A 57,671-nucleotide genomic window follows, 5' to 3' on the forward strand; every position below is an offset into this window, starting at 1 on the left:
ACATGATATGAATTTGTTCCCTATTTGTCCAGGAACCAAATCCTATTGCAACCAAATCACAACCATACCGCGCATTACGGCGTGTGTTATGCACGAAAATCACGGGGCTCCGCCTGTCCGGATGAATCAGGGCATAAATCAGGGCCCGTATCGGGGGAGGACGCTAGGTCCCTTCGCCTTTGCCTCACCGGCGCCCGGTTCGCGTGGAAAAGGCAGCGGATAGACCCATGATCCAATGCCGCAGGGAGCCCCCATGTCTCGCCCCATCTACAAGATCAGCCCCTCGGGCCTCTGGGCCAGGGCCGAGGCCGAAGGCGCCTTCACCGGTGCGGCGGTGGATCTGGCGGACGGCTTCGTTCATTTTTCCACCGCCGCGCAGGTGCGCGAAACGGCGGCACGCCACTTCGCAGAGGCCACCGACCTGAAGCTGGTGGCCGTGGATGCGGCCGCCTTGGGCGATGCGCTGAAATGGGAGCCCTCGCGCGGCGGCGCCCTGTTTCCACACCTTTACGCACCATTGCCCCTTTCCGCGGTGATCTGGGTGAAGGATCTCCCCCTCGGCGCCGATGGCGCCCACATATTCCCGCCGCTGGATTGACGCGCTTCAGGCAACCGCGAACGTGCGGCGCATCAGGGATGGCAGGCGCAGCGCCTGCAGCACGCCGCGCGCCACCAGGAACACCATCAGCGCGGCCCACAGCCCGTCATTGCCGAATGATCGCAGGGCCCACCAGGCGGCGAGATAAAAGCCCACCGCCACCAGCATCAGGTTGCGCATGTCGCGCGACCACAGGGCGCCGATGAAGACCCCATCGAAAGCAAAGGCGCCCACCCCCACCACCGGCAGCAGCGCCGCGTAGACAAGGTAGCGCCGCGCCTCATCGCGCACCTGCGCGCTGGTGCTCATCAGGTCGATCAGCGCCGGCCCCGCCAGCAGGTAGAGCGCGCCAGCCGCGAGGGCGAAGCCGAAGCCCCACATCAGCACCAGCTCGATGCCGCGCGCGAAATCGCTCCGCCGGCGCGCACCCACGGCGGCCCCGCACACCTGCTCGGCGGCGGTGGCGAATCCGTCGAGGAAATAGGCGGCCAGAAGGCCCAGATTCTGCAGCAGCGCATTGGCCGCCAGGGTCACATCCCCCGCCCGCGCCCCCTGTGCCGCGAAGAAGAAGAAGGCGAACATCAGCGCCGCCGTGCGGATCATGATGTCGCCATTGAGCAGCAGGGCCTCGCGCAGCCGCGCGGCATCGCGCAGCACCGCCCCGGGGACGCCGCGAAACAGGCCTGCCGGCCCGCCGCCCAGCAGGCGCACGCACACCGCGAGCCCCGCCACCGTGCCCGCCGCCTCGGCCACCAGCGTTCCGGCCGCGGCCCCCGCGATACCGAGCCCCGCGCCCAGCACCAGCACGATGGTGAGCGCCATGTTGAGCAGGTTCATGCCCATCTGCACCGCCAGCGCCCGCCCGGTGCGCGCAAGCCCCGTGAGCCAGCCCAGAATCGCGTAATTGGCCAGGCTGAACGGCGCCGCGAAAATGCGGACATGGTAGTAATCTGCGACCGCCCCGCTGACTTCGGCGCTGGCCCCCGCCAGCTTCAGGGCCAGGGCGAGAATGGGCACCTGCAGCAGCACCAGCGCCCCGCCGCAGAGCATGGCGATGAGCAGCGCGCGGGCGAGCACCGCCCTCTTCTCCACCCCATCGCCCCGCCCCACCGCCTGGGCGGCGAGCCCCACCGTGCCCATGCGCAGGAAGCCGAAGCCCCAGAACAACATGTCGAAGATGACGGAAGCCAGCGCCACCCCGCCGAGCAGAGCCGCATCGCCGAGGCGCCCCACCACCGCGGCGTCCACCACCCCCAGCAGCGGCGTGGTGAGATGCGCCACCGTCATGGGCAGGGCGATGGCGAGCACCCGCCGGTGCGTGACGGGCCCCTCGCCCCCGCTCATGGGCGCCGTCTCAGCGCCGGGCGCTCGCGATGCGCAGGATGAGCCACAGCGGCACCACGATGACCGCGCCCAGCAGGAAGTAGCGCCACAGCCGCTCAACCGCCTCGAAGCCGAAGGAGAACAGGCTGCGCACCAGCCGTTCCAGGCTCTGGAAGATATTCATGGGATCGAGCCCCAGCGCCGCCATGATCACGCCCACCACGACCGACAACACCACGAGGCGCACCAGCACCCAGGCGGGCGAGCCGCCAAAGAAGCGGGTGAGCTCGTTATTGTCCGACATGGCGCGTCTCCTGTGCTCTGCGTCGTTTAGAGCAAATTCAGCCAAAGTGTAACGCGGTTTTGCGTCCGCATCCGCGATCTCCCAAGACGCCGGGGCAGGTTCCAGCAACCCGGGCGCGAGCATCGTCCCCCAGCGCAGGCCCGGTCGCGCCGGGACGATTCTCGCACACAAACTGCGGGACCACATCGCCCATCCCCTGCAACGGGGGCGCCCCTTGGCAGGGCGCTCGGGCGAGGGGCGCCGGGCCATGATCCGCTCGACACGGGGCGCGTCTGCCGCTACGGCATTGCCGCAGCTTCGCACGCGCCCTCGCACGGCGCGTCGCAGGACCATCGACGGACACATGCGGGCGCCGGCGAAAGCACGCGGCCGCGAGGAGATGAGGCCCCCGATGACTTTCACCCTGCCCCGCCTTTGCGCCGCGTTCGCCCTCGCCCTGTCGCTCCTGCTGGGTCCGGCCCCCGCCTCTCCCGCCAGGGCCGCCGCGGAACCGGCGCGGACCATCATCATTCTCGACGGTTCCGGCTCCATGTGGGGGGTCGCCGGTGGCAAGCGCAAGCTGGTGGTGGCGCGGGAGACGGTGGAGAATGTGATGTCCCGGCTGCCGGCCGACCGCGAGGTGGGGCTGATGGCCTATGGCCACCGCCGCAAGGGCGACTGCGGCGACATCGAATTGCTGGTGCCGCCCGCCGCGAATTCCGGCCCGGCCGTGCGCGAGGCGGTGAAGTCCCTGCGCTTTCTTGGCATGACGCCGCTCTCCGCCGCCCTGCGCAAGGCCGCCGAGGCCCTGCGCTACACCGAGGGCCCGGCCACCGTGGTGCTCGTGACCGACGGCATCGAGACCTGCGACGCCGACCCCTGCGCCACCGCCGCCGAGCTGGAGAAGGCGGGCGTCGCCTTCACCGCCCATGTGATCGGCTTCGGCCTCACGCGCGAAGAGGGCGCCCAGGTGGCCTGCATCGCGCAGAAGACCGGCGGCCGCTATATCGAAGCGCGCGACGGCGCCTCCCTCGACAAGGCCCTCACCGAAACCGTGAGTGACGCGCCGCCCGCCAAGCCGGAACCCCAGCCCAAGGCCGCAACCCACCATCCCGGCGCCCCCATGATGCTGAATGTGGGACTGACCCCCACCGGCCGGACCACGGCGGCCAAGGCCACCCCGGTGACGCAGCCCAGCTTCCCGCCCACCGGCACCATCGCCCAGTGCGAAGCCGCCTGCACCTCCGATGCCGCCTGCGCCGCCTGGCGTTATGACCCCAAGGGCAGCTATTTCATCGACCATGCGCGCTGCGCCCTGTTCGACGGCGCGACGGAATTCGAAATCGAGCACTTCGACCCTGCTGACGGCTGGGCCTCCGGAATTAAAGACGGTCATCGGATGCTGGTGCGTCCGTATCTCATCGCCGTGACCTTCCAGGCCGACGGCGCCGATGCGCCCGTCTCCTGGTCGGCCGTGCCCGCCCCCGGCCAGACCCTGCCGCCCGAGGCCTGGGGCGCGGCCGAAGCCAGCGCCGACCCGGTGCGCGGCGAATTCCTGCCCGGCACCTATGACGTGCTCGGCACGGTCACGGAGGGCCCCTCGGCCGGCGCCACCTTTGGCGCGCAGGTGAAGATCAGCCCCACCAGCCAGACCGCCTTCACCATCCCCCGCGCCGCCAAGCCGGCACGATAGGGCGCCTCAAGCGAAGGGGATCCCCCTTCGCACTGAGAGTGCGCGCCAACGCAATGGTCCGGGGTCTGGCGCCTCCCTTCAGCGGAAGATCCAGACCACGCAGGCCACCGCGAGCAGCACCAGCAGCGCCGGCAAGCGATAATCCGCGACCCCGCGCCAGGGGCCGCAACTGTCCGCCCGTCGCCACAGGCTGATGTCGCCCCGCTCCGGTCCCGGCTTCGGAAAAATGCGGCTGACGCTCACGCCCACCAGCGCGGATGCGAGGGTCGAGAGGCCCGCCACCACCGTGAAATGCGGCAGCGGATCCATCATCCCGCTCCGCGCGAAATAGGCGCGCAGCGCCAGCAGCCCGAGCCCGAGCCCATGGCCAAACACCAGCGTGGTGAGGGCACCGATCGCCGTCATGCGCGGCCAGAACATGCCGAGCAGGAACACCGCCACCACGGGCGGCACCGCATAGGAGAACACCTGCTGGATATAATTGAAGAGCCCGGGAAAATCGCGGATCACCAAGGGCCAGAAGGCGGCCACGACGATGAACAGGCCGGTGACCACCCGCCCCAGGCGCACCGCCCTCTCAGGGCTCCAGTCGCGGCCGTGTGCACCCGCGAAATCATACATCACCAGGGTGGCGGCCGAATTAAGGGTGGAATCGATGGTGGACATGATGGCGGCCAAGAGCCCCGACAGCACCAGCCCGACGACGCCCACCGGCAGGAAATGGCTCACCATCATCGGAAACACCTGGTCGCCGTTGTCGAGGGGCGGCAGCAGCGCCACCGCGAGCGCCGCCGGCAGGGCCATCATGAACAAGGGCAGGATTTTCAATGCCGCCGCCAGCAGCGCCCCTCGCCGCGCCGCCTCCAGCGAGCGCGCGCCGAGCACCCGCTGCATGATGTATTGGTTCGCCCCCCAATAATAAAAGCCGAGCACCGGCAGACCGAGCAGCACCCCGGTCCATGGCATGCTTGGATCGGAAGCCGGGCGAACGAGGCTCAAATGCTCCGCCGGCACCGCCGCCGCCATGGCCGAAAAGGAAAAGCCGAAGCGCGCGAACACCTCATAGCTGAGCGCCATCGAACCGGCGATGAGCACCAAAGCCTGGATGACATCCGTATAGACAACACCGCGCAATCCGCCGGCCAGGGTATAGGCCCCAGCGAACAGGGCGAGGCCGATGCAAGCGGGCACGAACGGTAGACCCGGCACCAGAACCTGAAGCACCAGGATGCCCGCATAGACGCTGCCGGCCGCATCCACGAAAATGGAAAGGAAGATCGTCAGCGCCGACACATAGCGCTGCACGCCCACGCCGAACCGCCGGCCCAGATATTCCGGAATGGTGGTGAGATGGGTGCGCAGCAGCACGGGAATGGTGAACACCGCCATGCCCACCAGGATCACCGCCGCCCACAGCTCGTAGTGAGCAACCCCGATCCCATCCGTGTAGGCCGCTCCCGCGACGCCGATGAGCGTGGTGGAGGAGATGTTCGACGCGAACAGCGACAGGCCGATAGCGACGCCACCGAGACTGCGACCGGCCAGGAACAACTCTTCCGCCGAAGTGGATTTACGCGAGACGATGACGCCGATGACGGCCACCACCACAAGATAACCGACGATGACACCGAGATCGATGGAATGCAGAGAGATCATATCGGGCGACGTCACGTCCCTTCTGTCTCGAAGATGCGCAAACATCTTCTGCCATTGGAGGACGGCGCCGAGATCCACGGGCACCGATGCGGGGAATGACTCCCGTTAACACGATGACCCCCCGGTGTGAACCGCTGCGACCCGCCATTTCGAGCGGATTTGCTTCCCAGCGGGAAACCTGCTAAGCACCGCCACTTCACGAGGACGGCTACGCCGATCCGCCGACCGGACCTAAGGGTCCGGAGGTCACCGCCCGACAGCGCGTTGCGCCCTCGGGCGCGTTTGGCGTTGCCTCCACGCTCGTGAACCGAAACAGGACGCCCATGTTCGATAACCTCTCCGACCGCCTCGGCGGCATACTCGACAAGCTGAAGCGACGCGGCGCGCTGACCGAAGCCGACGTCGGCGAGGCCATGCGCGAGGTGCGCCGCGCGCTCATCGAGGCGGACGTCGCCCTCGACGTGGTGCGCTCGTTCACCGACCGCGTGAAGAAGCGCGCCGTCGGCATCGAGGTCATCAAGTCGGTGACCCCCGGCCAGATGGTGGTCAAGATCGTCCATGACGAGCTGGTCGCCACCCTGGGGTCGGATGCAGATCCCATCGATCTCAATGCGCCCGCGCCTTTGCCCATCCTGATGGTGGGTCTTCAGGGCTCGGGCAAGACCACCTCCACCGCCAAGATCGCCAAGCGCCTCACCGAGCGCAACAAGCGCCGGGTGCTGATGGCCTCGCTCGACACCCGCCGTCCGGCGGCCATGGAGCAGCTGGCCACCCTCGGCACCCAGGTGGAAGTGGCCACCCTTCCCATCGTCGCCGGCCAGAGCGCGGTGCAGATCGCCAAGCGCGCCCTCGATGCCGCCAAGCTCGGCGGCTACGACGTGGTGATGCTCGACACCGCCGGTCGCGTCACGCTGGACGAGGCGCTGATGGCGGAGGTGGCCGAGGTGAAGGCCGCCACGGGCCCGCACGAAGTGCTGCTGGTGGCCGACAGCCTCACCGGCCAGGACGCGGTGAACACCGCCAAGGCGTTCGACGAGCGCGTGGGCCTCACCGGCATCGTGCTCACCCGCGCCGACGGCGACGGGCGTGGCGGCGCGGCGCTCTCCATGCGCGCGGTCACCGGCAAGCCCATCAAGCTGCTCGGCACCGGCGAAAAGATGGACGCGCTGGAGGATTTCGATCCCCATCGCGTGGCCGGCCGCATCCTGGGCATGGGCGACGTGGTGGCCCTGGTGGAGAAGGCCGCCGAGGCCATCGACATCGAAAAGGCCAAGGCCACCGCCGAGCGCATGCGCAAGGGCACCTTCGACCTGGAAGACCTGCGCGGCCAGCTCATCCAGATGCAGAAGATGGGCGGGCTCGGCGGCCTCATGGGCATGCTGCCCGGCGTCGCCAAGGTGAAGAACCAGATCGCCTCCGCCAATCTGGACGACAAGGTGTTCAAGCGGCAGGTGGCCATCATCGGCTCGATGACGGCCAAGGAGCGTGCCCACCCCAAACTGCTCGACGCCTCGCGCAAGCGCCGCATCGCCGCCGGCTCCGGCACCAAGGTGGAGGAGATCAACCGCCTCCTGAAGATGCACCGCCAGATGGCGGATGTGATGAAGGCCATGGGTGGCAAGGCCGGCAAGCGTGGGCCCCTGGCGGGCCTGGCCAACATGATGGGCTTCGGCGGCGGGGCACCCTCACCCGAAATGCTGCAGGACATGGCGGAGAAGATGGGCGCGGGCGGCGCCGGCGCGGCGGGCGGCGGCCTGCCCCCGAACTTCCCGGGCCTGCCCGGCGGGGGCCTGCCGCCCAATTTCCCCGGCGGCCTGCCGGGCCTGCCGGGACTTCCCAAGGGCCTGCCGGGACTGGGGAAGCCCAAGAAGAAATGAGTTTTGAGAGATGAGCCCGATCACGGCGTGGATATTGGAAAATATCCAAATCGACTTGGGCAACCTGGTGGTCGGCGTGGCCACCATCTTCATCGCGATGGTCACGCTGAGAACGACGATGGCCAACATCCGGATGGAAGCCAATCATCGGATTGCCTCCTTCCGGGTGACCTGGATCGAAGAACTGAGAAGCAACGTTTCAAAATTCATCGGAGCCGCGCACATCCTGAAAGGCAAGGCGCTGGAGAACACGAAGGCCGAGACCGAAGATCTTCATACCGACATCATGAAGATCGAGACCTACATTCTCCTGATGCTGAACCTGCACGAAGAGGAACACCGGCTCCTGAAAGACCGATTGGAGCAGACCCGGACCACCCTCATCCGCTTCGCGGAGACAAAGGACCCGAGCCTGGGCCAAGTCATCGACGAAAACCTGACGACGATATTGGAAGCAACCTCGAAAATCTTGAAGACAGAGTGGGACCGCGCGTCCGCTGAAATCAAGAAGAAGAACTGAAGAAAGGTAGTATCATGTCCCTCAAGATCCGTCTCGCCCGCGGCGGCGCCAAGAAGCGTCCCTATTACCGCATCGTGATCGCCGACAGCCGCTCCCCGCGTGATGGCCGCTTCATCGAGAAGATCGGCACCTTCAATCCGCTGCTGGCCAAGGATGCCGTCGAGCGCGTGGTGCTCGACACTGAGAAGGCGAAGGCCTGGCTCGAAAAGGGCGCCCAGCCCACCGATCGCGTGGCCCGCTTCCTGGACGCCGCCGGCCTCATGAAGCGCGACGCGCGCAACAACCCCAAGAAGGCCGAGCCCGGCGAGAAGGCCAAGGAGCGCGCCAAGGAGAAGGCCGAGAAGGCCGCCGCCGCTGCCGCCCCGGCCGAGGAAGCCCCGGCCGAGTGAGGCTGAGCGTGGCGCGCGGGATCTCTCCGCGCCGCGCCGCCCGCCGGCGCATGCTGACTGGCACCGGCCCGAACACCGCACGGGGCACCCGCCCCGTGCCTTATGTACCGATCACAAGCCTTTAGCGGCTGCAGTGCGCCCTCACATACGTCGGGCGGAACCGCCCCGGATCGCATGAGTCCTCACCCGACAGAGCGTTTCCGAGCGAGGTGGGAACTGGTGCGCGTGCAGGACACGCGTGGAAACCGACCACCCCGCGGCGCAGAAGCCGGTTCCGGGCGACACCGGCCGAAGCCCCCTCACGCCTCTGCGCGGCCTATCCTGGGGCCCGGCGCGCGGGGAATGCCAGCGCCACGGCGCACCGAAAGCGCAGTGGCTTCGGTGGGCATAGCGCCACAGCTCATGCCTTGGGCACGGCAAGGACCGCGCGAGCTCTCAGCCCCCAAGACGGAGAGGCACACGAGACCGACGGGCACGTACCCGATGCGGCGCCCGGCGTCGCCAATGTCCCTCTTCCTCAAGGGCATGGGTGCAGGTCCGGATGAGCGCGCGTCGTTCGCGCCGGAATTTTCGTTCGGGCCCTGGCCCTGCACTTTGCCCCCGTCGTTGGCCGCGAAAGGAACCCCGTTGGCGCACGCGCCTTGACGCCCGCCCCTGCGCCCTATCTCAGCCACGACGCGCGCCTTCGCCCCCATCGCAGCGTCATTCGGCGTGGCGGGATACCGTTCCGGCTGAAGAAACGGCTGTGACTCCATAGCGTTGAGGATGATCTTGCGCTCCGCGAAGCGGGGAGAAGGCTCAAGGCCGCATCGGGAACCTGACGCGCGCGATCCAGCCCGGGGGATTTACACTCCCCTCCCGCTTGCGCCCCGTTTGCGCCCGCCCAGGCTCACGGGGCCTTTGCAGTGTGGGCGGGACTTCCTATCTAAAGCTCCACCGCCCGTCCGCCGGCCTGTTCGGCGCCTCGCGCCGGCCCGCATCTAGACAAAGGCGCCTGCGCGCCCCATTCCTTCACCTCCTTTTCTTCTGGAGCGCTTTATGTCCGAACCCCTGACCCTCTCGTTCGCCAAACTCACCTCCGCCCCCAAGGGCGTGGTGATCGTGCTCACCGACGAGACGCTGGCGTTCGGCACCGCCACTCAGAAGCTGCTCAAGGGCGTTGACGGCGCCCTGACCCGCGCCTTCGACGCCGAACGCTTCAAGGGCAAGGCCTTCACCGGCGTGGACCTGCTGGCGCCCGCCGGGCTCGACGCCCCGCGCCTCATTGTCCTGTCCGTCGGCAAGGCGGCGGAGCTGAAGGCCACGGATTTCCTCAAGCTCGGCGGCGTCATCGCCGGCAAGATCCCCGCCAGCGCCCGCGAGGCCAGCGTGGTCGTGGAGCTGCCCGGCACCAAGATCGCGCCCGAATCGGTGGCCGAGATCGCCCTGGGCGCCAGCCTGCGCGCCTATGAGTTCGACCGCTACAAGACCAAGAAGAAAGAGGACAACGAGCGCGGCCCGCTCACCCTCAATGTCCTGGTTTCCGAAGAGGCTGCGGTGAAGCGCGCCTGGGCCGCCCGCGAGGGCGTGGGCGAAGGCGTGCTCATCGCCCGTGACTTGGTGAACGAACCCGCCAACGTGCTCGACCCGGCCGAGTTCGCCCGCCGCATCGAGACCCAGCTCGGCGCCGTGGGCGTCGAAGTGGAAGTGCTCGGCGATGCGCAGCTCCACGAGATCGGCATGCGCGCGCTGCTCGGCGTCGGCCAGGGCTCCATCAAGGAAAGCCGCGTGGTGGTGATGCGCTGGAATGGCGGCGCCAAGGATGACGCGCCGGTGGCCTTCATCGGCAAGGGCGTCATCTTCGACAGCGGCGGCATCTCCATCAAGCCCGCCGCCGGCATGGAGGACATGAAGGGCGACATGGGCGGGGCCGCCTGCGTCACCGGCCTCCTCTACGCGCTCGCCGCCCGCAAGGCGAAGGTGAACGCGGTGGGCGTGGTCGGCCTGGTGGAGAACATGCCCGACGGCGCGGCCCAGCGCCCCGGCGACATCGTCACCTCCCTGTCCGGCCAGACCATCGAGGTCATCAATACGGACGCGGAAGGCCGGCTCGTCCTGTCCGACGTGCTCTGGTACACGAAGGACCGCTTCAAGCCCAAGTTCATGATCGACCTTGCGACCCTCACCGGCGCCATCCTGGTGGCCCTGGGGCAGGAATATGCGGGCCTGTTCTCCAATGACGACACCCTGTCCGCCAACCTCGCCAAGGCCGGCACCGAGACCGGCGAGAGGGTGTGGCGCCTGCCCATGGGCCCGGAATACGACAAGCTGATCGACAGCAAGTTCGCCGACATGAAGAATACGGGCGGCCGCAATGCCGGCTCCATCACCGCCGCCCAGTTCCTCCAGCGCTTCGTGGAGAAGACCCCCTGGGCGCATCTGGACGTGGCCGGCACCGCCATGTCCTCGCCCGCCTCGGACATCAACAAGAGCTGGGGCTCGGGCTGGGGCGTGCGCCTGCTCAACCAGCTCGTGAAGGACAATTACGAGGCCTGAGGTCCGCCGCAACTGTCTGTTGACGGGGCCGCTCCGCCGGCCCCGTCTGCTGCACCTGGCGGTGCGGGGCGGGAGTGAATGCCGTTCCCAGCGGCCCTCCCTTGCGCCGCCCGCGCAGCCGCGTGAAAAAGGCGGACATGCAGAGGTCCGCCAGCCGCCATGACTGAAGTCCTGTTCTATCATCTCGAGCGCCGCCCTTTGGAGCAGGTGCTGCCGACGCTGCTGGAGAAGTCCCTGGAGCGGGGGTGGCGGTGCGTGGTGCAGTGCGGCTCGCCCGAGCGGCGTGATGCACTCGATTCCCATCTGTGGACCTATAACGAAGCCTCCTTCATGCCCCATGGCACCGAGGCCCAGCCCCAGCCCGAGCGCCAGCCGGTGCTGATCGCCACCACAGAGGCCAATCCCAACGGCGCGCAGATCCGCTTTTTGGTGGATGCGGTGCCCCTCTCCGACGCCGGCGCCTATACCCGCATCGTCCACCTGTTCGACGGCCGCGACGAGGAGCAGGTGGCCGCCGCCCGCGATCGCTGGCGCGAGGCCAAGGCTCAGGGCCACGCCCTCACCTATTGGCAGCAGGAGGAAACCGGTCGCTGGGTGCGCAAGGCCTGACGCCGAAGGCCGGCGAGGCTGGCGCGCCTCCCATCGCGCGGCTCGTTCAGCGGCGGTCAAGGCCGACACCGATGGCGCCCCGCTTCGTGCGTTTCCGCCCGACGTGGAAACCGGCAAGCGTGGAAGAAGCGCGCGGAAACAGGGGGATGGACTGTTTCACCGTCTCCGTGAAACCCTGAAATAACCTAGGTCGCCAGCGCCTCCATGAGCGCTCGCAGCGCCGGCGCGCGCGGCGGCAGCGCGGCATGCAGGCATACGATGCGCCGGGCATGGGCCGCGGCGTCGGGCAAGGGCAGGACGTGAACGCCCGCATCCTCCAACCCCGGCCACAGGGGCACCAATGCGTGCCCCATGCCGCGAGCCACCAGAAGGGCGATGGTCTCCAGCGCGTCGAGATCGCAACGCACCTCCGGATACAGGCCGCGCGCCTTCATATAGTCGGCGATCAGCCGTCCCCCCCAGGAGGCCGGATCATAGCGGATGAACGGCTCTGCCTCGATGGATGCCGCCGCGTCCTCCACGCCCACCGGCTCGCGGCTCAGCAGCACCAGGGGTTCCGTGCGCAGCGCGTGGCAGGCGACGGCCTTGGGCAATAAAAAGGGCGGCGCCACCAGGATGGCGGCGTCGAGCTCGCCGCGCAGCAGCAGCTCGTAAAGGTGGGCCGAAGAGCCGGGCACCAGTTGCAGCTTCAGGCCCGGCGCGGTGCGCGACAGGGTGTCGAGCACCTCCGGCATCAGCCCCGTGAGCATGGTGGAGATGGCCCCCACGGAGAGCTCGCCGGCCAGGGCATCCCCCGCAATGTCGTCCTTCAGCAAGGCCGCTTCGCTCAACAGGCGCCGCGCCCGCGGCAGCAGGGCAAGGCAGGCCTGGGTGGGCTGGGCGGCGTGGGCGGTGCGGGCAAGAAGCGCGCAGCCCAGCTCCCGCTCCAGTGCCTGCACGCGCTGGCTCACGGCCGCCGCGGTCAGCTTCTCCCGCCGCGCGGCGGCCGCGATGGAGCCCGTCTCCGCCACCGCCACGAGGCTCTGAAGAAAGCGCAGATCCACAATTTTTCCTTATGCTGAGACATGGGATTATGTAGTTTTTATATCGTATGGCCTGCGCTAATCAGCAGTCAAACCTCGCAGCCCCGGAGCCGCCCATGACCGCCGACAACACAGCCCAGACCATCCCTGCCCGCTCCCTGTTCCACCTGGCGTTCCACGTCACGGACCTTGATGCCGCCCGCAAGTTCTATGGCGGCGTGCTGGGCTGCGCGGAAGGCCGCTCCACGGACACCTGGGTGGATTTCGACTTTTTCGGGCACCAGATCTCCCTGCATCTGGGCACCCCCTTCCCCGTCACCCGCACCGGCAAGGTGGGCGATCACATGGTGATGATGCCGCATTTGGGCGCCGTGCTGCCGCTGGATGACTGGTTCGCACTGGCGGACCGGCTGCAGAAGGCGGGCATCGCCTTCGACATTCCGCCCATCATCCGCTTTGAGGGCGAGCCCGGCGAGCAGCGCACCATGTTCTTCTTCGATCCGGCCGGAAACCCCATCGAAATCAAGGGGTTCAAGGACTTCGCGGGCGTCTTCGCCCATTGATGATCAAGGGCCCGTGGGTGCATCTCACGGGCCGCCACTCCAGCCTTGCGGCGGATCGTGAAGGCGCCCGGTACCAGCCGAGGGCCGCGCGCATCGGGATGAGGCCGTGCCGGGCGCACGCTGCCGCGATTTCAGAGCCGATCCACCGGCACCGGCTTTCCAAACAGCCAGCCCTGGGCGATGGCTTCCGGGAACAGGGCCAGGATGTGGGCCGCCTGCTCCGGCTCCTCCACCCCCTCCACCACCAGATCCACCTTCAACGAGCGCGCCGTGGCGCAGATGGTCTCGACGATGGCTGAACTGGCGGCCGCCTTGCCGATGGCCCGCGTGAACATCTTGTCGATCTTGATGCCGCTGATGGGCAGCCGGGCCAGATAGGCCAGGTTGGAATAACCGGTGCCGAAATCGTCGATGAAGAACTTGTAGCCGCGCGCGCGCAGGGTCTCGACCGCTTCCTTGAGCTGGTCATGGTCGGCCGTGGAGCGCTCCGTCAGCTCCACCACCACCCGGGCGGGCGCGACGCCATGGCGCTGCACTTCCGCGTCCAGGTAGTTCAGCAGCTTCATGTCCAGCAGATCCGTGACGGAGAAGTTGATGTGGACGTCGAAGTCTTCATCACCCGTCAGCCGGTCGCGCATCTCCGCAAGGCTCATGCTGATGACGCGGCGCGTGATGACGCTGATGAAGCCCTTGTGCTCCGCGATCGCGATGAAGATATCCGGAGAAATGAGGTGGTCCTGCTCGTCGGTCAGGCGCGCCAGCGCCTCCACCCCAACAATGCGTCGGTCGCTGAGGCGCACGAGCGGCTGATAGACCATGAAGAGCCGGTCAAGCGCCACCGCGCGTCGGATCTGTTCGGGCAGGGAGGCAAGCTTCCGGCGGCGCAGCGCCAGCGCCAGGCCGAGGGACCCCGCCGTCACCGCCCCCGCCGCGCCGAGGCCCAGCCAGATGGCCGCCGGCTGCTTCAGAATGCTGACATTCGAGAGCGATGCCACGGCACAGATGTCGATGCTCTCGGCACAGGAGGCCGTCATCAGCCGCGGGCCGAATTCAAAGGGCTTCTGGCGCGTGCCGAGCCGCTCCTTCATGCCGCGCGTGTCGCCGAATGAGCGAAAGACATAGCTGCCGTCTCGGGTCAGGACCAGGGCCGCATGGCCATGGTCCGGCGCCTCGTAAAGCTTGAAGGCCGCCGGCGCCGTGAAAGCGATGACCGAGCCCCGCCGGGCCATGGACACCATCAGGCGGGGATCCATGGGGCTGCGCACATGCCGCCACAGCTCGGTGCCGCTCGCCTGACGGCGCTGCGGCGGACCCAGCTCCACCGGCTCCGGCAGATGCCCCCAACCTGCCGAACAGACGACGCGGTTATCCACGACACGGGCGATGTCGCTCAAATACTCGTTCAAGAACAATGCATAGCGCATGTTCTCAAGGTCCCGGGCGGAGCAGATCTCGGCGCCATGGCGCTCGACCTCTTCCATGGTCCTAACCTGCGCCTGCGCGACAGCCACCGACCTTTCGAGCACGCCATTCAGATAGCTCGTCAGGCCCGCCCAGGAGATCTCCACCAGCGCGAGCTGCCCCGCCAGGATGAACACGAGCGCACCCGCGGCCGCGAAGGCCAGGATGAGGATGTGATCCCTGTTGGTGGTCCGCATGCGGCCCATGTCCACCAGCCTTTCGGCGCCCCCGCCGCCCGTGCGCGCCAGCGCGTCGGGACATGTTTTCCATTTTGAGCGGCACGGGGCCCGCCCTGCCACCATCGCTTCGCTACAGCGAAGCTCACCCCCGCATCAAGACCAGCGCCCCTGGCACAATCGACCCGCGTCTTTGATCTGCGGTCGGCAGGCTCGACCACAGGCCCATGAGCCAAGCTTACGAACATCGGGTCTTAGCGCGTCGCCGTCCCTGCGGTATTGCGCTAGCGCATTGCCGCGACGAGAATCGTCCGCGCGACGCGAGAAAATGCGCCGCGCGAACGAGACATGACGAAGAATGACCGGCGCCGAAACCGCCCCGCCCCGGCGGGACGGCCTCAGCCGGCGACGCTCCAATGCAGCGGGAAGGTGGGATCGAACACCGTCAGCATCCCCTCGGCGGTGGGGATCTTGCGCGGATAGTCCACGACATCCCCCTTGGTGAGGGTGATGCGCGCCTCGTTCGGCGGCAGGCGGTAGAAGGCCGGGCCGTTGAGGGAGATGAACGCCTCCAGATTGTCGAGCGCGCCATCCTGCTCGAACACCTCGGTCACCGCCGAAAGGGCGTTGGTGGCGGTGTAGCAGCCGGCGCAGCCGCAGGCGCATTCCTTGGCCGGGTCGAGATGGGGCGCACTGTCGGTGCCGAGGAAGAAGTGGCTGTCGCCGGAGGTGGCGGCGGCCCGCACGGCCAGGCGATGCTCTTCGCGCTTAGCCACCGGCAGGCAGTAATAATGGGGCTTGATGCCGCCCACCAGGATGTGGTTGCGGTTGATGATGAGGTGCTGGACCGTGATGGTGGCGGCGATGTCGTCGCCCCCCTGGCGCACATAATCGACGCCCTCACGGGTGGTGATGTGCTCCAGCACCACGCGCAGGCCCGGCGTGCGGCGACGCAGGGGCTCCAGCACGCGCTCGATAAACACCGCCTCGCGGTCGAACACGTCCACCGCCGGGTCGGTCACCTCGCCGTGCACGCACAAGGGCAGGCCGATCTCGGCCATGGTGTCGAACACCTTCTGCACCTTGGAGAAATCGCGCACCCCCGAGGCCGAATTGGTGGTGGCGCCGGCCGGATAGAGCTTCACCGCATGGATGAGGCCATCCGCCTTGGCCGCCTTCAGGTCGGCCGGGTCGGTCTGCTCGGTGAGGTAAACGGTCATGAGCGGATCGAAGCTCATGCCCGCCGGCACCGCCGCCAGAATGCGCTCGCGATAGGCCGCCGCCTGGGCGCCGGTGACCACGGGGGGCACCAGGTTCGGCATCACGATGGCGCGGGCGAAGTGGCGCGCCGTCTCGCCCACCACCGCCTGCAACACCGCGCCGTCACGCAGATGCAGGTGCCAGTCGTCCGGCCGGCGGAGGGTGAGGGTGCGGGGGGCTTCGGCCATGGTGGTTCCTTCGCAATGCTTGCAGGCGCGCGCACGGGCCCGCCTTCGCCGCGGAAATCGCCACGGAAGCGCGCCCGATGCAAGCCCCTTTGGCGCCCCTCAACGGATCATGAAGCCGATGGCGATGGCATTGGCGATGTCGATGAAGAAGGCCGACACCAGAGGCAGGATGATGAAGGCGGTGGGCGCCGGTCCGTGGGTCTTCGTCACGGCCGTCATGTTGGCGATGGCGGTGGGCGTGGCGCCCAGGCTGATGCCGGTGAAGCCGGCCGAGATCACCGCCGCCTGATAGTCCTTCCCCATGGCCGGGAACACGATGAACAGGATGTAGCCCACCGACACCAGGGTCTGCAGCCCCAGCACCACCGCCAGCGCCGGCCCCAGGCCGCCAAGGGTCCACAGCTGCATGCTCATGAGCGACATGGCGAGGAAGATCTTCAGCGACAGGTCCGAGATCAGCGCCAGCGCCGGCGTGCGCGCCGGCCAGGGCGCGCGGCGCAGCACCAGCGGCACCGTGTTCGTGATGATGATGGCCACCAGCAGGCACACCACGAACAGAGGCAGCTTGATGCCCGTCATCTCGACCAGATCCTCCAGCCCATAGGCGATGAGGATCACGATGTTGAGCACCAGCAGCGAGCTGAGGATGTTCGTATAGGTGACCTTGCCCGCGTCGGGCCCCACATCCTCCTCCGGCAGGCCGACCATGGGCGGCTGGATCTCGTCGGAGCGGAGCTTGAAGCGATTGATGAGGATGCCGGCGATGGGGCCACCCACCACGCTCGCCAGCACCAGGCCCAAAGTGGCGCTGGCGATGCCGATTTCCAGCGCGTTGGCGAGGCCGAACCGCTCGGAGATGATGGGCGCCCAGGCGATGGTGGTGCCATGCCCGCCGATCAGCGACACCGAGCCCAGAAGCGGCCCGATGCCATAAGGCAGCCCCAGCACCGCGGCGCCGCCCACCGCCACCACATTCTGCACCACCAGATAGACCACTGTGAGCAGCAGCAGGATGAGAAGCGGCTTGCCGCCCGTGACGAGATCGGACAGCCGCGCATTGAGGCCGATGCCGGTGAAGAAATACAGCAGCAGCATGTCCCGCGCGGTGAGATCGAACGAGATGGCCAGCCCGAACACTCGATAGGCGATGAGGGTGCAGATGGCGGCCAGCAGGCCGCCCGTCACCGCCTCGGGAATGTTCCAGCGCCGCAGCGGCGCGATAATGCCGTTGAGGCCCGCCCCCACGAAGTAGACCAGGATGGCGATGGTGAAGGTCAGCAGGCCCTGGGCCTCGTAGGTCGCCGGCATGTCGCTCCCGTTGGTTGTTGGCAGAAGGGTCGAACGCCCTGCATCAGGGTGTCCAAGGAAGCACAAAATGGCGGAGGCCTCACCCCCGCATCGCATCGCGGGCTCAATGCCGCCAAAGGCCACTCAGCCGCGCTCGCCCCCTTGATGGTGGGTGAAGTGGTCGGTCAGGGCCAGGACCGCATAGCCGCAGATGAAAATGACATTGGCCAGGGCCAGCCACTTCACCTGTGCCTCGCTCACCGAAATTTCCAGCTTCATGAGAGCCTTGAGCAAAGTGATGCCGGCAATGGCCATCATCGAGGCGAACAATTTCTGCTTGAGCCCGGAAAAGCTCACCCGGCGCATCCAGCCCGGCCAGCCCTCCGCGTGGCGGCGGTCGATCTGACCCACGAAATTCTCGTAGCCGGAACAGATGATGATGACCAGCAGCCCGCCCACCAGGGTGAGGTCGATGAGGCTCAAAAGGCCCATCAGCACCTCGGTCTCGCTGGCGGAGGCGAGGCGCCAAGCAAAGGCCCAAAGCTGCATGAAGAAGGAGGCGACCACCAGCACCAGGGCGAATGTGAGGCCCAGAAACAGCGGCACCAGGGCATAGCGGCAGAGCACCACGAGCCGCGAAATCAGCAAGGCCATGCGCCCTCCGCTCCGGAAGCCGGCGCCGAGCCTTCGCCCGGCGCCGCATACGGCGTCAGAAACTGCCCACGGCGGAGCCCAGGACGATCACCACCACCAGCGCCAGCAGGGCGCTGACGATGCCGGACATGACGATGTCCATGTAGCCGTCCTTGTGGCTCACCCCGCAGACGGACAGCAGCGTGACCACCGCGCCATTGTGCGGCAGGCTGTCCAGCGTGCCCGAGCCGATCACCGCCACGCGGTGCATCAGCTCCGGATTCATGCCGATCTGCTGCGCGATCTGCATGTAGGTCGGCCCCAGCGCGTCGAGGGCGATGGTGAGGCCGCCCGAGGCCGATCCGGTGAGCGCCGCCAGGATGTTGGTGGCCACCGCCAGCGACACCAGCGGCCCGCCCTCGATGCCCAGCACCCAGTTGCGCACATCCTCGAAGGCCGGGGTTGCCGCCACGATGGCGCCGAAGCCGACCAGGCTCGCCACCGACAGGATGGGCAGGACCGAGGCATTGGCGCCCGCAGCCATGGTGGCGCGCAGCACCGGCACCGAGCGGAAATTGATCGCGACCACAGTGATGATGGCCGCGATCAGGGCCGTGATTACCGACCACACGCCGCCCACGGCCGCCAGCGTCACGCCACCCCAGCGCTCTTCGGCCAGGAACGACACGTCGATGTTCGGCAGCACCGCGAAGGACATCAGCAGGTTCACGGCCACCACCACGACGATGGGCAGGGCCGCGAGGAGGATGGGCGGGCCCACCGGGCTCTCATCGCTGTGCTCGATCTCCGCCGGGTCGAACGCGCCGGAGGTGGTGGCGCGCTCACGCACGATGGGGTCTTCCGCCGCCTTCTCCACGCTCTCCGCCGGGTCCAGCACGATACCGCCGAAGCCCTCGCCGCGGGCGCGCGCCTTGCTCTCCGCCCGCTTCAGCCACCACAGGCCGAAGCCGAGCATCACCGCCGAGGCGATGAGGCCAAGGCCCGGCGCCGCGAACGGCGTGGTGCCGAAGAAGGGCATGGGAATGGCGTTGTTGATGGAGGGCGTGCCGGGCATGGCCGACATGGTGAAGGTGGTGGTGCCGAGCGCCACCGCCGCCGGCATCAGCCGGCGCGGCAGCTGGGCCGCCCGGAACAGCTCGATGGCCATGGGCACCAGCACGAAGAAGGCCACGAACAGGCTGACGCCGCCGTAGGTGACGATGGCACCCGCCAGCACTACCGCCAGCACCGCTCGCTGCGCGCCCAGCTTCTGCGTCATGAACTGGGCGATGGAGGTGACCGAGCCGGAATCCTCCATCAGCTTGCCGAACACCGCGCCCAGCAGGAACAGCGGGAAGAATTGCGCGACGAACTGCGCCGCATTGGGCATGAAGGTCTGGGTCCAGCTCGCGAGCAAGGGCTCGCCCGCGAACGCCGCCACCAGAAGCCCCGCCACCGGCGCGATGATGAGGATCGAGGAACCCTTGAAGGCGAAATAGATAAGGACGGCGAGGCCGACCAGGATGCCGAGGAGGCCCATAGGTTCAGCTCCGCTGGTTCAAAGTTCAGACAGGAGTTGCTCGAAGGCCACGGTGGACGCCTTGCCGATGTCGTTGCCGTGCTCGGTCAGGAACACGTCCGCCGCCTTGCGCCCCTCGTCTCTCAGCCAGGAGATGAAGTCCCATTCTGCATTGAGCTTGGAGGAAAAGCCGAGCGTGTTCATCACCGGGTTGCGCACCACATGCACGCGCATGCGCGCCCAGTCGCAGGCCTCGGTGTCGCCGGTCAGCTGGCTCGCGTGGCGCTGCAGCAGCGCCATCATGTAGAGTTCCTTCACCGCCACCGAATTGAACGACACCTCGTTCAGCCGGTTGAGGATCTCGGTGGGCGTCTTGGGCGTGCCGGCCCGCTCCAGCGGATTGATGGGGATGAGAATGGTGTCGTCGCTCTTCAGCTCGCTCACCAGCGGCGCCAGGGTCGGATTGCCCGAATAGCCGCCGTCCCAATAGGCCTCGCCATCGATCTCCACGGCCTGGAACAGGGTGGGCAGGCAGGCCGAGGCCATCAGCGCCTCGGGCGTGATGTCGGCGTTGCGGAACACGCGCGGGCGCCCGGTGCGCACATTGGTGGCGGTGATGAACACCTTGACGGGGGACTGGCGCAGCCGCTCGAAATCGATCTGTTTTTCCAGGATCGGCGCCAGCGCGTTGCGGCCCATGGGGTTGTACTGATAGGGCGAGAACACCCGCGTCATCAGGTCCATGAACAGGAAGCCCGGCGCCGTGTCGAGCGACCAGCGGCCCATGACCTTGTCCCAAAGGGAGCGCTGGAAGGGGCTGAAGCGCGCTTCCTCCGAGACATGGCGCCAATAGCGCGCCAGCGCGTCCTTGGCCCCCTCCCGGCCACCGGCCGCATAGCCATCGGCCAGCACGGCGGCGTTCATGGCACCGGCGGAGGTGCCGGAAACGCCCTCGATCTCGAGCCAGGTTTCCTCCAGGAGGCGGTCGAGCACGCCCCAGGTGAACGCTCCGTGAGAGCCGCCGCCCTGCAAGGCAAAGTCGACCAGAACCGGTTCCCGTTCCATTTGCGATCCCCTCTTCGCAATCGGCGCGCCACCATCCCGGTCGGCGCGCGCTGGCTCTTCATTGCAGGGGCCGGCGTCCGGCCCCGTCCCTCCCCGTTTTCATTATCGTGGGCGAACGGCCCGAAGGCCGCCCGCTTGCATTGTTCTCAGGCCGCCAAGGTGTGGCCTGCTTCGGCGGGCCCGTCCTCGGCAGGCGCGTGCTCGGGCGGCGTGTCAGGACCGAACCACAGCACATAGAGCGCCGGCAGGAAGATCAGCGTGAGCACCGTGCCCACCAGCAGCCCGCCCATGATGGCGAACGCCATGGGCCCCCAGAACACGGTGGGCGCGATGGGGATCATGCCAAGCACGGTGGACACCGCCGTGAGCATGATGGGCCGGAAGCGCGCCGAGGAGGCCGCAACCACCGCATCCCACACCTTTTTGCCCGCAGCGCGGTCCGCCTCGATCTGGCCGATGAGAATGACCGCGTTCTTGGTGATCATGCCAATGAGCGCCAGCACGCCCAGGATGGCCACGAAGCCCAGCGGCCGGCCGGAGACCAGCAGCGCCGCCACCACGCCGATGAGGCCGAGCGGCGCCACCGACAGCACGATGACGAGGCGCTGGAAGCTCTTCAGCTCGAACATGAGCACGGTGAACATGATGAGCAGCATCACCGGCACCACCGCCATGACCGAGGCGAGGGAGGCCGCGCTTTCCTCCACCGTGCCGCCCACCGCGATGTCGTAGCCCGCCGGCAGGGTCTTGCGCAGGGCCTCGATCTTCGGCCCCAGCTCATCCACCACCGTTTCCGGCAGCACGCCCGCCTTCACGTCGGCCTGGACGGTGAGCGTGGGCACCCGGTCGCGCCGCCAGATGACCGGGTATTCCTGGTCGAACTGGAAGGTGGCGATCTGGCTCAGGGGCACCGTGCGGCCATTGGGCAGCGGCACCTGGAGATTGGCCAGGGTGTCAAGGGAGACGCGCTCCTCGTCGGTGGCGCGGGCCACCACGTTGACGAGGTAGATGTCGTCGCGCACCTGGGTGATCGGTGCGCCGGAGAGCACGGTATTGAGCACCCCGGCCAGTTGCTGGGTGGAGAGACCGAGCAGGCGCGCCTCGTCCTGGTCCACCTCGATGCGCACCTGACGGGCGGGCTCGATCCAGTCATAATTGACCTTCACCGCGTCCGGATTGGACGCGACCGTGGCGGCGAGATCGAACGCGATGGCGCGCACCTTCTCGATGTCCGGCCCCGACACGCGATACTGCACCGGCCAGCCCACGGGCGGGCCCAGCTCCAGCGGCGAGATGCGGGAGACGAGCTGCGGGAAGTCTTCCGCCAGCGCCTTTTCCAGCTTCTTGCGCAGCCGGTCGCGGGCGGCCACGTCCTGGGCCACGATCACGGTCTGGGCGAAGAAGTCGTTGGGCAGCTGCACGTCCAGGGGCAGGTAGAAGCGGATGGCGCCACGGCCCACATAGGTGGACCAGCGCTTCACGTCCGGATCACCCGTGAGGATCTTGTCGAACGCCTCGGCCACGGTCTCGCTGGCATAGATGGAGGCGTTCTGCGGCGAGGCGAGATCCACCAGCAGCTCGGGCCGGTCGGACGAGGGGAAGAACTGGCGCGGGATCAAGGGCAGCGCCAGCACCGAGAGCACGAACAGGCCGATGGTCACCGCCACCGTCACCCAGCGCATCTTCAGGCACAGGGTGAGGAAGCGGTGATACATGCCGAGCACGCCCTTCGGCGGCGCGTCCGGGTCGGGAATGCTCTCCTTCGGCGGCGCCTTCAGGATCAGCACCTGCATCAGCGGCGTGAACAGCACCGCCACGATCCACGACACCAGCAGCGCGATGGTGACCACCGCGAACAAGGTGAATGTGTATTCGCCCGCCGAGGAGGCGGCAAAGCCCACCGGCACGAAGCCCGCCACCGTCACCAGGGTGCCCGCCAGCATGGCCATCGCATAGGCCTTGAAGGCGTAGGAGGCGGCCGTCACCTTGTCGTCGCCGGCGGCGAGGCGCGTCAGCGTCGCGTCGGTGGTGGTCATGGCGTCGTCCACCATCAGCGCCAGCGCGATGATGAGGGCGCCCAGCGAGATGCGCTGCATGTCGATGTGCGCCATCTGCATGAGCGCGAACACGATGGCGAGGGTCAGCGGAATGGCGAGCGCCACGATGGCCCCCGCCCGCACGCCCAGCGCGATGAACGACACCACGAGGATGATGGCCACCGCCTGCCACAGGCTTTCCATGAACTCGGCGATGGCGATGTTCACCGTCACCGCCTGGTCGGCCACCAGATGCGCCTCGATACCGATGGGCAGGTTGGCGATGAGCCGGTTCATGGTGGCGTCGATGGCCTTGCCCATGGCCAGGATGTCGCCGCCATCCTGCATGGCGATGGCAAGGCCGATGGCGGGCTGGCCATTCACCCGGAACATGGGCTGGGGCGGGTCCGCATAGGCGCGGCGGATGGTGGCGATGTCCGCGAGGCGGATCAGCCGGCCATTCACCACGAAGTTCACATTGGCGATGTCTGCTTCCGAGTTGAACGCGCCGGAGACGCGCACCGACATGTTCTCCGCGCTGGTGCGGATCTCGCCGGCCGGCTGCACGATGTTCTGCCGCTGCAGCGCCGCCAGCACCGCCGTGCGGTCGATGCCCAGGCTCGCCAGCTCGCGCATGGAGAATTCGAGGAAGATGCGCTCGTCCTGCGCGCCCAGGATCTCGATCTTCGAGACATCCTGCACATGCAGCAGCTCGGAGCGGATGTCCTCCACATAGTCGCGCAGTTCGCGCTGGGTGAAGCCGTCCGATGTAAAGCCGTAGATGATGCCGAAGGTGTCGCCGAACTCGTCATTGAAGAACGGCCCCACAATGCCCTGCGGCAAGGTGTGGCGAATGTCGCCCACGCTCTTGCGCACGTGGTACCAGATGTCCGGCACCTCGGCGGCGGTGGCCGAGCCCTTCAGATGCACGAAAATGGTGGTGGAGCCGGCCTTCGTGTAGCTCTCCAGGTAGTCGAGCTTGGGCACTTCCTGCAGCTTGCGCTCCAGCCGCTCGGCCACCTGCTTGAAGGTTTCCTCGATGGTGGCGCCGGGCCAGTTGGCCTGCACCACCATGGTCTTGATGACGAAGGTGGGATCCTCGGCGCGGCCGAGATTCCGGAAAGCCATCACCCCCGCCACCACCGCGATGGCCATGAGGTAGATGATGACCGAGCGATGCTTCAGCGCCCAGGCGGAGAGATTGAAGCCCTTCACAGCCCCGCCCCCGAGCCGGCGGCACCCAGCAGGCGCACCTTCTGCCCGGGATGCAGGGCCTGCACGCCGGCGGTGACCACGATCTCGTCCGGCTTCAGCCCTTCGGCCACGGCCACGGCGGCGGGCGTGAAGCGCAGCACTTCCACATTGCGCAGGCTCACCGTGTGGGCCTTGGGGTCCACCACCCACACCGCCGGCTTGTCGTTCACCCGGGTGAGGGCGCTGGCCGGCACCTCGATCACCGGGCCCGTATCAGCCACCACCCGTCCGGTGACGGTGGTGCCGAGCCGCATGGCCGCGGGCGGATTGATGAGGCCCACGCGCACGCGGAAGGTGCGCGTCACCGGGTCCGCCTGGGGCGCGATCTCACGCACGCGGCCCAAGGCGGTCACCGCCGGGTCGCTGGTGAGGCTCACCTGAACCTCGCGGTCGCCGGACGCCGAACCCAGGAACTGCGCCGGCACCTCGAACACCGCATCGCGGCCATCCTGGCGCGCCACCTGGATCACCACCTGGCCCGCCTGCACCACCTCGCCCGGCTCGGCCCGGCGCTGGGTGACGACGCCCGCGCTGTCGGCCTTCAGTTCGGTATAGCTGAGGCGGTCCTCGGCGATCTTGAGCTGGGCTTCCGCATCGTCCACCTGGGAACGGGCGGCGAGGAAGGCCTGCTCAGCCTGCTCATACTGGGCGCGCGGGGTGAAGCCGCGGGCCAGCAGCTGGCGCTGGCGCTCATATTGGTTGCGGGTCTGCGACAGGCTGGCATTGGCCGCCGCCAGCGCGGCCTGGGCCGAGCGCACCGCATTCTGCTCATTCTGCGGGTCGAGCCGTGCCATCACCTGGCCCGGCTGCACCTGATCGCCCACATTCACCAGGCGGTCGATGACGCGCCCCCCGATGCGGAAGCCGTAGGAGGCCTCGTTCTCCGCCTCCACATGGCCGGTGAGGGACAGGGACTCGCTCGCAACGCGATTGGTGGTGACGATGGTGCGCACCGGCCGGACCTCGGTCGCGGCCTCCTTCTTCTCCTCGCCGCAAGCGGACAAGGCCAGCGCCACCACGCCGAGCGCGGCCACGCGCGCGAGCCACGGCGCAAGAACGCTCCCGCCGCCCGAAGACATCGACAGCCCGCCATCGCGCGCGCCCACCATCCGCCGTCTCGTCATCAGCGCAGCCACGAACGTTTCCTTTCCGAGCGCACGCGCCGCTACCCCGAAAGCCCGGAGCCGGATACCCGCGCAGCGCACACACCAACCATATTCAATGCTGACCAGGAACAGGTCTGCGAAGTGAAATTCGCCCCATCAATAGCCGCGTTCCCGCGACGCAGCAAGGCATTCACCCGGAACCGCGGAGTTGACGACAATCAAAACGGCGGTCAAAAACGATGTACTTACGAAATAATTCTGACAATACATTGAACTATTCAGATGGACTTGAGTGGTTTATCAGAACACCACCAAACCGAGGACAAAATAAGAGGACGCCATCGCCACCATCAAGCCACGCGGCATCAAGCTTAAGCTCGCGCGCCCGCTGAACCGATGACATCTTCCGAGCCGCCTATGGGTGGGCAAGTGTGCGCCCGAGCCACCATCACGCGGCTGCACACTTTATTCAGATGATTACGGTGCAGGCCCGTGCGCCCATTGGGCGCATCAATACAGAACGCCCTTCACAGAGCTGCACTTTCTACGTCACCACCTCTTCGCCTCCTGAAGCCCAGTGGCGGAAAGAACTTCCCGCGATCCTGCAAGGCAGGCCGACCACGACACGCCTCAGGGATGCTCAAGGCGTCCTTCCACCCGCCAGCGATGGCGGGAACAACGGAATTCGCCATGGTCATGATACCGATCCGGCAGCCAGAGGCTAGACAGTACCTCCACCCGCTTTATAACCTGAAGATGCCACAAATGGCGGCCTCAACATGGCCGCGTGCTTGCGGTTAAGATTGCCGGCCGGTACCGCTCGACACGTCCCTCGCCGTCGGAGCACCTTTACACAAAGCGGATACCGGTCCGCATGGAGCGAGACGTCAGCCTCGAAATCTCGACCGCTTGGCGCGTCCCAGTGGCGCGCGTTGCAACCGCGGGCCCGAATGCAGCTTGCGGCCGGACGCCGGGTGGAAACGAAAGGGCAGGAGAATGGATCGGATCAAGGTCGGGGATGTCGAGCTCGCCTGGAGGCAATGGGGAGAAGGCGATGTCACGGTCCTGTTCATCCACGGCAATCTCGCCAGCAAGGAGTGGATCGAGCTGGCGGCGCCGCATTTCCCGCGCGGCGTACGCACCATCGGCATCGACTGGCGCGGCTGCGGCGACAGCGACAAGCCCACGCCCCTGCCCTGCTTCTCCAATTACTCGGTCAGCCAGCATGCGGACGACATGCTGGGCGCCCTCGACGCGCTGGGCATCTCCTTCTGCCACCTGGCCACCCATTCGGCCGGCGGCATCATCGCCACGCGCATGCTGCTGAAGCAGCCGGACCGCTTCGGCCGCATCTTCTCCCTCTCCCCCGTGGGCCCGCAGAGTGTCGACTTCCCGCCGGAAAAGGCGGCCTATTTCGACCAGATGAAGAAGAGCAAGCCGCTCACCCGGCAGATCATGGCCGCCACCTGCATGACGCTGTTCGAGCCGGACAGCTTCGCCAAGGGTCCGGTGCGCTTCAAGCCGGATGTGGGCGCCCGCGGCGACCTGTTCGACCGCATCGTGGACCAGACCTTCGCCGTTTCGGACGGCATCTGGTACGGCACGCCCGTCACCCTCACCAAGGAGGCCCAGAGCGGCGAGCTGAAGGCGCAGATGAACGCCATCAGCCACCCCCATCTGGTGGCCTGGGGCACGCTGGATTCGGTGATCCGGGAAGCGGACCTGAAGCTGATGGCCGATGCCATGCCCGATTGCCGCTTCGTGGCGGTGCCGGGCGTCAGCCATTCCATGAATGTGGAAGCGCCCGAGCTTTATGCCGGCTTCTTCGGTGCCTGGTTCGGCGGCCTGTCCTGCTGAGCGCCCCTATGGCGTGATGGGCGGGGAGAAGGCCGCCCCGGCCATCACATAGGCCAGCACGAACGCCAGCATCACCACCGCCAGCGCCGCGGTGGACCAGCGGCGCAGCACCATGTCCAGCAGCACGGCGCCGTCGCGCACACGGGCGTAGAGCGCGCCCAAGGGAGCCGCCGCCGCCAGGATGTCGCCCGGCGGTACCTCCGAGAATCGGGGAGGCTTCTGGTAGATCAGCGCGCCCACCGCAAGGCCCAGCGCCACCGGCCACAGCCCCTTGATGAGCGTTTCGAGGCTCATCAGCACGCCCAGGGAGAGCCCCGTCACCGGCGTGAACAGGCCGAACGGCAGCAGCACCGCCACCAGGCTGAGCGCGGCCCAGGGCACCAGCAGCCCGCGGGGGGCAAGCGCCTCGCCCCCCTCCTGCGCAACATCCAGCAGCAACAGCACGTAGCGCGCCATGAGCAGCGTGGTGCCGCCAGCGGAAAGGGCAAGCAGGAAGGCGGCGAGCCCATCGCCCATGGGCGCCTTCACCGCATATTTCGCCAGCGCGCCCCCGGTGAAGGGCAGCCCGGCGAGGCTGAGGCCCAGCAGCGCCGCCACCGCCAGCACCGGCAGCAGCCGCCCGCGCGGAGTTTCCGCCGCGACGCCGACCGTGAGGAACATGGCGCCCTTCAGCAGCATGTGGTTGACCGCATAGAAGGCAGCCAGGGCGGGCACCGCGCCATCGCCCGCCTTCAGCCCCATGCCGAGCACCGCCGCCACCACGCCCATCTGGCTGACCGTGGAATAGGCCAAAGCGCGCTTGGGATGGCGCTGGGTGAGACCGATGGCGACGCCATAGAAGGCCGTGAACAGGCCGACCGCCAGCAGGCCCGCGCCCCAATCGGGCCAGCTTTCGCCCCAGGGCAGGAAGCGGATGAGGCCGATAACGCCCGCCTTCACCACGATGCCGGACAGCACCGCCGAGCCCGGCACCGGGGCCACCGCATGGGCCAGTGGCATCCACACATGGAGCGGGAACAGGCCCATCTTCATGGTGAAGCCCACCAGCAGCAACAGCAGGATCGCCTCCTTCCAGGGCGAGGCGGAAAGGCCGGCCACCGCGTCGCGGATCAGCGGATTGGCGTCGGTGACGCTGGAGGCAAGCATCACGAAGGCGGCAATCAGCAGCGCCTCGCCCAGCACAGTCAGGGCGAGATAGACCCGGCCGGCCCGCCGGGCCTCGGGCGTGTCGTCATGGGTGGCGAGGCCGTAGGCGGAAAAGCTCACCAGCGCATAGGCGAGATAGAAACTCGCCACATCCGCCACCAGGAACACCGCGAACGAGCCCGCCAGCGTCAGCAGCCACCACACGCAGAAGGTGCCGCGCGCCGGATCGTCCTTCAGGTAGAAGACGGCATAAAGGCCGGCTGCGAGCCACAGCAGCGCGGCGCCGCCCAGCAGCACCGCGCCCGGCATGTCCAGCGCGAAGGTCAGGCGGAAGGGCGGCGGCACCACCAGCAGAGACTGGCCCACCGGCACCGCCAGCGCCGCCACCAGCCCCGGCAGCGGGGCCAGCAACAGCAGCACATCGGCCCGCCGCCGAACCCACGGCTTGATGGCGGCAAGCGCCAGCAGCAGCGGCAGAGCCACGGCGGCGAGAAGCAGCAGGTCGCTCGTGCTCATGTTCCCCATCACGGCACCAACCCGGCCCAGCTCGCCGGCCGGCCGATGAACAGGAAGGACGAGGGCTCCAGCGGCACGAAGCCGAAGCCCACCGCCACCAAGGCCAGCGCAAGCGCCACCCATTCGCGCCAGCGCGCCACCGGGCGAACCGCCAGCGGCTCGGCCGGCCGCTGCAGCGCCAGCCCCACCACCTTCAGCACATAGCCGCCCGCCAGCAGGCCGCCCGCCAGGATCACCGCCGCGATCCACCACGCATCGAGGTGGATGGCCGCGCTCAGCAGCATCACCTTGGCGATGAAGCCGCCCGCCGGCGGCAGGCCCATGAGGGAGAGGCCCCCGAGCCCGAAGGCGACGAGCGCCACCGGCACAGCCCGCCCGACGCCGGAAAGGCCCGAAATGCGGTCATGCCCCAGCGCTTCCGCCATCAGCCCCGCCGCCATGAACATGGCCGCCTTCGAGAAAGCATGGGAGGCCAGATGCAGCGCCCCGCCGGTCCAGGCGAGCGCGCTCCAGGGGCTCGCCACCACCGCCAGGGGGAACATGAGGAAGAGGTAGCCGATCTGCGCCGCCGTGGAATAGGCGATCAGCAGCTTCAGCCGCGGCTGAGCGAGGGCGACGAGGCTGCCCACCAGGATGGCCGCCGCCCCGAGCCCGGCCAGAACCGGCGCCACCGCCACCGCCAGCCCGGCCGGAGCCAGATCCAGCCAGAACCGCACCAGCAGGAAGATGGGGGCCTTGATGACCACCGCCGAGAGCATGGCGCTCGCCGCCGGTGGGGCGCCGGAATGGGCCGGCGGCAGCCACAGATGCAGGGGAAACAGCGCCGCCTTCGCCATCATGCCCACGCTCATGGCCGCCAGCGCCAGCACGAAGCCGGGGCTCGCGCTCGCCGCCCGCGCCACCAGGATGATGTCCAGCGTGCCATAGAGGCCGTAGATGATGACCGCGCCCAGCAGGTAGAGCACCGAGCCGAACAGCGCGAACAGCAGGTAGCGCAGCGCCGCTTCCACCTGGGCCAGCTTGCCGTCCAGGCACACCAGCGGCACCGCCGCGAAGGTGAGCAGCTCCAGCGCCACGTAAAGGGTGAAGAGGTCTTCCGCCAGGAAAACGAGGTTCAGGGCGCTGAACACGCTTGCCAGCAGCATCCAGAAGGCCGGTGGCATGCGCCCGCGCGCGACCCGCCCCTGCGCGGCCCCCGGGGCCGTCATGGCGAACAGGCCGGTGGCGAACAACACCACCGCCGTCATCACCAGCATGAAGGCGGAAAAGCCATCGGCCCGCAGCCCCACGCCCAAAGGCGGACGCCAGCCGCCGATGAAGGTGGCGAGCGCCGCCCCGTCCGCTCCCACCCGCGCCGCGAGCGCGAGCGCCACCAAAAGGCTCGCCAGCAGAACCAGCATCGAGAGCCGCTCCGCCAGCCGTGGCGGCGCCAGCAGCAGCGGCGGCAGCGCGAACAGGGGCAGGATGACCGCCCCGACCAGCAGCATGTCGCCCGCCAGGGCCGACCCGAGAATGCCGCTCACGCCTCGCCCTCCGGAGCCGGACGGGGCGCGCGCGCCTTCTCCCGCAGCTCGGCGAGGCGCCGCAGCAGGGCCACAGCCAGCGCCGTGGCGGAAAAGGCCACCACGATGCCGGTGATGACGAGGGCCTGCGGCACCGGATCCGCGCCGAAGCCGGCCCCCGCCCCGCGCCGCGCCACCACGCCGAACACCAGGAACACGCCGCCCCCCAGCAGGTTGAAGGCGAGCAGACGCGCCAGCGCATCACGCCCCACCATCAGCCCATAGATGCCGATGGCGGACAGGGCGGCGCCGAGAAGGCCCATGACGGTGGGCGTGCTCATGCCTTCCTCCCGGCCGGCGGCCCCAGCACCAAAAGCGCCAGGGTGACCGCGATGGATGCCGTGATGGCCACCTCGACGGCGATGATGAGCGGCTTGGTGATCCCGTCGGGATAGTCGAGGAAGGCATCGGCCACGAACCAGCCGGCGATGCCAACGCCCAGGAAGGCGAACGGCCCAGCGAGCAAGGCGAGCCGCAGGCGGCGCCCGCCAAGGGCCGGCGCGGGCATCAGCCCCGCCATGATGGCCAGCAGCGCCATGGCGGCCAGCACCGCCCCGCCCTGAAAGGCCCCGCCGGGCACATCCGCCCCCGCCCAGAACAGATAGATACCCACCAGAACACCCACCGGCACCACCACCCGCGCGAGGAAATCCAGCGCGCCGGACGGCGGCGCCGGCCATAGGGGCGCCGGCCGACCGCGCCACAGCGGATCAGGCGAGAGCGACCACACGCCGATGAGCGCCACCAGCAGCACCACCGTTTCCAGCAGGGTATCGAGCGCGCGGAACACGATGAGCACGCCGGTGACGGGATTGCCGAGATCGGTGGCCGGCAGGTTGGTGGCCACCTGGGGCGCCAGGCTCGGCGCCGGTTCCGGCAGCAGCAGCACCACGGCCGCCAGCGCCGCGAACACGCCCAACGCCAGGATGGCGGCGCACACATGATAGAGCAGCCCGACGCCCCGCTCGCGGCTGAAGCGCGCATCGCCGGCGGCCTGCAGCAGGACCAGCCCGGTGATGCCGCCGCCGACCGCGATTTCCGTCAGCGCCACATCCGGTGCCGCCAGCCGCACCCAGATGAACCCCAGCACCAGCCCGTAGGCCATGAAGGCGGCCACGCGGGCGAACGCATCGCCCCCCGCCACGGCGCGGATGGCCACAGCGATGGCGACGAGGGCCAGGGGGGCATCCAGCAGCAGGCTCACGGCGCCGCGCCCCCCTCGCTGTCCTTCCGCTGCGCGGCCCGGTAGGCCACCTCCGCCATCAATTGCGAAACCGCCCCCGACGACACCTGCAGCAGCAGCCAGATGCCCACCATCTTCGCCGCGGCCAGGACGCCCCACAGCGCGACCGCCTGCGGCAGCAGGCCCAACACCACCAGGCCAAGGCCGATATTGTCAGCCTTGGTGAGGGCATGCAGCCGCGCCAGCGCGTCCGGCAGGCGCAGCAACCCCACCGTGCCGACGATGAAGAAGAGAAGGCCCGCCGCAACCACCAGCAGGGTGAAGATGTTGAGCGCCAGGGTCACGGCGCCCCCCCGGGTCCGGGGCCGCCGCCGGCATGCTCGCGCAGCGACACGGCACGAAAGGCGGCGATGGCGCACGCGGCCAGCAGCGCCAGCAGCAGCGCCGCATCCAGCACCGCCGCATCCTCCTGCGCCACGGCGAGGAGAAGCAGCACCGCGATGCCGCAGGTGCCGAACAATTGCAGCGCCATCATCCGGCCCGCGCCGCCGCTGCGCCACACGCCCAGAAGACCGGTCGCGCCGATGAGCACCAGCAGGCCGGCGGCCGCGACGAGAAAATCAGCCACGCGGCTCCTCCTGTTCCGGCGCCCCGCCGGGCCCGAGGACATTCAGGAACACGGTGAGATCGGTCTCCAGCTCTTCAAGGACCGGGCCGTCCATGTCGAGCACATGGAACAGCAGCGCATCCGGTTCCTCCCCCAGGGGCAGCGTCCCGGGTTGAAGGCTGGCGGTGGCGGCGAACGCCTGGCGGGCAAGCCCCGGCGCGAGGCCGCAATCCGCCGCCAGCACCCCAGGGGCGATGGGCAGCGAGGGCCGCAGCACCCTGAGCCCGACATCAACGCCCGCAGCCACCGACCGGCCCAGGAAATGAAGCACGAACACGGCGAGAGCCCGGGGGTCGGTCCAGCGCGCTGCCGGCGGCAGAAGCCGCAGGCTCAGTTCGCCACACAGCACGCTCACCATCGCGCCGGCCATGAGATCGGCGATGCCCACCCGGCCAAGAGCGACCCAGGCCAGGAAAAACCAAAGGCTGCGCACGGCACGCTGCGCTGGCGTGGCGCGGGGCGCCTCGCCTTCCGCGGGATTGCGAATGAAGCTCATGCCCCACGCCCGCCGCTGGCCGGGCTGAGGGCGGAAGGATTGCGCCCGTGCGCCATCATGCCGGCCCGCACATGCTGGCGGCACGGCCGCTCGCACCCGATGGAGCGCCGGCCCCCAGGCTTCGCAGTGTTCACCATCCGCCGGCTCCGCAAGGTCAGCACCGTCCGATCGACCCCTTCGTGTGCCCGGTGGCCGTCAGGCGGCCAGCGCGGCAGCTCGCCACGCTTATTCCGAGCACATCTGCGGGGCGAGAGCCACCCCATCTTCGATGAAGACGCCTGTGATACCTCCCGCAAGCGTGGACAACGCCGCGACGAGATCTCCAGCTGGCAATCGCTCCCGACCGGCCGTTTCACGCGACCCACAATCCAGCAAACTCAGCGCCGAACGGGGTCCTGTGGCCGTCAGGTGGTACGCACCGTGATTTCCTCCTTTACCGCCATCGATTGACGGTGGCAACGTGTGCACGTCACCACCCACCGCGCATTGGCGGGCCTTCCGACCCGCCGCCAAGCCACGGGTCCGCGGCGGCGGGCCATGGCGGGCAACACCGGCCGTCCCGTCTTGCCAGCGTCGCGAATTCAGACGAAGGTCCGCGCTGCCCCACGGTGGAAATCCCGGGCAGGCCAAGCGAATCAGGCCATTCCACCCAACCCAAGAGGCGTTTCATGAGCGATCTGGTCGTTTTCGGCTTCAGCGGTCTCCACCAGGCGGACGAAGTGCTCAACAAGCTGCGCTCCCTGCAGAAGGCGCACCTGATCGATCTTGAGGACGCCTGCGTCGTGGAGCGCGAGAGCGACGGCAAGGTGCATGTGAAGCAGGCCGTGAACCTCACCGCTCTGGGCGCGGCGCAGGGCGGCACCATGGGCGCGCTGTGGGGCGGGCTCGTCGGCCTTTTGTTCCTCAATCCGCTGGCGGGCATGGCTCTGGGTGCGGCCGCCGGCGCGGGCGCGGGCGCGCTTTCCGGCTCGCTGTCCGACTACGGCATCAACGACGACTTCGTGAAGCAGCTGGGCGAGACCATTCCCGCCAGTTCCTCCGCCTTGTTCGTGCTGGTGAAGAGCGTGACCTTCGACAAGGTGCTGCCGGAGATCGAGCCCTACAATCCCCGCGTGCTGAAGACCTCCCTCTCCAATGAGGACGAGGCCAAGCTGAAGTCCGCCATCGCCGCCGGCTCGGCGCCCGCGGCCTGAGCGTCCGCACCGCCCCTCACCTGCGCTCGCCGCCGGCCCGCCGCCGGCGGCGCAGCTTCGCGCGGCGGCCACCATCCCATGGATCAATGCTATAGGTGGTGCCTCGCGCATTGCGGCTCCCAGCCGCCGATCCGCCACCCGGGGCCGACATGACCGACATCGCCACGCGCGTCTACAACCACACCTGGAAGATCGACCCCATCGTTCGCTCGGTGCTCGACACCGACTTCTACAAGCTGCTGATGGGGCAGACCATTTTCCACCGCCACCGGGATACGCGCGTCACTTTCGGCATCCATAACCGCTCGTCCCACATCCGCATCGCCGACATCATCGACATCGGCGCCCTGCGCGAGCAGCTCGACCATGTGCGCGGCCTCTCCCTCACCCGGGGCGAGAGCACCTGGCTGCGCGGCAACATGTTCTATGGCAAGCGGCAGATGTTCTCGCCCGATTACATCGCCTGGCTCGAGGCCTTCCGCTTTCCCGCCTATCACCTGGAAAAATGGGACGGGCAATACGAGCTGACCTTCGAGGGGCCCTGGGTGGAAACCACCATGTGGGAGATCCCCGCCCTCGCCATCATCAACGAGCTGCGCTCGCGCGCCGTGCTGAAGGACATGGGCAAATTCGAGCTGCAGATCCTCTATGCCCGCGCCATGGCCCGCGTGTGGGAAAAAGTGGAGTTCCTGCGCACCCTCGGCCCCATCAACATCGCCGATTTCGGCACCCGCCGCCGCCACGGCTTCCTGTGGCAGGACTGGTGCGTGCAGGCGCTGATCGAAGGTCTCGGCGAAGGCTTCCTCGGCACCTCCAACTGCCTCATCGCCATGCGCCGGGAAGTGGAAGCCACGGGCACCAACGCCCATGAGCTGCCCATGGTCTATGCCGCCCTCGCCACCACCGACGAGGAGCTCGCCTGGTCGCCCTACCAGGTCCTCGCCGATTGGCAGGACGATTACGACGGCAATCTCCGGATCATCCTGCCGGACACCTACGGCACCTCCGGCTTCCTGGCGCACGCGCCCGACTGGGTGGCCCGCTGGACCGGCATCCGCATCGACAGCAAGGACCCGGTGCAGGGCGGCGAGGAGGCCATCCGCTGGTGGATCGAGCGCGGGCAGGCCCCCACCGAGAAGCTCGCCATCTTCTCCGACGCTCTCGACGTGGCCGAGGTGGCGCGCATCCACAACGCCTTCAAGGGCCGCCTGCGCATGGGCTTCGGCTGGGGCACCCTGCTCACCAACGACTTCCGGGGGCTCGTGCCCGACGGCGCACTGGACCCCATCTCCGTCGTCTGCAAGGTGGTCTCGGCCAATGGCCGGCCCGCAGTGAAGCTCTCCGACAATCCCACCAAGGCCATGGGCCCCGCCGGCGAGCTGGAGCGCTATCGCCGCGTCTTCGAGGTGGGCGCCCAACAGGCGCGGCCGGTCCTGGTCTGAACCCGTCCCCGCGCCGCCATCCGCAACGCCTCGCTTGGCCGCGAGGAGGGCGGACAGGGAACTCCCCTTGGGCCCAGCCGGACCGGAGCCGCTGGGGAGCTGACACTTCAGCGTCGGCCCGCCGGCACGTTTTCCGTCCGCATCGGTTCGCGGCTATGGCTTCTGGCTTTCGTGGTCTCGCGTGTCTTGGTGCGGGCGCCATCTCCTGCATTCCGAAGCGCTCCGGATGCCGCGCCGTGCTACACGCTCAAAGCGCCCTGGGCGGAGCCGGCGGCGCGCACGGTCGCCGGGTTGGGACGGGCGACAAACATCGACGCCACCGGGAATGCCCAGCGGTCGCATGCGCGCCCGCGCCTGCCGGGTCAATGACCCGGGAAGGAGACGAGCGAGCGCACCGGCACGCCCAGCGCTTCCAGCTTGGCGACGCCGCCAAGGTCCGGCAGGTCGACCACGAAGCAGGCGGCCACCACCTCGGCGCCGCACTCGCGCAGCAGGTGCACCGCGCCGACCGCCGTTCCGCCGGTGGCCACGAGATCGTCCACGAGCAGCACCTGCTGCCCCGGCTCCACCGCATCCACATGCATCTCGATTTCGTCCTGGCCATATTCCAGGGCATAGGCCATGCGCACGGTCTGGTGCGGCAGCTTGCCCTTCTTGCGGATCGGCACAAAACCCGCGGACAGCTGATGGGCCACCGCGCCACCGAGAATGAAGCCGCGCGCCTCGATGCCGGCGACCTTCGCGACCTTGCCGCCGGCGAAGGGCTGCACCAGCTCATCCACCGCGCGGCGGAAGGCCCGCGGATTGCCCAGGAGCGTGGTGATGTCGCGAAACAGGATGCCCGGCTTGGGATAATCCGGGATCGTGCGGATCGAGGCGGCGAATTCGTTCAGCGTCATGGAAGGCTCCTGATGCCGCGGACGCGGGCGCCCGGTGGGCAAACCAGCGACCTAGCGCAAGCCGCGGCGGGGCACACAGAATGAAGGGGGCGCGCAAAAAGAAAAAGGGCCCTTGCGGGCCCTTTCTCGGTGCGATTCCTGCGCTCAGTGCGCGACGTTCTTCCACACCTTCTTCTTCGTGAAGTAGAGCAGCCCGCTCAGCACGATGAGGAAGATGACGACCTGGAAGCCGATGCGCTTGCGCGCATCGAGGTGCGGCTCCGCCACCCACATCAGGAAGGCCGCCACGTCCGAGGCATACTGGTCCACGGTCTGCGGAGAGCCGTCCGTGTATTCCACCAGACCATCGCTCAGCGGGTTGGGCATGGCGATCTGGTTGCCGGGGAAATACTTGTTGTAGTGCAGGCCGGACTGGACGTGGACGTCCTCGGGCGCTTCCCCGTAACCGGTGAGGACGGCGTGGATGTAGTCGACGCCATGCTCCTGGTACTGGATGAAGGCATCCGTGATGAAGCCCGGGAAGCCCACATGGTAGGAGCGGGCCTTGGCCAGCACCGACATGTCCGGCGGCAGGGCGCCGCCATTGGAGGCGCGGGCGGCCTGCTCGTTCGGGAACGGCGCCGGCCAATGATCGGACGGACGGCCGGGACGCTCGAACATGTCGCCGGAGTCATTCGGCCCGTCGGTGATCTGGTAGCCGCTCGCGATCTGTTTGACCTGCGCCTCGCTGAAGCTCGGGCCACCCGGCTGCCCCAGGTTGCGGAAGTACAGGAAGTTCGCGGAGTGGCAGGAGCTGCACACTTCCTTGAACACCTTGAAGCCGCGCTGGAGCTGCGCCGTGTCATAGGTGCCGAAGGGACCCGCGAACGACCAGGACAGGCGCGGGGGACGGCCATCATGGCCGCCACCCTCGGAAGCCGTGGCGGGCGCCACGAACAGGAGCGCCGCAGCGGCAGCGCCGAAGAGAATGCTACGGATGGTCATGGCTGTTCTCTCCGCGCCCCGTCACTTGGTCTCGGGGGCGGACGCGCCGGCCATGACCGTCGCGCCACCCGCCGCATGCTTGGCGAGCACGGCATCCGCGATGGAGGCCGGCAGGGGCTTCGGCTTCTCGATGAAGCCGAGCAGGGGCAGGATGATGAGGAAGTGGACGAAGTAATAGACCGTGAAGATGCGCGACACGATCACGTACCAGCCCTCGGACGGCTGCGAGCCGAGATAGCCCAGGCCCACCGCCACCACCAGGAAGATCCAGAAGAAGATCCGGAACAGCGGGCGGTACTTGGCCGAACGCACCTTGGAGGTGTCGAGCCAGGGCAGGAAGGCCAGCACCGCGATGGCCGCGAACATGGCCAGGACGCCGCCGAGCTTGTCCGGGATGGACCGCAGGATGGCGTAGAAGGGCAGGAAGTACCACTCAGGCACGATATGGGCCGGCGTCGACATGGGATTGGCCGGAATATAGTTGTCCGAGTGCCCGAGATAGTTCGGGGTGTAGAAGATGAACCACGAGAAGAAGATCATGAACACCGCGATGGCGAACACGTCCTTCAGGGTCGCGTAGGGGGTGAAGGGCACCGTGTCCTTGCTCACGCTCTTCACATCGATGCCGTCGGGGTTGTTCTGGCCCACATGGTGCAGAGCCCAAATGTGGAGACCGACCACGCCGGCGATCATGAACGGCAGCAGGTAATGCAGCGCGAAGAAGCGGTTGAGGGTGGGGTCACCCACCGAGTAGCCGCCCCACAGCCACTGCACGATCACCTCGCCCACCACCGGGATGGCAGAGAAGAGGTTGGTGATGACGGTGGCGCCCCAGTAGGACATCTGGCCCCAGGGCAGCACGTAACCCATGAAGGCGGTGGCCATCATGAGGAGGTAGATGATGACGCCAAGGATCCACAGCACCTCGCGCGGCGCCTTGTAGGAGCCGTAATAGAGGCCGCGGAAAATATGGATGTACACGGCAATGAAGAACATCGACGCGCCGTTGGCGTGGATGTAGCGCAGGAGCCAGCCGAAGCTCACATCCCGCATGATGTGCTCGACCCGGGCGAAGGCCACCGGAGCGTAAGCCACATAATGCATGGCCAGCACGATGCCGGAGACGATCTGCACCACGAGCATGAAGCTCAGGATCGCGCCGAAAGTCCAAAAGTAATTGAGGTTCTTCGGCACCGGATAGGCGATGGCCGAAGAATGCACCAGCCCCACGATGGGCAGACGGCTTTCAAACCACTGCGCCACCTTGTTCTTGGGCTGATAGGTGGAATGTCCTTCCATGGCGTCCAACCTTTATTGCGCCGGCGACGAACCAGCGTCAGCCGATCACGATCTTCGTATCGGAAGTGAAAGCATAGGGCGGAAGGGCAAGGTTGAGCGGCGCCGGTCCCTGCCGGATGCGGCCGGAGGTGTCGTACACCGAACCGTGGCACGGGCAGAACCAGCCGTCATAGGCCCCCTGATGACCCAGCGGCACGCAACCGAGATGGGTGCAGATGCCGATCACCACCAGCCACTGGTCCTTGCCGGCCTTCACGCGGTCGGCGTCGGGCTGGGGGTCGCGCATGGAGGCGAGGTCGGCCTTCTGCGCCTCTTCGATCTCCTTCTTGGTGCGATGGGAGATGAAGATGGGCTTGCCGCGCCACTGCACGGTCACGATCTGCCCCTCGGCGATGGGGGAGAGGTCCACCTCGGTGGTGGAAAGCGCCAGCACGGAAGCGTCGGGCTGGAGCTGCGACACGAACGGCCACACCATGCCGGCAACGCCCACCGCGCCCACGGCGCCCGTTGCGATATAGAGAAAGTCTCGACGCGTCGCCTTCTGCGACGTCTCCGCATGTGCCACGGCGCTGATCCCCCTTCTGTCGTCCGCCGCTGTCCGCATGGGGGGCTGGACCTTCCCGGTCAGGCCCCTGCGCACGAATATGGCAGAGCGATGAAGCCACAATTATCCATCTTCGAGCGCCTCTAATTGCACCCTCGCCTCATCTTGTCCAGATCATGGCCATGCGGCACGCGGTCTTTTCCCGCGGTGCGACAACGGGGCAATGGCAGCGGGCGTAAGGTCAACACCGCCGCGCAGAGCCCCCGTCATGTATGCAATCGCCGGCTAAGCACACGAAAGCAAAGAATTGCAACCGTATAGGGCGGTTAATCCCTTGTGCGCGCGGGATTCGCCACGGTAACATGCTCATGTAACCTTCCGCCGGTGCAGGCGCCCTGCATTGAACTACCTCATTCCCTATAGGCAGCGTCACATGCGCGCGTGGTGTATCCCAGCAATCGCTTCCCTTGCCGTGGCGATCTCAGGCTTCAGTACCCCGAAGGCCGAGGCCGCCTCCACGCTTCCGGTCACCATCACCAACCTCACCGGCTATACGGGCAAGATCTACGTGACCGTGTACGGGTCCACGAACCCGAACAAGAACGACACTTGGTATTATGTCGCCCAGAGCGGCAAGGCCACCAAGTTCAAGGCATCCACTGCGGCGAAGAATTACGGCTTCTCGTTCTCCGGAAAAAGCACCACCCTGCGCGTGCCCATGCTGCAGTCGGCCCGGGTCTATTTCTCCTTCTGCGAGCCGATCACCCTCAGCGTCAACAGCAAGGGCAACCCCTCCACGCCCGACGGCTGGACCCCGGGTGAGGGGAATTTCGAGACCCCGTTTGACTTCATGGAATATACCTGGGTGACGAATTCCGGCGTGGGCGGCGGCACGCAGATCTGGGCAGACACCACCCAGGTGGATGCCTTCGGCCTTCCCATTCGAATGACCCTTTCCGGCAAGCCCGGCGGCGTTGCCACCACCCTGGTCGGCGGTTTTGACAGCGCCACCGCCGGCACCAACATCATCACCGCCATGACCAAGGCGGGCGCGCCCTGGTCGAACCTCATCGTCAAGGACGCACAGAAACGGCCGATCCGCATCATCTCGCCGGTCCATGCGATGGCGCTGAGCACGAAGGATCCGAACTACTTCGATAATACCCACTGGAACAAATATATCGATCAGGTCTTCACCTATTACGCCAACGCAAAGAATACCTTTTCGATCGATACCGGCGCCACCACCTATACCGGCACGGTGACCAATAACCAGATGGTGCTCACCCCCAAGGGTGGCGGCACGCCCACGATCTTCGGCAAGCCCGACACCCCATATCTTTGGGCCAATGGCGCGCCGCCGGTCAGCGGCGGCAACGTGGCGCTGTTGCAGACCTACATCCAGGCGGCCTTCCTGCGCTCCACCTTCCTGACCAACAAGACCCTGTCGAACTGCAGCGGCGCTGCGCCCTACACGGCTTCGCCGGTGAATCAGTATTCCAAGCTCATTCACCAGTATTCCTACAACAAGGGGGCCTATACCTTCCCCTATGACGATGTCTGCTCGCAGAGCAGCACCATCTCACTGCTTCAGCCGACGGCGCTCAACCTGACGCTGTACCCGCTGAACGGATCCATGGCGAAGGTCACCTGCCCCGCCTCCAGGAACTGATGATGGCCCGAGGGTGCCCGCCGGCGCCGGCGGGCACCCTCCCAGGGCTCCCATGATGCTTCTCGCCCTTTATTGTCCTGACATCGCACAAAACGCCGGCACCTGCCTGCGCACCGGGGCCTGCTTCGGTGTTCCGGTCCACATCATCGAGCCGGCGGGCTTTCCCGTGGGCTCGGCCGCCTTCCGGCGGGCCGGCATGGACTATATCGACGCCGTGGACTGGCACCGCCACGCCAGCTTCGACGTCTTCCGCGACATGGTGCGGACACAGGGGCGCCGCCTGGTGCTGTTCACCACCGGGGCCGAACATGCGTTCACGGATTTCCGCTTTGCACCCACGGACGCGCTGCTGTTCGGGCGCGAGTCGGCCGGCGTGCCGGAGGCCGTCCATCACGCAGCCGATGCGCGCGTCACCATCCCCATGCGCGCGGGGCTGCGCTCCCTCAATGTCGCGGTGAGCGCGGGCATCGGGCTTGCCGAGGCCCTGCGCCAGACATCGGGCTTTCCCCGGTCCTGAAGCCTGTCCGGGCGAAGCGGGAGTGGCTTGCGTTAGGGAAGCGCGTCACATCAGTCCCGGACGAAGGCGGAGGATCAGTGCCGCAAGTGGACCCGAGCGCGGGCCTGCGGGGGAAGGCGGGCCCCAATGTCCGCCGTGGCGGTTTGTCCAAACGCCCATGAGGCACACGCGCGCGCCTTTGGTATAAGAACTCCTTTTCCGCCGACAGCCACGGAAGCCCCATGTCCGCCGCTCCTCCAACATCCGCCCCGCCCCCAAATCCCATCCTGAGCGAGCGTCAGGCGCGCGCCCGTGCCTGGTTCGAGGAGCTGCAGGGCCGCATCATCGCGGCGTTCGAGACATTGGAGCAGGAAGCGGCGGCGGAGCTCTACGGTCCCACGGCGGGCCGCTTCGAACGCACGCCATGGGCACGGACGGACCACAGCGGCGCGCCCGGCGGCGGCGGCACCATGGCACTCATGCGCGGGCGCCTGTTCGAGAAGGTGGGCGTGCACACCTCCACCGTATTCGGCGAGTTCGCGCCCGAGTTCCGCGCGCAGATTCCCGGCGCCGCAGAAGATCCGCGCTTCTGGGCCTCCGGCATCTCCCTCATCGCCCACATGGCGAGCCCCCATGTGCCGGCGGTGCACATGAACACGCGCTTCGTGGTGACGACCAAGGCCTGGTTCGGCGGTGGCGCGGACCTCACCCCGGTCCTGGCGCGCCGGCGCACCCAGGACGACCCGGACACCATGGCCTTTCACGCGGCCATGCAGGCGGCCTGCACGCCCCACAAGGTGGCCGACTATGACCGATACAAAGCGTGGTGCGACGAATATTTCTTCCTGAAGCACCGGGGCGAAATGCGCGGCATCGGCGGCATCTTCTACGATTATCTCGACAGCGCCGCCAAGGGCACCGGCAGCTTCGAGGAGGACTTCGCCTTCACCCGCGATGTGGGGCTGTGCTTCCTCGACATCTACCCCAGGCTCGTGCGCGCCAACATGGCCGCCCCCTGGACCGCCGAGGAGCGCGAGGAACAGCTGATCCGTCGCGGGCGCTATGTGGAATTCAACCTGCTTTACGACCGCGGCACCATCTTCGGCCTGAAGACCGGAGGCAATGTGGATTCCATTCTCTCGTCAATGCCTCCGGTTGTGAAGTGGTGATTTATATATTGTAGATTGTACATTCCCGACATCGATGACATCGTGTCTCCCCAACGCCCTGGGGAGACACGCCATGTCGGATTTGGACCTCTCGAAACTTCCTCAACCCCTGCGTATTCAGTCGGTCCAGCCCGACACGACCAAATCCCTGTGGTCCCGGCTGCGCGATATCGGCATCGCCGGAGCCGTGATCGGCCTCATCACGACTGTGGTGGCCGCTTCGGCTTCGTCCATTTTCCAATATAGTCGCTGGCAGGCCGAGCAAAGCCTTGCGCGAACCGCCGCGGATTTCCAGGCAGCAACCACCACATTCGCCGCCATTTCCTCAGAACTGGCGCGAATCAACACACTGCAGGAGATTCTCTTCTTCACCTATCGAGACGCGGTCACCAAGCCCAACACCGCCAATGCAGAGTTTCTCGCCGCCCGCGGAAAGGAACTCTTTGCTCTGTACGAAATAGGTCGAGTGGACCTGCGTGCGAAAATGGATTCCTACATTTTCGACGCCCGCCGGCATCTCGATTGGCCGAGCGCCGCCACGACCCCCGCTTTGTTGACCGACAAGGGCATGGATCGGGATCCCCTGGGCTATGGCCAGCTCAAGCGAAGCGCCGCGCGGGGAGAATTCGACTGCATCCGGGAAAAAAGCATGCCCCAGTCGTCCGACGGGCAAGTGTTTACCCCTTCCGACTTTAAGGACTTCAGCGTCGACTGGAACAGCAGCACCCACCATCTGGTGGTCTTCGGCTATTGCTTCCGGGTGCTCAATGAACTCCTCGAGCCCGCCCGCATCTGGGCCGCCGGCCTCGATAGCAGCGGCAAGACGCCGAGCCCGATGACATCCGAACAGATGGACGCCATCAGCACACAGCTCGACAATCAGGTTCACCGGCTGAATGGCTTCTCGGCCCTCGGCATCACCCAGGTGGAACGCTCGCGCGCACGGGCCAAGCCGCCCGGTTTTCTCTCCGCCATGCTCCCCGTCGTGCCCTGACCGTTTCGAAGGCTCTTCGCGGGTCCGTGATGGGCCTGTCATGATGCCCCGATAATGATGCAGGCGGCGCGCATCGCGCCGCAATCGGGGAGAGGGACATGGCGTTCGAGCCGGGAGAGATCGTTCAGCTCAAGTCGGGAAGCCCGGCCTTGACCGTGGTCGAGGTGCAGGAGCAGGACGTCAAGGTGGTGTGGTATGCCGAGGAAGTGGGCGAGTTCCGCTCCCAGAGCCTGCCGGCCGTGTCCCTCGAGACCCTTGATCTGACTGAGTTCGAGATCGAGGAAGACGGGGACGAAGGGGAAGAGGACGAGGACTGATCCTCACCCCACACGCATTCGCCCTACACCATCGGCGCCGGTCTTCGACCGGTGCCAATGGGGCACGCTCAAGAACCCGCCGGCGCGACCGAGGACCGATGAGCCAGGCTCACAGGCCCTTTGAGTGCAGCTCCCGCCGCCCACCCCGGCCTTTGGCGGGGCTTTGGGCGCTGGGATCTTTGGCGACGCATTACGCAACGTCCTCAGCGGAAAAATGTCGTGGCGCGCGAGCCCCGGGCGGCACCAAGCCGCTCCCCCGCACAGACGCGCCGAGAGCGCCGCAGGGCGAGGCGGAATGGCGTGAGCGCGAACAATTCAGCTCAGCACCGGCGGGAGAAGGGCTCTTCTTCGTCATCGACGGGCGAAGGCTCACGCCAGCTCAGCCGCCGACTCCCTCCGTGCCCAGCGCGGCCTGGATGAGCGCGTCGCGGGCCTCATTCCCTCCCGGAAAATCGGCATCCACCCAGGCATTCTCCGCATAGGCCAAGGCGCGGCCCAGTCCCGGGCCCGGCTTCAGGCCGCCGGCCAGCAGATCGGCGGCGGCCACCGGCAGACGCGGCGGCGCCCAACTGGTGGCCAGCGCCACGAGGGGCGCCATGTCCGCACGCCCGCGTGCGGCCGCCAGCAGCGCCCGATCCAGAGCCGCCTCGGCACCCGCGCGGTAAACAAAGGCGCGCTGCGCCTGGAGCGCGGCGCCCTGCGCCGGCAGGGCCGGGCGCGACGAGGCCATGGCGGAGAGGCGCTGCATTTCCACGTTCGACAAGCGCAATTTCTCGCGCAGGCGCGGCACATCATCGGCCACGCGCAGCGCCAAGGCGGCGAGCCGGCGGATGGCGTCCGGCGCCACGCCGAAGTCCGCCTCGCGCGCGACCAGCCGGCTGAAAGCCCCCACGTCGGCCAGCCCCGCCAGAAGCGGCTGGACGAGCCCACAATCGCTCATCACGTGCAGCGTATGCGCCGCCCCCGGCGCCAGCAGCAGCTTGAGAAGCTCGGCCCGCACCCGCTCGTGGGAAAGGCCGCGCAGCCCCTCGCGGCAGCGGATCGCGGCGTGCAGGGCCAGCACGTCCACCGGTCCCTCGCCATAGGCCGCATGGAAGCGGAACAGGCGCAGGATGCGCAGATAATCCTCGCGGATGCGGTTCTCCGCGTCGCCGATGAAGCGCACGCGACGCGCGGCGAGATCGGCCAGCCCGCCCACCAGATCCACCACCATGCCATCGGGCGAGGCGTAAAGGGCGTTGATGGTGAAGTCGCGCCGGGCGGCGTCATGCGCCCAGCTGCGGCCGAAGCGCACCACGGCGCGGCGGCCGTCGGTCTCCATGTCCTCGCGCAGGGTGGTGACCTCATAGGCCTCGTGGTCCACCACCACGGTCACCGTGCCATGGTCGATACCGGTGGGTACGGGCTTCATGCCGGCGCCGCGCACCCGTTCGCTCACCACTTGGGGCAAGGCGGTTGTGGCAATGTCCACGTCGGTCACCGGCCGGCCCAGCAATGTATTTCGCACCGCGCCGCCCACCACGCGCGCTTCCTCGCCGCCGCCATTGAGCACGGCCAGCAGGTCGCGCAGGCCATGGCGGCTCCAGAAATCGGCCCCTGCGAGAGATGTTCCGCTCATTCGTAATGCCCCGGCACGAAGTGGCCATCGCGGGTTTCAGCTGGAATGTAATGGCTGCCCGGCGGCGCGCTGCGTCCGCCCTCGAACAGCAGCAGCCCCACGATCATCAGCGCCAAGGCGGCCACCACGAGGCCGGCCAAAGCGCGCGGCGACCAATGCTCCGGCACCACCGAGCCCTTGGTGGCAATGAGCAGCGCGCCATAGAGCACGAAGGGGGTGAGGAACAGGGCCAGTTCCACCAGCACGGTGCGCAGCATCAGGCATAGACCCGTTCATAAAGGTTCCGCAGCATGCCGGCGGTGGCGCCCCAGATGAAGCGCCCCTCATACGGCATCGCATAATAATGGCGCAGGGTCCCCTTCCAGTTCCGCGACTGGCGCTGGTGGTTGGCCGGTGTCATGAGGAATTTCAGCGGCACCTCGAAGGCCTCGTCCACCTCGGCGGGGTTGAGGGTCAGGCCATAGGCCGGATCCACCAGGCCCACCACCGGCACGATCCAGAAGCCGGTGCCCGAGAGATAGCCGTCGAGATAACCCAGGTGCCGCACCAGGGTGCCATTCAGCCCCACTTCCTCCCACGCCTCGCGCAAAGCGGCGGCCTGCTCATCGGCATCCTCCGGATCCACGCGACCGCCGGGAAAGGCGATCTGGCCCGCATGGTTGGAGAGCTGCGCCGACCTCTGGGTCAGCAGCACGCCGGGCTCGGGACGGGCGATGATGGGCACCAGCACCGCCGCGTGCCGGGGCGGGGCGGTGGGCGCAAGGCCCTCCAGGCTGGGCTGCAAGGCGTGGTCGCCATTCACCCGGCCGAAGGCGGTGTCGGTATAGAAAGGCGGCGGCTCCCGGGAGAGGCCGCGGGCCGCCCGGTCCAGGAAATCGGCAAGGCCGGAGCCCGGCGCGGCGGTCATGACAGGCGCGTCGCTCATGCGGTGAGCCGCTCCAGGTCGGCCGCCGGCATGATGGGGAAGAACGCCCCGCCGGAGGCGATGCCGAACATCTCCCGCCCCTCCACCGCGCGCACCTCGCCCGCCGCGACGAGATCGAAATAGACCGCCCGGGTGAGCCGCGCCTCAAGCCCGTTGCGCACATGCACATAGGGCACGAACTCGCCGGGCGCGGCCCCGGACGCGAAGCGCAAAGCGTGGCCGGGACCGCAGCGCACCAGATCATCAAGATTGGTGCGGAACACCAGGATGCGGCCGCTCGCGCCCTCCTCCTCCGCCATCTCCACCGCCAGGAACGGGGCGTCGTCCACCTTGATGCCGATCTTCTCCACCGGCGTCTTCAACACATAGCGCGCGCCCTCGCGGGTGAGCACGGACGCGAACAGGCGCACCAAAGCCGGCCGGCCGATGGGCGTGCCCATGTAGAACCAGGTGCCGTCGGCGGCGATTCGCATATCCATGTCGCCGCAATCGGGCGGATTCCACTTATCCACCGGCGCCGGGCCCGAGCCGCCGGCCGCGCGCGCGGCCGCCAGCAGCGCTTCCAGCCGGCCGCCCCGATCGGCTGCCGCGCCTGCTGGCGCCTGGGTCTGCGCGAGGGTTTGCGTGCCCTGCCCGCCCGCCATGATCTCGTCCTCGCGGTGAGTTGAGAAGATCCCGCCCTCTCCCGGGGAAGAGGGATTAGACGGAACACAATCTTATCGTAAGCTCTCTATCCGGATGGCGCGACCTTTGCACGGCGAAATCCGGTCGAAGCCCGCAGCGCGGGCGGAACGGGAGCCGTCGCCGGGCGTTTTGTTGCCGTTTTTTGCGGCAAGCCTCGTGCGATGCACACCCGATGTTTTGGTGCACGGAGAGTGGTGATGGCGGCTGCCGGCGAGACCTTCGACCTCGATCAGATGATCGTCCGCAATGCGGAAACCGCCGCCGGCCACGTGAAGGCGGCCAAGACCGCCATTTCCGGCGTCATTTTCGGCCAGGACGCGGTGGTGGAGCGGGCGCTTATCACTATTCTCGCCGGCGGCCATGCGCTGCTGGTGGGCGTGCCGGGCCTCGCCAAGACCAAGCTGGTGGAGACGCTGGGCACCGTGCTCGGCCTTGACGCCCGGCGCGTGCAGTTCACGCCCGACCTCATGCCCTCCGACATCCTCGGCGCCGAGGTGCTGGAAGAGACGCCCGGCGGCCAGCGCGCCTTCCGCTTCATCCGCGGGCCCATCTTCGCCCAGCTGCTGATGGCGGACGAGATCAACCGCGCCTCGCCGCGCACCCAATCGGCCCTGCTCCAGGCCATGCAGGAATATCACGTGACGGTGGCCGGCGAGCGCCATGACCTGCCCAAGCCCTTCCACGTGCTCGCCACCCAGAACCCGCTGGAGCAAGAGGGCACCTATCCCCTGCCCGAGGCCCAGCTCGACCGCTTCCTGATGCAGATCGACGTGGATTATCCCGACCGGGAGGCCGAGCGGCGCATTCTGTTCGAGACCACCGGCGCCGAGGAAACCAAGCCCCGCGCCGCCATGAGCGTGGAGGACCTCGTTTCCGCCCAGCATCTGGTGCGGCGCCTGCCGGTGGGGGAATCCGTGGTCGAGGCCATCCTCACCCTGGTGCGTTCCGCCCGCCCCGGCTCCGAGGGCGCGGAGCAGCGCTTCATTGCCTGGGGCCCCGGCCCGCGCGCCTCCCAGGCGCTGATGCTGGCGGTGCGCGCCCGTGCCCTGCTGGACGGTCGCTTCGCGCCCTCCGTGGACGATGTGGTGGCCCTGGCCGAACCGGTATTGAAGCACCGCATGGCACTCACCTTCGCCGCGCGGGCGGAAGGCGAGAGCGTGCCCCACATCATCCGCCGGCTGGTGGAGCGGCTCGGCTGACGCCGGCAGGATCGAACGCAGTGGAAGAGACCTCCCCCGCCTCCCGCACCGTGGCCGAGGCCGCCCTTCAGGCCGCCAGCCTGGTTGCGGCCATGCCGCGCCTGGTGCTGGAGGCGCGCCGCATCGCCTCTTCCGTCGCCCATGGCCTGCACGGGCGGCGGCGCGCGGGCGCGGGCGAGAACTTCTGGCAATATCGCCGCTTCCTGGGCGGGGAGCCGGCCGCGCGGGTGGACTGGCGCCGCTCGGCCCGGGACGACCATCTTTATGTGCGCGAACGCGAATGGGAGGCTGCCCACACCGTCTGGATCTGGCCCGACCTTTCCGCTTCCATGGACTATGCCACCACGAACCACCCGCGAAAGCGGGAACGGGCGCTGGTGATCGCCTTCGCCTTGTCGGACCTGCTGGTGCGCGGCGGCGAGCGGGTGGGCATGCCCGGCCTGATGCCGCCCAGTGCCAACCGCAACATCGTGGAGCGCATGGCGGAAAACCTGGTGCTCGCCCCCGCGCTGCCGGCGAGCCTGCCGCCCCTCTTCACCCCCGCGCCCACCTCCGAGCTGGTGCTCTTGGGCGATTTCTGGAGCCCGGCGGACGAGGTGGCGGCGCGCATCGCCGCCCTCGGCTCCAGCGGCGCCCATGGCCACGTGGTGCAGATTGTGGACCCGGCGGAGGAGACCTTTCCCTTCTCCGGCCGCATCGAATTCGCCGATCCGGAAGGGGGCGAAAAGCTCACCGTGGGCCGCGCGGAAAGCTGGCGATCGGATTATGAGATGAAGCTCGAGGCCCATCGCGCCCGCCTGCGCGCCGCCGCCGAGCGGCATGGCTGGAGCTTCATCGTGCACCGCACCGACCAGCCCGCCAGCGCGCTTCTGCTGAACCTGCACATGCGCATGGGTGTCGGCGGCCCGGCACTGGCGATGGGGGGACGCGCCTGATGTTCGGCCTGCCCCTCGCTTTCTCCGCGCCGCTGCTGCTGTCTGCCTTCCTGGCCCTGCCGCTGCTCTGGTACGTGCTGCGGGTGGTGCCCCCCAAGCCGCGCACCCTCGCCTTTCCGCCCACGCGGCTGCTGTTCGACATCAAGCCCAAGGAGGAGAGCGCGGCGCGCACGCCCTGGTGGCTCACCGCCTTGCGCATGCTGCTGGCGGCCCTTGTGATCCTGGCCGCCGCCGGCCCCATCTGGAACCCGCCGGCGGCGGGCCCGACAAGCGAGGGGCCGCTGCTTCTGGTCATCGACCAGGGCTGGCCCGCGGCGGGCCAGTGGGAGGCGCGCATGTCCGCTGCCGGCGCGCTCATCGACGAGGCGGCCAATGCCGGGCGCGGCATCGCCCTCATCCCCACCGGCGACGTGCCGCGCGACGCCACCCTTCTCACCCCCGCAGCCGCCCGCGACCGGCTGCGCTCGCTGCAGCCGGTGCCTTATGCGCCGGCCCGCGCCGAGGCTTTCGCCCTGGCGGCGAAGATGCGCGCCGGAGAGCCCCAGGCCGGCATCGTCTTCCTCTCCGACGGCGTGGACATGGGTGCCGATGGCGACCTTGCCGCCGCCCTCGCGCCCCTGAAGGAGGGCTCTTCGCTGGTGGTGAGCGGCGGCGCCGCCGCGCCGCTCGCCCTCGCCAGCCCGGAAAATGGCGCCGACGCCCTCACCGTGAAGGTACTGCGTCCCGCCGGCGGGGCACCCCGCGCCGGGCGGGTGGAAGCCAAGGACATGCGCGGCCTCACCTTGGCCGACGCCCCCTTCACCCTGCCCGAGGGCGCCAGCGCCAGCGAGGCCCGGTTCACGCTGCCGGTGGAAATCCGCAACGAGATCGCCCGGCTCGACATCGTAGGCGAGTCGTCGGCCGGCGCGGTGCAGCTCATCGACAAGAGCTGGCGGCGGCGCACCGTCGGCATCGTCTCCGGCACCAGCACGGACACAGGGCAGCCGCTGCTTGCCCCCACCTATTACCTCACCCGCGCCCTCGCCCCCTATGCGGACCTGCGCGTGGCGGAGACCGGATCGGCCATCGAGAACATCAACCACTTCCTGGAGCAGCGCGTGCCCGTTCTGCTGCTGCCGGACGTGGGCACCATTCCCCCCGCCACGCGGGCGCGGCTGGCCCAGTTCGTGGAGAATGGCGGCGTGCTGGTGCGCTTCGCCGGCCCCCGCCTCGCCAATGCGCAGGACGATCTTTTGCCGGTGAAGCTGCGGCGCGGCGGGCGCGTGCTGGGCGGCTCCCTCTCCTGGGAAACGCCCCAGCCGCTGGGCGCGCTGACCCCGGAAGGCCCGTTCCGCGACATGAAGGTGCCCACCGACGTGAGCGTGAACCGGCAAGTGCTGGCCGAGCCCGACAGCGCCCTGGGCGAGCACACCTGGGCGGCGCTGAGCGACGGCACGCCCCTCGTCACCGGCACCCGCATGGGCAAGGGGGCACTGGTGCTGTTCCATGTCACCGCCGACACGTCCTGGTCCAATTTGCCCCTTTCCGGCACCTTCGTGGACATGCTGCGCCGCGTGATCGCCCTGTCCGATGCCCCGCCCGCTCTCGAGGCCGGCGCTGCCGACGCGCCGCGCGGCCTGGAACGGCCGGAAATCGCCACCCTCGCGCCCTCCCGCGTGCTGGATGGCTTCGGCGCCTTCCACCCGCCCGGCCCCATGGCGCGGGCCATTCCCGCCGATTTCACCGGCCGCGCCGGGGCCGACCATCCCCCCGGCTTCTATGGCCCGCCCGACGGACTGGTGGCCGTGAACGTGCTTCTGCCCGCCGATGCGCCCAAGGCCATCGACTTTTCCGCCCTCGGCCTGCGCACCGAGCCACTGCAGGAGAGCACGCCGCGCGACCTTGCGGGCCTCGCCCTCATCGCCGCCATGGTGCTGCTGCTGCTGGACACGCTGGCGGTGTTCTATCTGGCGGGCGGCCTCACCCGTCTCGGCGGGAAGCGGGCCACCGCCACCGCGCTGATGGGCCTTGCCCTGCTGGCGGCCGCGGCACCGCCCTCCCCGGCCCGGGCCAGCGACGATGCCTTCGCGCTCCAGGCCACGGGGCAGACGCGCTTCGCCTTCGTCGTGACCGGTGACCCCGAGGTGGACGACATTTCCCGCGCGGGGCTCAGCGGGCTTGCCACCTTCGTGGGCCAGCGCACCGCCCTGCAGGCAGGGGAGGCCATGGGGGTGGATCTGGCGAAGGACGAGCTCACCTTCTTCCCCTTCATCTATTGGCCCATCCTGCCGAACACGCCGGTGCCCCCGCCCGCCGTGCTCGCCAAGCTCGATGCGTATATGAAGCAGGGCGGCACCGTGATCTTCGACACCCGCGACGCCATCGAGGCGTCCAACGTGCCCGGCGCGCCGCTGACGCCCGCCGCCGCGAAGCTGCGCCAGATCCTCTCCGGCCTCGACATTCCCGAGCTCGCCCCGGTGCCGCGCGACCATGTGCTGACCAAGGCCTTCTATCTCCTGAAGGACTTCCCCGGCCGCTATACCGGCGGCACCACCTGGGTGGAGGCCCTGCCCCCCGGCGACGACACCGACCGGCCGGCCCGCGCCGGCGACGGCGTCTCGCCCGTCATCATCACATCCAACGATCTGGCGGGAGCCTGGGCGGTGACGCGATCGGGCGAGCCCATGCTGCCCCTCACCCCCGGGGAGCCGCGCCAGCGCGAGCTCGCCTTCCGCGCCGGGGCCAACATGGCCATGTATGTGCTGACCGGAAACTACAAGGCCGACCAGGTGCACGTGCCCGCCCTTCTGGAAAGGCTCGGCCAATGATCCGCGCCGCGTACAAGGGGGCCTGACATGAGCTACGGCCTTTCCTTCGCCCCCTTCGTTTCCTGGCCGGTGCTGATCGCCTTCGCGGCGGCGGCGGCCGTGCTGGCGCTGCTGCTTCTGGCCACCCGCACGCGCGGTGCCGCCTTTCGCGCCCTGGCCCTGCTGGTGGGCCTAGCCGCCCTCGCCAACCCCTCCCTCACCCGGGAGGAGCGCGAGCCCCTGCCCTCCGTGGTGGCCGTGGTGGTGGACAAGAGCGCGAGCCAGTCCTTCGGCGAGCGCACCGCCCAGACCGAGGCCGCCCGCGCCACCCTGGAAGGCCGCCTCAAGGCCCTGCCGGGGGTGGAGGTGCGCACCATCACCGCCGATGCCAATGCCAGCGATGGCGACGGCACCCGCCTGTTCTCCGCCCTGTCCGCCGGCCTTGCGGACGTGCCGCCGGAACGGGTGGCGGGCGCCGTGCTCATCACCGACGGGCGTGTGCATGACGTGCCGTCCAATGCCCAGTCCCTGGGCTTCTCGGCGCCCATCCACGCCCTCGTTTCCGGCCAGGACGGCGAGCGCGACCGGCGCATCGCGCTGGAAAAAACGCCGCGCTTCGGCATCGTGGGGCAGAAGCAGTCCATCACCTTCCGCGTGACCGACGAGGGCGTGCCCCCCGGCGCGCGCGTGGGCGTGACCGTGCGGCGCGACGGCGAGGTGATCGCCCGCCCCATCGTCACCGCCGGGCGGAGCGAGAGCATCGACGTGGACATCACCCACGCCGGCCCCAACATCGTCGAGTTCGAGGTGCCCCCCCTCGAAAACGAGCTGACCACGGTGAACAACCGCACCGCCGTGGCCATTGACGGCGTGCGCGACAAATTGAAGGTGCTGCTGGTTTCCGGCGAGCCCAACGCCGGCGAGCGCACCTGGCGTAACCTCTTGAAGAGCGATGCGAATGTGGACCTCGTCCACTTCACCATCCTGCGCCCGCCGGAGAAGCAGGACGGAACACCCATCAACGAGCTCTCACTGATCGCCTTCCCCACGCGCGAGCTGTTCCAGACCAAGATCAAAGATTTCGACCTGATCATCTTCGACCGCTACGCCCAGCAAGGCGTGCTGCCGCAGGTGTATCTGGACAATATCGTGCGCTATGTGCGCGGCGGCGGCGCCGTGCTGGTGGCCTCGGGCCTCGATTATGTGGAGCCCGGCTCGCTCTACAACACGCCGCTGGACGAGATCCTGCCGGCCGTGCCCACCGGCGCGGTGACCGAAGCGCCCTTCCACCCCCGCCTCACCGACAAGGGCAAGCGCCACCCGGTGACCCGCGATCTGCCCGGCGCCAATGCCGAGCCGCCCAATTGGAGCCGCTTCTTCCGTGTGATCGACACCGTTCCGCGCTCGGGCACAGAGTTGATGGCGGCCCCCGGCGACAAGCCCATTCTGCTGGTGGACAAGGCCGGCGAGGGGCGCGTGGCCCAACTCCTGTCCGACCATATCTGGCTGTGGGCACGCGGCTATGAGGGTGGAGGGCCGCACATCGACCTGCTGCGCCGCCTCTCCCACTGGCTCATGAAGGAGCCGGACCTGGAAGAGGAGCGCCTGAAGCTCACCGTCGCCGGACGCGAGCTGACGGTGGAACGCCAAACCATGGGCGACAGCGTTCCGCCGGCCGTGGTCACCACCCCATCCGGCGCCACCCGCACGCTGACCCTGAAGGAAGCCAAGCCCGGCCTGTGGCGCGCCACCACCCCCGCCGACGAGCTGGGCCTGTGGCGGGCCACCAATGGCGAGCTGACGGCGCTGGCCAATATCGGCCCGCTCAACCCCAAGGAATTCGCCGAGGTCACTAGCACCCGTGAGGTTCTTGCCCCCATCGCCGCCGCCACTGGCGGGCGGGTGTGGCGGATCGCCGATCTCCCCGGCAGTGTGCCACGGGTGGTGCAGGTTTCGTCCGCGGACCGGCTGGCGGGCGACGACTGGATGGGCCTACGCACCCGCGACGTGTCGGTGGTGCGCGGCATCGGCCTGTTCCCGGTGTTCGCGGGGCTCAGTGGCCTTCTGCTGCTGCTCGGCATGCTCACCGCCGCCTGGGTGCGGGAGGGACGCTGACGGCCCGACGCGCACCGCGCCCCGGATTGCCGCACTGTCCGGGGAACCGGAGGCGCTCGCCGCGCGCGTCGCCTTTCGCGCCGGGGACGCGCCCTTCGCACCCCGACGAGCCGGCCTCCTGCGCCGTGGGACTGCTGGGCTGAGCAGGACCTCTTTCACGCGGGGCGAGCGCGCAGCGACGGTCTCAAGCCCGACGGATGCGCACACACGTCGAGTGACACGAGCCAGCCAGCATCTCGTCCATCGACAAAAGAGGGGCCGCGGCAGTCGCTCAGCGGCAAGGCGGGGCCCCAGAATCGTGGCTTCGCGCTCACCTCGTCCATGATTGGCGTCGAGATCACCGGGATCACCGGCTTGCGCGCCAGGCTCTCCGCCTCCGGGCGTCCGTTGAATGGACGGGCGGAAGATAGCAGTGGGCAGGCCGAGGCCGTACCGGTACGCCCGCGAACGCGGTGCAAGCTCCGGCGTGGCCGCGACAAACGCGCTCGCAACACCATCGCGGCGGGCCTGGCGTGCCGTTGGCCGGCCGCGTGCGCTCCTCCCCGCGTTCAGTCGCCCGTCATTCGGCGCCTGAACCGTTGCCGTGACACCAGTCCTTCACACCAACCGGGGGGCGCTTCACTGGGAAATGGTTTCGTTACACGTGTCGCGCACGGCGACACCGCTGCCGCGATCTCCCCCGACAGGCGGACGGAAACGACCACCGCATCCTACGCGCGGTCACAAAAGCTCTTCGGCCGGCGGCCAAAGGGAAGCGAGTCGTGTGAGGGCGGTGTATTGCGCAGCGGAAGATGCAGGCGGCTCAACTGCGGGAGCGCAGGAGCATGGGCGGATGGAATGAGGGCGTTCGCCGGGGGTCGACGAACGCCCTTTATCCAGACCGATGACGCTGACACCTGACGATCGGCCTACCTTCTCTCTAGCAAGACGCAGGCCAACTTCAGAAAATCCAGATATAGTATACGCTCTCGGAACATGCACTAGATATAGACATGCGCGAATGGCGGAGACACACGCGCTGCAATTTGGTTTTGCATTTTGCGAAACCTGCATAAGCATCTTGCAAAATGCAAAACAGCTCCCGCCTGCGATGCCCTACCAAAGCACCGGGAACCATCCGCTCTATCGTCGCGCCGCGCGCGATCAGCAGCGCGCTCCCCTCGAGCGCTCACTCGTGCCATCCGGCAGAGGCCCCGCGACTGTGACCTGGGCTTGTTGTGCCATGCCGAGCTTGCGCGGAGGTGGCAGGTCACCACACTTCGCAGGCTGCCCTCAGCCGCGAGGCTTCGCGCGCCCGCTTTCGGCCACCAGCCACATGTCGAGGAAGCCATCGAGCCAGCGGCACACGGCGGCGTCATAGCGGCTCCAGCCGGCCAGATGCGCCTCGCCCGGCTGGGCGCCACGCTTGGTGAGGTTGTGCGCCCCCCGGACGGTCCACAGGCACATCATTTCCCGCGTCACTTCGGGGTGGAACTGAAGGGCGTAGGCACTCTCGCCATAGCGAAACGCCTGATTGGGAAAAACCTCCCCCGTGGCCAGTAATTCCGCCCCGGGCGGCAGCTCGAAACCTTCCGAATGCCAGTGGTAGACGTGGCTCGGCCAGTTCAGCAGCGCGGCTCCGGTATCGGTGGCCGCGAGGGGATAATAGCCGATCTCGCAGGCCCCCTCCTGATGGGGGGACACCTGGGCCCCCAGGGCCTTGGCCATCATCTGCGCACCCAGGCAGATGCCCAGAAGCGGCGTTTCCGCCTCCAGCGCTTTGGCGATGAAATCGATCTCGGCACGCACGAAGGGCAGATCGTCATTGGCGCTCATGGGCCCGCCGAACACCACCGCCCCCGCATAGGATGACAGCGTATCGGGCAGCGGATCACCCAAAGCGGGACGCCGCACATCCAGCCGATAGCCGCGCCGCTCCAGCCGCTCGCCCACGCGGCCGGGCGTGGAATGAGCCTGATGCACGATGATCAGAATGTCGGTGCAGTCCACGCTCTCGCGCTCAGGCGTGTCGGCGCGCGCACACGGGGGGCGGGCCGCGTTCTCCTGAAGCGCATCAATGCCGCCGGCAGATGCGGCGGACCGCGGCGCTGCCATGACCCCATCGGCGGGGCCGGCTCCGCGCGTTTCATCGCGCGCGCCTTGCTCCCGCGCCGCGCCGCAAAGCCCGCCCGTCCAAGCGCTAGTCCTGTCGTTCACCGCCGTTTTCCGCCTCCTCACGGATCTCGCGACGGATCTCGACCCGGTCGCGCGTGTCCACATTCAGCAGCTCCGCCGCGCGCCACACGAGATTGTCCTCAAACTCGGTCAAGGTGCCGTCCGCGAAGGCCACCTGGAACATCATCTCCACGATGCGCCGGCGCCCCTCATCGTCCAGCGCCCGGTTCAGCACGCTGGTGAAAGCATAAAGATCAACGGCTTCCGCATCCTTGGCAATGGCCAATTCCACCAGGGCGTCACTTTCGGTGCCGCTCAGCGCGAAACGATCCTCCAGGACACGCTTCAGCACCGCGCGTTCCGAATCGGTGACCACGCCGTCGACGGTGATGACATGCACCAGCAAGGCGGCGGCAGCGAGGCGGTAATCATCGGCGCCGAACGCCGTCAGCTCCCGGCGGCCACCGGTGATGTCCGAGATGAAGTCTGCAAGGCTGCGGAACATGCTTTGGGGCATCCTGTGGCTCGAAACGGCGTCGCGGAACCCTGAGGGCCCGGCGTCGCACCGGTGAACGGAACGGAACTCGATGCTACATGGGCGCGAGGCGCCGGCACGCAAGGGCCGTGGCCCTTCACCCTGCCCCGCCCCTTGCCATGATGCCGCCACCGAGGCAACCGCCGCAACCGGGAACCGCGGGCCCGCCCACCCCTGCGGCGAAGCCCGCGATGTGCCATGATGGGCGATCGGGAATCGAACCGCGCCGGGCCGGAGCCGGCAGAGCAGGAGGCCATCCAGTGCTCGATCAGCCCGCCGGCCGCGGCACCATCCTGCTGGTGGAGGACGAGCCGTTCGTGGCGCTCGTGGCCCAGCAGGTGCTGGAGGACCACGGCTTCACGGTGACGGTGGCCGCCCATGGCCGCGCTGCCCTGGAGCATGCGGGCAATTCCGCCGGCCAAGCGCTGCTGCTCGCCGTGGTGGACATGGGCCTTCCGGACATGAGCGGGGGCGATGTGGTGCGCGCACTGCGCGGGCTCCTCCCCCATCTGCCCGTCATCGTCGCCACGGGCTATGCCGCGGAGGAGGTTGAGGGCGAGCTCGCGGGGTTGGACAAGGTGGTGGTGATCCGCAAGCCCTATGACGTGCGAACCCTGCGAGCCACCCTGCGCGGCTTCGACATCGACATGCCCGAGGACTAGAAGCACCACCGCCGCCGCGTCGACATCAGCCAGGATGATCTGCCACCACGCGGAAGGCACGATGGAAGGCTGGCGCGCAGACATGGCTGGCGCGGCCTGCCCGCACGCAAGCCTTGCCCCGCCCCGCCGGGCCTGCGAAAAGGCGCGGCCATGATCGTTCTCGACGATATTTCCCTGCGCCTCGCCGGCCGCCTGCTCATCGACCACGCCTCTGTCGCCATTCCGGAGAATGCGCGGGTGGGCGTGGTGGGCCGCAACGGCTCGGGCAAGACCACCCTGTTCAAGGCCCTGGTGGGCGAGTTGGAGCTGGAGAGCGGCGCCATCCGCCTGCCCAACCGCACCCGCATCGGCCGCGTCGCCCAGGAGGCCCCCGCCGGCCCCGACAGCCTCATCGAGCGCGTGCTCGCCGCCGATACCGAGCGCGCGGCCCTGCTGAAGGAGCGCGAGACCACCGACGACCCCATGCGCATGGGCGAGATCGAGGCGCGGCTCATCGACATCAACGCCCATTCGGCTCCGGCGCGGGCGGCCACCATCCTGGCCGGCCTCGGCTTCGATGAAAGCGCCCA

51 protein-coding genes (1 of these 51 cut by a window edge) are annotated in these 57,671 nt (G+C 68.0%); 22 read left to right on the forward strand and 29 right to left on the reverse strand.

Going from position 1 to position 57,671, the window contains the following annotated elements; translation table 11 throughout:
• Positions 1-253: 253 nt before the first annotated feature.
• The gene (locus V5F26_RS01000; RefSeq protein WP_234051010.1) at positions 254-598 is read left to right on the forward strand and encodes a DUF952 domain-containing protein; all 345 of its coding nucleotides are present in this window, start codon (positions 254-256) and stop codon (positions 596-598) included.
• A 6-nt stretch (positions 599-604) separates the two neighbouring features.
• On the opposite strand, the gene V5F26_RS01005 is transcribed toward V5F26_RS01000, so the two are convergent.
• Together V5F26_RS01005 and V5F26_RS01010 are read right to left on the reverse strand one after the other, a co-directional pair.
• Positions 605-1,942 (reverse strand): MATE family efflux transporter, encoded by a 1,338-nt coding sequence (locus tag V5F26_RS01005; RefSeq protein ID WP_394946708.1) that lies wholly within the window; start codon positions 1,940-1,942, stop codon positions 605-607.
• A 10-nt stretch (positions 1,943-1,952) separates the two neighbouring features.
• Complete coding sequence (locus V5F26_RS01010) at positions 1,953-2,225, reverse strand: DUF6460 domain-containing protein (protein ID WP_394056101.1); 273 nt, start codon at positions 2,223-2,225, stop codon at positions 1,953-1,955.
• Positions 2,226-2,616: 391 nt separating this feature from the next.
• Between V5F26_RS01010 and V5F26_RS01015 the strand changes: the two genes are divergently transcribed.
• Positions 2,617-3,897, forward strand: coding sequence for a vWA domain-containing protein (locus V5F26_RS01015; protein ID WP_394946709.1), 1,281 nt, complete (start codon positions 2,617-2,619; stop codon positions 3,895-3,897).
• Positions 3,898-3,975: 78 nt separating this feature from the next.
• Here V5F26_RS01015 and V5F26_RS01020 read toward each other — a convergent pair whose 3' ends face one another.
• On the reverse strand, positions 3,976-5,568 hold the full coding sequence (locus V5F26_RS01020; RefSeq protein ID WP_394946710.1) for a sodium:solute symporter family transporter: 1,593 nt from the start codon (positions 5,566-5,568) through the stop codon (positions 3,976-3,978).
• Between the two features lie 308 nt (positions 5,569-5,876).
• On the opposite strand from V5F26_RS01020, the gene ffh reads away from it, so the two are divergent.
• The 5 genes from ffh to V5F26_RS01045 all read left to right on the forward strand — a co-directional run bounded on the left by ffh (position 5,877) and on the right by V5F26_RS01045 (position 11,483).
• Positions 5,877-7,430 carry a signal recognition particle protein gene (ffh, locus tag V5F26_RS01025; RefSeq protein WP_394946711.1) on the forward strand — a complete coding sequence of 518 codons (1,554 nt, stop codon included), beginning with the start codon at positions 5,877-5,879 and terminating at the stop codon, positions 7,428-7,430.
• 10 nt (positions 7,431-7,440) lie between these two features.
• Positions 7,441-7,950: a hypothetical protein gene (locus V5F26_RS01030; protein WP_394056093.1), complete on the forward strand. Its 510-nt coding sequence runs from the start codon at positions 7,441-7,443 to the stop codon at positions 7,948-7,950.
• A gap of 14 nt (positions 7,951-7,964) precedes the next feature.
• The gene (gene rpsP / locus V5F26_RS01035; protein ID WP_234051017.1) at positions 7,965-8,339 is read left to right on the forward strand and encodes a 30S ribosomal protein S16; all 375 of its coding nucleotides are present in this window, start codon (positions 7,965-7,967) and stop codon (positions 8,337-8,339) included.
• 1,038 nt (positions 8,340-9,377) lie between these two features.
• Positions 9,378-10,874 (forward strand): leucyl aminopeptidase, encoded by a 1,497-nt coding sequence (locus V5F26_RS01040; RefSeq protein ID WP_394946712.1) that lies wholly within the window; start codon positions 9,378-9,380, stop codon positions 10,872-10,874.
• Positions 10,875-11,033: 159 nt separating this feature from the next.
• Positions 11,034-11,483: a DNA polymerase III subunit chi gene (locus V5F26_RS01045; RefSeq protein ID WP_394946713.1), complete on the forward strand. Its 450-nt coding sequence runs from the start codon at positions 11,034-11,036 to the stop codon at positions 11,481-11,483.
• Between the two features lie 185 nt (positions 11,484-11,668).
• On the opposite strand, the gene V5F26_RS01050 is transcribed toward V5F26_RS01045, so the two are convergent.
• Complete coding sequence (locus V5F26_RS01050; protein WP_394946714.1) at positions 11,669-12,526, reverse strand: LysR substrate-binding domain-containing protein; 858 nt, start codon at positions 12,524-12,526, stop codon at positions 11,669-11,671.
• Positions 12,527-12,621: 95 nt separating this feature from the next.
• On the opposite strand from V5F26_RS01050, the gene V5F26_RS01055 reads away from it, so the two are divergent.
• A complete protein-coding gene (locus V5F26_RS01055) occupies positions 12,622-13,068 on the forward strand; it encodes a VOC family protein (RefSeq protein ID WP_234051021.1) in 447 nt (148 codons plus the stop codon).
• Positions 13,069-13,199: 131 nt separating this feature from the next.
• On the opposite strand, the gene V5F26_RS01060 is transcribed toward V5F26_RS01055, so the two are convergent.
• The 8 genes from V5F26_RS01060 to V5F26_RS01095 all read right to left on the reverse strand — a co-directional run bounded on the left by V5F26_RS01060 (position 13,200) and on the right by V5F26_RS01095 (position 25,026).
• Complete coding sequence (locus V5F26_RS01060) at positions 13,200-14,735, reverse strand: EAL domain-containing protein (RefSeq protein ID WP_394946715.1); 1,536 nt, start codon at positions 14,733-14,735, stop codon at positions 13,200-13,202.
• Positions 14,736-15,103: 368 nt separating this feature from the next.
• A complete protein-coding gene (gene pyrC / locus V5F26_RS01065; RefSeq protein ID WP_394946716.1) occupies positions 15,104-16,153 on the reverse strand; it encodes a dihydroorotase in 1,050 nt (349 codons plus the stop codon).
• A gap of 99 nt (positions 16,154-16,252) precedes the next feature.
• Positions 16,253-17,461: a sodium/glutamate symporter gene (gene gltS, locus V5F26_RS01070; protein WP_394946717.1), complete on the reverse strand. Its 1,209-nt coding sequence runs from the start codon at positions 17,459-17,461 to the stop codon at positions 16,253-16,255.
• A 123-nt stretch (positions 17,462-17,584) separates the two neighbouring features.
• Positions 17,585-18,094, reverse strand: a complete 510-nt coding sequence (locus V5F26_RS01075; protein ID WP_394946718.1) for a YqhA family protein — start codon at positions 18,092-18,094, stop codon at positions 17,585-17,587.
• Between the two features lie 55 nt (positions 18,095-18,149).
• A complete protein-coding gene (locus tag V5F26_RS01080) occupies positions 18,150-19,613 on the reverse strand; it encodes a GntP family permease (RefSeq protein WP_234051026.1) in 1,464 nt (487 codons plus the stop codon).
• An 18-nt stretch (positions 19,614-19,631) separates the two neighbouring features.
• Positions 19,632-20,657 (reverse strand): patatin-like phospholipase family protein, encoded by a 1,026-nt coding sequence (locus tag V5F26_RS01085; protein WP_394946719.1) that lies wholly within the window; start codon positions 20,655-20,657, stop codon positions 19,632-19,634.
• Positions 20,658-20,803: 146 nt separating this feature from the next.
• Positions 20,804-23,908: an efflux RND transporter permease subunit gene (locus tag V5F26_RS01090; RefSeq protein WP_394056073.1), complete on the reverse strand. Its 3,105-nt coding sequence runs from the start codon at positions 23,906-23,908 to the stop codon at positions 20,804-20,806.
• Entirely contained in the window at positions 23,905-25,026 is a 1,122-nt protein-coding gene (locus V5F26_RS01095; protein WP_509210555.1) for an efflux RND transporter periplasmic adaptor subunit, read from the reverse strand. Before V5F26_RS01095 ends, V5F26_RS01090 begins: the two co-directional genes overlap by 4 nt.
• A gap of 1,023 nt (positions 25,027-26,049) precedes the next feature.
• Here V5F26_RS01095 and V5F26_RS01100 point away from each other — a divergent pair.
• Positions 26,050-26,910, forward strand: a complete 861-nt coding sequence (locus tag V5F26_RS01100; RefSeq protein ID WP_394056071.1) for an alpha/beta fold hydrolase — start codon at positions 26,050-26,052, stop codon at positions 26,908-26,910.
• Positions 26,911-26,916: 6 nt separating this feature from the next.
• Here the strand turns inward: V5F26_RS01100 and V5F26_RS01105 are convergent, their stop codons facing one another.
• Genes V5F26_RS01105 through V5F26_RS01135 form a run of 7 tightly spaced genes read right to left on the reverse strand, consistent with a single transcriptional unit; the run spans position 26,917 to position 32,480 of the window.
• On the reverse strand, positions 26,917-28,572 hold the full coding sequence (locus V5F26_RS01105) for a complex I subunit 5 family protein (protein ID WP_394946721.1): 1,656 nt from the start codon (positions 28,570-28,572) through the stop codon (positions 26,917-26,919).
• A gap of 8 nt (positions 28,573-28,580) precedes the next feature.
• A complete protein-coding gene (locus tag V5F26_RS01110; RefSeq protein ID WP_394946722.1) occupies positions 28,581-30,095 on the reverse strand; it encodes a complex I subunit 5 family protein in 1,515 nt (504 codons plus the stop codon).
• A complete protein-coding gene (locus V5F26_RS01115; RefSeq protein WP_234051032.1) occupies positions 30,092-30,415 on the reverse strand; it encodes an NADH-quinone oxidoreductase subunit K in 324 nt (107 codons plus the stop codon). The genes V5F26_RS01110 and V5F26_RS01115 overlap by 4 nt, the downstream gene beginning before the upstream one ends.
• Positions 30,412-31,338, reverse strand: a complete 927-nt coding sequence (locus tag V5F26_RS01120; protein ID WP_394056065.1) for an MnhB domain-containing protein — start codon at positions 31,336-31,338, stop codon at positions 30,412-30,414. The genes V5F26_RS01115 and V5F26_RS01120 overlap by 4 nt, the downstream gene beginning before the upstream one ends.
• The gene (locus V5F26_RS01125; RefSeq protein WP_234051034.1) at positions 31,335-31,661 is read right to left on the reverse strand and encodes a monovalent cation/H(+) antiporter subunit G; all 327 of its coding nucleotides are present in this window, start codon (positions 31,659-31,661) and stop codon (positions 31,335-31,337) included. Before V5F26_RS01125 ends, V5F26_RS01120 begins: the two co-directional genes overlap by 4 nt.
• Entirely contained in the window at positions 31,658-31,945 is a 288-nt protein-coding gene (locus tag V5F26_RS01130; protein WP_394056063.1) for a monovalent cation/H+ antiporter complex subunit F, read from the reverse strand. The genes V5F26_RS01125 and V5F26_RS01130 overlap by 4 nt, the downstream gene beginning before the upstream one ends.
• Positions 31,938-32,480 carry a Na+/H+ antiporter subunit E gene (locus V5F26_RS01135; protein WP_394946723.1) on the reverse strand — a complete coding sequence of 181 codons (543 nt, stop codon included), beginning with the start codon at positions 32,478-32,480 and terminating at the stop codon, positions 31,938-31,940. The genes V5F26_RS01130 and V5F26_RS01135 overlap by 8 nt, the downstream gene beginning before the upstream one ends.
• Before the next feature lie 668 nt (positions 32,481-33,148).
• Here V5F26_RS01135 and V5F26_RS01140 point away from each other — a divergent pair.
• Positions 33,149-33,673: a DUF1269 domain-containing protein gene (locus V5F26_RS01140; RefSeq protein ID WP_234051037.1), complete on the forward strand. Its 525-nt coding sequence runs from the start codon at positions 33,149-33,151 to the stop codon at positions 33,671-33,673.
• Between the two features lie 149 nt (positions 33,674-33,822).
• Complete coding sequence (pncB, locus tag V5F26_RS01145; RefSeq protein WP_234051038.1) at positions 33,823-35,115, forward strand: nicotinate phosphoribosyltransferase; 1,293 nt, start codon at positions 33,823-33,825, stop codon at positions 35,113-35,115.
• Between the two features lie 362 nt (positions 35,116-35,477).
• On the opposite strand, the gene V5F26_RS01150 is transcribed toward pncB, so the two are convergent.
• The 4 genes from V5F26_RS01150 to petA form a co-directional block, all read right to left on the reverse strand.
• On the reverse strand, positions 35,478-36,014 hold the full coding sequence (locus V5F26_RS01150) for an adenine phosphoribosyltransferase (RefSeq protein WP_234051039.1): 537 nt from the start codon (positions 36,012-36,014) through the stop codon (positions 35,478-35,480).
• Positions 36,015-36,158: 144 nt separating this feature from the next.
• Entirely contained in the window at positions 36,159-36,998 is an 840-nt protein-coding gene (locus V5F26_RS01155) for a cytochrome c1 (protein WP_234051040.1), read from the reverse strand.
• Between the two features lie 21 nt (positions 36,999-37,019).
• A complete protein-coding gene (locus V5F26_RS01160; RefSeq protein WP_394946724.1) occupies positions 37,020-38,297 on the reverse strand; it encodes a cytochrome b in 1,278 nt (425 codons plus the stop codon).
• Between the two features lie 37 nt (positions 38,298-38,334).
• Positions 38,335-38,862 (reverse strand): ubiquinol-cytochrome c reductase iron-sulfur subunit, encoded by a 528-nt coding sequence (gene petA / locus V5F26_RS01165; protein WP_234051042.1) that lies wholly within the window; start codon positions 38,860-38,862, stop codon positions 38,335-38,337.
• 451 nt (positions 38,863-39,313) lie between these two features.
• On the opposite strand from petA, the gene V5F26_RS01170 reads away from it, so the two are divergent.
• From V5F26_RS01170 to V5F26_RS01190, 5 genes are all read left to right on the forward strand, one after another.
• Complete coding sequence (locus V5F26_RS01170; protein ID WP_394946725.1) at positions 39,314-40,513, forward strand: beta-1,3-glucanase family protein; 1,200 nt, start codon at positions 39,314-39,316, stop codon at positions 40,511-40,513.
• A 55-nt stretch (positions 40,514-40,568) separates the two neighbouring features.
• Positions 40,569-41,030, forward strand: coding sequence for a tRNA (cytidine(34)-2'-O)-methyltransferase (locus V5F26_RS01175; RefSeq protein WP_394056400.1), 462 nt, complete (start codon positions 40,569-40,571; stop codon positions 41,028-41,030).
• Positions 41,031-41,251: 221 nt separating this feature from the next.
• On the forward strand, positions 41,252-42,178 hold the full coding sequence (hemF, locus tag V5F26_RS01180; protein ID WP_394946726.1) for an oxygen-dependent coproporphyrinogen oxidase: 927 nt from the start codon (positions 41,252-41,254) through the stop codon (positions 42,176-42,178).
• 73 nt (positions 42,179-42,251) lie between these two features.
• The gene (locus tag V5F26_RS01185; RefSeq protein ID WP_394946727.1) at positions 42,252-43,172 is read left to right on the forward strand and encodes a hypothetical protein; all 921 of its coding nucleotides are present in this window, start codon (positions 42,252-42,254) and stop codon (positions 43,170-43,172) included.
• A gap of 98 nt (positions 43,173-43,270) precedes the next feature.
• Entirely contained in the window at positions 43,271-43,489 is a 219-nt protein-coding gene (locus V5F26_RS01190) for a YodC family protein (protein WP_234051045.1), read from the forward strand.
• A gap of 379 nt (positions 43,490-43,868) precedes the next feature.
• Here V5F26_RS01190 and V5F26_RS01195 read toward each other — a convergent pair whose 3' ends face one another.
• From V5F26_RS01195 to V5F26_RS01210, 4 genes are read right to left on the reverse strand one after another with little or no spacing between them, the layout of a single operon-like run.
• Complete coding sequence (locus V5F26_RS01195) at positions 43,869-45,107, reverse strand: CCA tRNA nucleotidyltransferase (protein ID WP_394946728.1); 1,239 nt, start codon at positions 45,105-45,107, stop codon at positions 43,869-43,871.
• Positions 45,104-45,364, reverse strand: a complete 261-nt coding sequence (locus V5F26_RS01200; RefSeq protein WP_234051047.1) for a DUF6111 family protein — start codon at positions 45,362-45,364, stop codon at positions 45,104-45,106. The genes V5F26_RS01195 and V5F26_RS01200 overlap by 4 nt, the downstream gene beginning before the upstream one ends.
• Entirely contained in the window at positions 45,364-46,032 is a 669-nt protein-coding gene (locus V5F26_RS01205; RefSeq protein WP_394946729.1) for a CoA pyrophosphatase, read from the reverse strand. Before V5F26_RS01205 ends, V5F26_RS01200 begins: the two co-directional genes overlap by 1 nt.
• Positions 46,029-46,676 carry a DUF1285 domain-containing protein gene (locus tag V5F26_RS01210; RefSeq protein WP_394946730.1) on the reverse strand — a complete coding sequence of 216 codons (648 nt, stop codon included), beginning with the start codon at positions 46,674-46,676 and terminating at the stop codon, positions 46,029-46,031. The genes V5F26_RS01205 and V5F26_RS01210 overlap by 4 nt, the downstream gene beginning before the upstream one ends.
• A 237-nt stretch (positions 46,677-46,913) precedes the next feature.
• On the opposite strand from V5F26_RS01210, the gene V5F26_RS01215 reads away from it, so the two are divergent.
• The 4 genes from V5F26_RS01215 to V5F26_RS01230 are packed head-to-tail and all read left to right on the forward strand — an operon-like array spanning position 46,914 to position 53,751.
• Positions 46,914-47,915 carry an AAA family ATPase gene (locus V5F26_RS01215; protein ID WP_234051050.1) on the forward strand — a complete coding sequence of 334 codons (1,002 nt, stop codon included), beginning with the start codon at positions 46,914-46,916 and terminating at the stop codon, positions 47,913-47,915.
• A gap of 20 nt (positions 47,916-47,935) precedes the next feature.
• The gene (locus tag V5F26_RS01220; protein WP_394946731.1) at positions 47,936-48,850 is read left to right on the forward strand and encodes a DUF58 domain-containing protein; all 915 of its coding nucleotides are present in this window, start codon (positions 47,936-47,938) and stop codon (positions 48,848-48,850) included.
• Positions 48,850-51,657 (forward strand): DUF4159 domain-containing protein, encoded by a 2,808-nt coding sequence (locus V5F26_RS01225; protein ID WP_394946733.1) that lies wholly within the window; start codon positions 48,850-48,852, stop codon positions 51,655-51,657. The genes V5F26_RS01220 and V5F26_RS01225 overlap by 1 nt, the downstream gene beginning before the upstream one ends.
• 27 nt (positions 51,658-51,684) lie before the next feature.
• The gene (locus V5F26_RS01230; RefSeq protein WP_394946734.1) at positions 51,685-53,751 is read left to right on the forward strand and encodes a hypothetical protein; all 2,067 of its coding nucleotides are present in this window, start codon (positions 51,685-51,687) and stop codon (positions 53,749-53,751) included.
• A gap of 1,272 nt (positions 53,752-55,023) precedes the next feature.
• On the opposite strand, the gene V5F26_RS01235 is transcribed toward V5F26_RS01230, so the two are convergent.
• Positions 55,024-55,845 carry a glutamine amidotransferase gene (locus tag V5F26_RS01235; RefSeq protein WP_394946735.1) on the reverse strand — a complete coding sequence of 274 codons (822 nt, stop codon included), beginning with the start codon at positions 55,843-55,845 and terminating at the stop codon, positions 55,024-55,026.
• An 85-nt stretch (positions 55,846-55,930) separates the two neighbouring features.
• Entirely contained in the window at positions 55,931-56,410 is a 480-nt protein-coding gene (locus V5F26_RS01240) for a tellurite resistance TerB family protein (RefSeq protein WP_234051054.1), read from the reverse strand.
• 290 nt (positions 56,411-56,700) lie between these two features.
• Here V5F26_RS01240 and V5F26_RS01245 point away from each other — a divergent pair, with 290 nt between their 5' ends.
• On the forward strand, positions 56,701-57,102 hold the full coding sequence (locus V5F26_RS01245) for a response regulator (protein ID WP_234051055.1): 402 nt from the start codon (positions 56,701-56,703) through the stop codon (positions 57,100-57,102).
• A 150-nt stretch (positions 57,103-57,252) separates the two neighbouring features.
• A protein-coding gene (locus V5F26_RS01250; protein ID WP_394946736.1) for an ABC-F family ATP-binding cassette domain-containing protein crosses the window boundary here: on the forward strand, positions 57,253-57,671 show its start. It continues 1,462 nt past the right edge of the window; 419 of the gene's 1,881 nt are visible here — the first part of the coding sequence; the start codon lies at positions 57,253-57,255; the stop codon falls past the right edge of the window.

This window comes from Xanthobacter variabilis, from assembly GCF_043831965.2.
GTDB lineage: Bacteria > Pseudomonadota > Alphaproteobacteria > Rhizobiales > Xanthobacteraceae > Xanthobacter.

Coding starts and splice junctions, on each gene's coding strand:
- V5F26_RS01000 (WP_234051010.1), top strand. CDS start 254: ATGTCTCGCCCCATCTACAAGATCAGCCCCTCGGGCCTCTGGGCCAGG.
- V5F26_RS01005 (WP_394946708.1), bottom strand. CDS start 1,942: ATGAGCGGGGGCGAGGGGCCCGTCACGCACCGGCGGGTGCTCGCCATC.
- V5F26_RS01010 (WP_394056101.1), bottom strand. CDS start 2,225: ATGTCGGACAATAACGAGCTCACCCGCTTCTTTGGCGGCTCGCCCGCC.
- V5F26_RS01015 (WP_394946709.1), top strand. CDS start 2,617: ATGACTTTCACCCTGCCCCGCCTTTGCGCCGCGTTCGCCCTCGCCCTG.
- ffh (WP_394946711.1), top strand. CDS start 5,877: ATGTTCGATAACCTCTCCGACCGCCTCGGCGGCATACTCGACAAGCTG.
- V5F26_RS01030 (WP_394056093.1), top strand. CDS start 7,441: ATGAGCCCGATCACGGCGTGGATATTGGAAAATATCCAAATCGACTTG.
- rpsP (WP_234051017.1), top strand. CDS start 7,965: ATGTCCCTCAAGATCCGTCTCGCCCGCGGCGGCGCCAAGAAGCGTCCC.
- V5F26_RS01040 (WP_394946712.1), top strand. CDS start 9,378: ATGTCCGAACCCCTGACCCTCTCGTTCGCCAAACTCACCTCCGCCCCC.
- V5F26_RS01045 (WP_394946713.1), top strand. CDS start 11,034: ATGACTGAAGTCCTGTTCTATCATCTCGAGCGCCGCCCTTTGGAGCAG.
- V5F26_RS01055 (WP_234051021.1), top strand. CDS start 12,622: ATGACCGCCGACAACACAGCCCAGACCATCCCTGCCCGCTCCCTGTTC.
- V5F26_RS01060 (WP_394946715.1), bottom strand. CDS start 14,735: ATGGGCCGCATGCGGACCACCAACAGGGATCACATCCTCATCCTGGCC.
- pyrC (WP_394946716.1), bottom strand. CDS start 16,153: ATGGCCGAAGCCCCCCGCACCCTCACCCTCCGCCGGCCGGACGACTGG.
- gltS (WP_394946717.1), bottom strand. CDS start 17,461: ATGCCGGCGACCTACGAGGCCCAGGGCCTGCTGACCTTCACCATCGCC.
- V5F26_RS01075 (WP_394946718.1), bottom strand. CDS start 18,094: ATGGCCTTGCTGATTTCGCGGCTCGTGGTGCTCTGCCGCTATGCCCTG.
- V5F26_RS01080 (WP_234051026.1), bottom strand. CDS start 19,613: ATGGGCCTCCTCGGCATCCTGGTCGGCCTCGCCGTCCTTATCTATTTC.
- V5F26_RS01085 (WP_394946719.1), bottom strand. CDS start 20,657: ATGGAACGGGAACCGGTTCTGGTCGACTTTGCCTTGCAGGGCGGCGGC.
- V5F26_RS01095 (WP_509210555.1), bottom strand. CDS start 25,026: ATGTCTTCGGGCGGCGGGAGCGTTCTTGCGCCGTGGCTCGCGCGCGTG.
- V5F26_RS01100 (WP_394056071.1), top strand. CDS start 26,050: ATGGATCGGATCAAGGTCGGGGATGTCGAGCTCGCCTGGAGGCAATGG.
- V5F26_RS01105 (WP_394946721.1), bottom strand. CDS start 28,572: ATGAGCACGAGCGACCTGCTGCTTCTCGCCGCCGTGGCTCTGCCGCTG.
- V5F26_RS01115 (WP_234051032.1), bottom strand. CDS start 30,415: ATGAGCACGCCCACCGTCATGGGCCTTCTCGGCGCCGCCCTGTCCGCC.
- V5F26_RS01135 (WP_394946723.1), bottom strand. CDS start 32,480: ATGAGCTTCATTCGCAATCCCGCGGAAGGCGAGGCGCCCCGCGCCACG.
- V5F26_RS01140 (WP_234051037.1), top strand. CDS start 33,149: ATGAGCGATCTGGTCGTTTTCGGCTTCAGCGGTCTCCACCAGGCGGAC.
- pncB (WP_234051038.1), top strand. CDS start 33,823: ATGACCGACATCGCCACGCGCGTCTACAACCACACCTGGAAGATCGAC.
- V5F26_RS01150 (WP_234051039.1), bottom strand. CDS start 36,014: ATGACGCTGAACGAATTCGCCGCCTCGATCCGCACGATCCCGGATTAT.
- V5F26_RS01155 (WP_234051040.1), bottom strand. CDS start 36,998: ATGACCATCCGTAGCATTCTCTTCGGCGCTGCCGCTGCGGCGCTCCTG.
- V5F26_RS01160 (WP_394946724.1), bottom strand. CDS start 38,297: ATGGAAGGACATTCCACCTATCAGCCCAAGAACAAGGTGGCGCAGTGG.
- V5F26_RS01175 (WP_394056400.1), top strand. CDS start 40,569: ATGCTTCTCGCCCTTTATTGTCCTGACATCGCACAAAACGCCGGCACC.
- hemF (WP_394946726.1), top strand. CDS start 41,252: ATGTCCGCCGCTCCTCCAACATCCGCCCCGCCCCCAAATCCCATCCTG.
- V5F26_RS01185 (WP_394946727.1), top strand. CDS start 42,252: ATGTCGGATTTGGACCTCTCGAAACTTCCTCAACCCCTGCGTATTCAG.
- V5F26_RS01190 (WP_234051045.1), top strand. CDS start 43,271: ATGGCGTTCGAGCCGGGAGAGATCGTTCAGCTCAAGTCGGGAAGCCCG.
- V5F26_RS01195 (WP_394946728.1), bottom strand. CDS start 45,107: ATGAGCGGAACATCTCTCGCAGGGGCCGATTTCTGGAGCCGCCATGGC.
- V5F26_RS01200 (WP_234051047.1), bottom strand. CDS start 45,364: ATGCTGCGCACCGTGCTGGTGGAACTGGCCCTGTTCCTCACCCCCTTC.
- V5F26_RS01205 (WP_394946729.1), bottom strand. CDS start 46,032: ATGAGCGACGCGCCTGTCATGACCGCCGCGCCGGGCTCCGGCCTTGCC.
- V5F26_RS01210 (WP_394946730.1), bottom strand. CDS start 46,676: ATGGCGGGCGGGCAGGGCACGCAAACCCTCGCGCAGACCCAGGCGCCA.
- V5F26_RS01215 (WP_234051050.1), top strand. CDS start 46,914: ATGGCGGCTGCCGGCGAGACCTTCGACCTCGATCAGATGATCGTCCGC.
- V5F26_RS01225 (WP_394946733.1), top strand. CDS start 48,850: ATGTTCGGCCTGCCCCTCGCTTTCTCCGCGCCGCTGCTGCTGTCTGCC.
- V5F26_RS01230 (WP_394946734.1), top strand. CDS start 51,685: ATGAGCTACGGCCTTTCCTTCGCCCCCTTCGTTTCCTGGCCGGTGCTG.
- V5F26_RS01235 (WP_394946735.1), bottom strand. CDS start 55,845: ATGGCAGCGCCGCGGTCCGCCGCATCTGCCGGCGGCATTGATGCGCTT.
- V5F26_RS01240 (WP_234051054.1), bottom strand. CDS start 56,410: ATGTTCCGCAGCCTTGCAGACTTCATCTCGGACATCACCGGTGGCCGC.